Consider the following 44,259-nt stretch of genomic DNA (forward strand, 5'->3'; position numbering starts at 1 on the left):
TTGCCCGGGTTGTTGTTGCGGATGCCGCGCGGAAGACTGGCATCCTGCTGTAGGCCCGCGTTCGCACTGCTGTACCGGCCAATGCCAAGGCGCGCAGACAGGTCATTCAATGCCTGCTGCGGGTTTTGCGCGATGTACGCCTCGGTATTGGCCTTGTAGGCCGCATCCGTCGCCACCAGCACGGACTTATTGAACTTGTCGATGGTGGCTGTGGTGTACTCGTCAGGCCATCCCTGCGCAGTGGCGTACTGCTTGATCGATCGCACGCCATCAGCAGCAGCCAGATTGGCGCCGTTGATGTCCCCATCCGTCGCCTTGGTCGTCGCCGAACTCAGGGCTGAGCCAACCGCCCCTTCGTACGCCTGCTTCTGGTAGTCATTGTTCTCGGTCAGGGCGTATTTGTTCGTACGGTCCATGACCTGAAGGAGATGGTTCGCAAAGAGCTGATCGAACTGGAGCTGCTGTTTAGCACTGGGCAGCTTGTTGCGATAGTCCTGGTAGAACGTATCAAGATGTTGATTGACCGACCCGATCGCCTGGAGGGCATTCGCGCCCTTGTAGCTGTAGACGCCATTGGTGTTGTTGGGATCGAACAGGCTTGCCTCTTGGTTCGCCAGGTCGATACGTGCCTGGTTGGCCTGGGCAGCATCCGCCTTGTCCTGTTCCCGTTGGGCGATGGAGGCCAGCTGGTCGCCTGCGCCACCGATGGCAGAAGCCACGCTGTTAAGTGCTGGCTGGACGTTGAATGCCTGCGTCTGCGGCACGCCAGCCTGGACCGGCGCGATGCTGGCCTGGGATACGCGGGGTACGGTCGGCATGCGTTATCGTCCAAGCCAGTTGATACGCCCGCTGCTTCCGGGCCACTTGGTGGAGAGGCTTTGCGGCCCGGTGTAGGTTCCGCCGTTGAGGATGGTCGTGTTCGAGGCGTTGGAAAGGCTCGGGGAAGACGCTGCACCCATGCCACCGTAGATATCGCCAGCGATGCCTGAAACACCCTTGATGAGCGCGGCGGTGTTGCTGGTCTTGGCATTCCACTGGGCGAAGTCGCCAGCGCCTTTCTGATTGAGCGCGTCGATGTTGTAGCCGCGAGCCTTCATGGCGGCGTTGATCTGCGCCTGCTGCTTATCCTGCTCGGTGAACATCGCCGTGTCGCCGAGGATGTCGGAAGCGCTACCCGTGGTCACATCGACGTTGTTGGCGGCCAAGGCAGCGACCTGTTGACCGCGCTGGAGGTTGCCACGGATGCGGGCCTGGTCAGCTTCATAGCTGCCCTCGGCAAGTGCGTTAGATGCCTGCTGCTTGTCCAGAGCGGCGTTCTGATCTGCAACGCCCTGCTGGTATTTGGCGGCCTGATTGTTGGCGTGAATCTGATAAGCCGTAGCCGCCGCCGTTCCTACGGCAGCAATGATGTAGGGAATGGCCGCTACCGCGCACATAGGGTGAACCTCGCGTGGATGCCTTCGATATCGAACGTGGCGCCAAGCCAGCGAAGCCAGCGCATGCTAAGTCGGTTGTCAGCGTGGGTGACGTTGGTCATGACTGGGTACTCGGCCTTAAGCCTGTCCATGACGACACGGGAAGCCTTGGCGAACGCTCGCCAATGGGTCTCAAGCAATGGCGTTCCGAGTAGCCACGGGATACCCACAGCAGCCATCAGTGACGGGTGAACAACACCGAAGATCGCCGCCGGCTCACCATCGAACAGGGCCGTATAGCTGACGCCCGGGTGCGACAGGCTCGTCTCAAGCGCCTCGAACGGACTGAATCCAGCCAGCTCCATCACCTCTTTGGCGTCTTCCTGGCGCATGTTTGCTGCCACTGCATCGACGTGCCATGGCTCGACGGAAACGATGTGGATGTGCATCAGTTACCGCCGACGCTCGTATCCACGATGATCCCCAGGATGCCTAGCGGCAAAGGATCGTCCTGCCTGATGAACACGCGACCCTGCTTCGACCACACATTGGTGATATAGGCGTCGATCAGATCGTTTTGCAGACTGTTCGGGTTGTAGTACCCATCATCGACCTGACGGCTGGGAACCTCGGTCAGATCGTTCACATCGCGGCCAAACTTCGCGCCGCGGGTGTTCTCAACGATCAGCGTGATTTGGTTGATCGACTTGTTCTTGGCGCGGATGCTTTCGCCGCCTGGAACGTTGACCTCCAGCGTCTCGAAATCCGACTGAATGGGCAGTCCGATGTGGACAACGGAGGCCGGGTAATCGATGGTCACCTGGCCGCCCGTCACTGTGGAGCGCGGCTTCACGTTGCCATCGGCAAGGATAGCCACCTTCTGCCCTTCCAGATGGGATAGGCCCGAGAAGGTCTTGGGGCAGTAGTCCCATGATCCGATAGCGACGTTACGGAAAGGCACGGGAACCATTCCGATGGGATGCACAGACACCACGGAGCTAGAGGTGAAGGCCGACACCTGGACAACGCACAGGGTCTGCACCTGGACCGGATTTCCGAACTCGTCGGTGACGACATTGCCGTCATCATCGAGCTGGGTGGTGTAGACGTAGAGCTTGACCCAGTTGCCCACGCTGGATCCGGTGAACGGCGCATAGCCGGTGCACGTCAGCGTCAACGTCTCGGTAGATACCCAGGACGTACCGCCCGTCAAAGTCATAGTGGCTGTGGGCGCCGTGGTGGAGTTTCGGCCGTCGTAGCTCAGGCCGGCGTCAACAAAGAAATAGTCGCGCTGATCCGAAAAGAACCGATCCGACATACGCTCGATGTAGCGCACCGTGGACCCGTTGATGATCCGCCGAATCGACAGATACACGACATCCTTGCCGGCCTCCGTGACGCAACAGACCGATTCCACAAAACCGTTCACCCAGTCGCAATGGAACCAGCCAGAGACCTGCTGCTCCTTGAAGTAGGCCATGCCGAGCAGAACACCATCATTGCGAACCGCCCAAATCACCGACCACGGAGTCTGCTGGTAGGCCCAGTCAACAATGGTGAATCCCTGCACCAGGTGCGAGGCGAAGATGGTTAGGTCGTTGCCGGTGTAGTTGTCCACCGAGAACTGGTAGCCGATGTCGCGGACGTAGCTTCCCCTGCCCTGCACGAAGATCCCGCTGTCACCGATGACCAGCGCCGGAAGGTTAGATGAGCCGTAGTTGGTCGTGGGAACGAAGCTGATCGTGGATGGGGTGAGGACGTTGTTCTGTCCACCGCCGGACTTCCATTCCGCACCCACGGTCAGGACGATCATGTCCTTGAGCGGGATGAGGTCAGAAATCGCATTGACCTGTCGCGCCGCAATCGTCGCCGTAATAGCGTCATCGTCGGCAGTTGGTACCGATTTACCGAAGTTCGTGTAGTTGCTGGTCTTGCTGGCCCACAAGGTCTGCGGGCTATTGGCCGTGCTGGCAAAGAACAGGCGCTGGCCGAAGAATTCGACCACGCCGGGATAGCCGACTGACGGACCCCAGGCGCCAAAGGCCCAGTAGTCCGTGGAGTTAACCGCGCCCTGGGCATATTCCTTCACGGCGATGGCCGCTCCATTGGCCGGCGGCTGAAAGAACGTGATGGTGTGCGCCGTGTTGTTGATCGTCCAACCCTGCGTAGCCATCAGCCCTTCACCATGATGACGTTGTGGGTGGAGATGTAGCGGCCACGTTCACCGCCTGCGGCGTAGTTGCGGTCTCCCGTGTCGACATGTGCGACCAGAAGGTCACCAGCTTCACGCACGGATTCGACCGTGTCCCACTGGAAATCCAAGTCATCGCCACCCATGGGCAGGGACAGACCTTCAAGCTCATCACCGTAGACGAAACCTAGCTCCAGCGTCTCGCACCGCGTGCACTTGGAGATGATGAGCCATGCCCCGGAAGCGGTCGTGATCTTCCAGCAAGGCTGAACAGAGGTGCGGAACAGCTTGGCCGGAGCCATCGATACCGAAAGATCAGCATGGTCGACCACTACCACATCGCGCCCGTCGCACTCCAAGGCTGTGAAGCCGCCAGGGAAGAAGCTGTCCACATGGACGCAGTCGGATACCGGACCCGTAGGATTCGGCGGGTTGTTCGGGTTATCGGGGATCGGGACGCCGGCAATCGTCACCGAGTAGAGGCTCGGGATGTTCGACGTGTTGCCAGGGATCAAGAAGGTAAGCGTGGTGCCGTCGCCAGTGAACGACCAGGATCCGCCGGGGCTTCCAGTGCCGCCCACGACACCGGCAGGAAGCTGCTTCATCACCAGGGCAGAAACCGACGTGCCCGAGGTGTACCCGGTGATCTGGACGATGCCATAGCCTGAATCGACGTACTGCCACAGGATGCCAACTGTGTAATTGGCGGTCCCATCGGTGCGCGTGTCGCCAGGCCCATCCCACTGCGACCCTTGATCGTGGCTTGGACCGTTCCCGCCCGTCAGGGTGTAACCGCCAGACGGGACGCCTGCATTTTGAATGGCCTGGTAGGTCTTGCCCGCATTACGGCGGAACTGCCCGATGGCGACATTCTTCTCGCCAGCCGTCCACGGTTTCAGCGTGGAGAGGTTCTTGTTCTCCATGTACAGCATCATGCCGACCATCGTGGCGTTAAAGACGGACGAGTTGCAGGTGACCGTTACGTTGCCAGAGACCGCGGAGGCGGCCATCTGGATCGCCTGATTTGAGTTGATCGGCTGGAACGGTCCCTCAAGCGCCGCGTACGGCGCCAAGGTGAACGACGTGGACGACGTGCGGGTCAGCGTTTGCTGCGGATAACTTTGATGCGCGAAGTACATCACATCGGCGGACTGGGTGTAGTTCAGATCCCACACATCAGACAAATGCCATGGAGTGACTAGTTCGACTGGCACACCGCCAGACAATACGTACGCCCCATTGGCGATGAAGCGCATGTACAGCTCGCCAAGCTCAATCACATAGTTTTGCGTGATGTTGAACTGGAATGGGATAAGGCGGTTCTGCGACTTTGCCGTCGTGATGTATTGCGTACCGGGGCGATTGAAGACGCCGCCGTAGGCAGAGACGATCAGGTTTCGGCATGTCTTGAGACTGGATTGATAGCGGGCAAGGTCAACGCGCGCATGCAGCGTCGGGCTAAGCTCGCCACCCGTAAACGAAGGCTGGATGAGATCGGTCATGCGCGTGCCGCGATGGCCTTTGGGTCGGGCTTATAGTCCTGGCCCGATTCGTTGAGTGCCTGAGCACGGGCCGTGAGGAGAGCGTTTCGGTACTGGTTGCCGAGCGTGATGGCGAGCTGTGCGCCCTGAGGAACACCAACGAACGTGGTGACGACTTCCATGGCAATACGCCAGGAAAGAGCATCAATGAAACCTTGATCGAACTGATTGGGGTCTGTGATGCGACGGGTGTAAAGCAGGTAGGCCTGATCCAAGTCCGTCACAATCACCTTGGCATCCGAGCCGTTAGCGTTGGCGGTCATGACCTTCCAAGGCACGGGGCATGCGGGCGGCTGGAAGACGCGATAGGCGTCGCTCCAGCAATCGCGAAGGTAGGAGATGTAGACCGTTCGCGCTCCCATCGCATCGGTAACCTGACGAACAGCCAGGCCATCGATCGGATAGGCGTACTGGAACTGCCATCCTGCCGGCGAATCACCAGATACCATGGCGGCCGGGACAATGGTCGTTGCGAAGCCCCATGGGAAATCCGACAGACACTGATCCACGCAATAGTCATAAAACAGTCGGTACAGGTTGCCCTGCTTACTCGTCGCCTGCGGATCGGAAATGAACTGATCCACCCCGATTCGGGCTAAGGCTCGGTTGTAGATATCGATCTTCGAAGTCATGGCCGGCCCTGAAAAAGAGAGAGGCCCACTAGGGGCCTCTCAAGTCACTGCCTCGGGGATATGCGTTACTCGCCAGCGCCTTCCTTGATGCTGGGATCGGCCTTGACCGATTCGACAAACCACGTCGAACCGTCTTTCAGGCGCTTGGCGTCCACCTCGAACTCCTCGCCGGCATTGCGGTACTGCACGCCATCGTGGCCGTTCTCGATGGCGACAACCTTGACGTTTGCCATGGCGAACCCTCCTTACTGGACCGTGAAGCCAGAGGCGTAGATGCGGTTGATGTTGGTGGCCGGCGTCAGGAAGGCATCGAAGGCGCCTGCCGTCAGCGGACCGCTGGCAACGGTGTAGCGGATACCGACATAGCGGCGGTACAGGCCAGCCGGAAGACGGATCGCCACCAGCGTGGTGCCGGCGGTGGCGAAGCTGGCGAAGGCGATGGCCGGCGTGGAGAAGTGAACCTGGGCATTGGTGCTCAGAGCGGCGTCATCGGCCGATTCCAGCGTGATCGTCAGGGTTGCATCGCTGCCGGTATCGGTGGCCGTGACCGCGGTCGAAACCATCAGGTACAGGTCGCCAGGGCCGGAGCCGATGTCGATGCGGGCGTTGGGCGAAATGCCCGCCGCGTTGGTGGTGCCACCGGCAAGGGTGGAGAAGATGTCCAGGACGTTCGTGGAGATCGCAGTAGCGGTGACCGCCTGCGAATCCGAGAACTCGGTCTGCTTGTCGACGTACATGTGAGATTCCTCGTATCGAAGGTGGGATTAGGTCAGTGCGCTCTCGGTCTCGAGAATGCGATCCACGGTGCGGACCGGCACGCCGAGCACATTGACGGTGCCGCCCTGTGCCACGAAGCCGGGTTCGACCTTGCCGTACTGCTGGAAGGCATCCTGGATCGACAGCACGTTCTGCGACTTGTCCAACGCGCCGACAGCCAGCATCTCCTTCACGGAGCGCGAGGCGTAGAACACCGCACGGCCCATGCCGCGATGCGGAATGCGCGCCAGTGCCTTGACCATCAGCTTCGGCAACCACGTCGAGGCCGTATTGGCCTGGGTGCCAGACTGGCCGAGAAGATCGGTCATCGAGATGTTCGCGATGCGGACGGCATAGCGCCAATCCTTGACGTGCAGGCCGCACTTCCACTTGTAGATGTCGGCCATGGCGCGGAAGCGACCGTTGTTGGCGTCGAACGCGTCGATTTCGCCGAGATCCTGGTGCTGCAAGCCAGCCTGGGAACCCTTGGGGAAGATGCCGGTGATGGTTTCGGCGCCCCACAGGATCAGCCACACCGAGGTGCAGTTGCCAGAACCGCCAGCACCGATGACGTTCTTCGCGATCTGCGAGTTCGCCACCGTGATGGTGTTGTATCGCTGTGCCAGGCCGTTGAACTGCTCAGGATTCAGCGTGGAGTCGCCGTAGAACAGGGCCTGCGCCATGCCCTGATTCATCGCCTCCATGAAGGCCTGGCCCTCGGACAGACGAAACTCCGAAGTGTTGCCATTGAGATCGGCCAAGTCCTTATCGACCTCGGAGCGACCTTCCAGGATGCCGCAAGCATCTTCCACGGTCGCGCGAAGCGACTTGGACGGCGGAACGCCCTGGTACAGCTTGCGCCAGATCGCGGTGGGCAGGCCGGTGCGGATGGAGGCGCGATGGCCGGTGGGCAGATTGCCCTCGATGAACGGCATATCGAGCAGGATTTCGTTGGACTGCGAGAGCAGTTCAGCGACCTTTGCGACCTTGCCATCCGGATCGATGGACTTGGCCCAATCGAGCAGCGTCACAGCGCCCGAAGGAACGGTGAGAGTAGCCATGAGTTGTTACCTCTGAGGATTGGAAGACGGGTGGTCGAACAGCACCTGGGCGGCTGACTTGCGCTCGCTGCCACCTGCGGAAGCGGCATTCACCAACTTGTCGTCGGCGATGGACGTGCCGATGCGGTGGAACAGGCGCAGTACCTCGGGGTGGTTGCCGAGCCGGGTCTGTTCGAGAAGGGTTCGGAGTTCAGGCGTCGCGTAGGTGGCGAGCGCCTTACGTGCGACGGAGACACTGGCATCGAATTTCTCGCCGCCGATCTCCTTGTCAGTGCGTGAGGCTTCGGCCCACTGATCGGACTGCTGGGTAAGAGCGGTCTCGAACGCCTTTTGCTGGGCCTGTGCCATCTCGCCGCCGAGCGCGTACAGCTTGTTTGCCTGCTCCTGAGTCAGGTTCAGCTCGCGGGCAACGCCCTCGAACTTCGTCTGATAAGCGGCATCAACCTGCGTGCCCTCAGGCGGGGTGAATTCGTACTTCTCCGGCGCGCCTGCGGGCTTGTCGGTCACCTCATCGGCCTTTCCGGAGTTGGCCTGTGTGGTGTCCGGCGCAGTCTGCGTACTGGCGTCGGTCTTGGTGGCCGCGGCGTCGGTGACCAACGTCGCGGTAGTCGACTCTGCATTGGCGGCGGCCGCATCCGTGGTTGGTGTAGCGGCGGCGGTGGACTGCTCGGTCATGGGAACCTCGGGCAATAAAAAAGCCGCCCGGAGGCGGCTTTGGTTGGTCGTTACGGGGAATCCCGCAACGGAATGGAATCAATCGCTTAATCTTGATCTGTCGGGTCTAACTGCTTTGGTGCCCTGGCAAGCACGGGCTTTTCCGGATACTGAATGCGTTCGTCACCCACCGGATACCCAAGGCGATCATGCTCAGCGCGGCAAAGGGCATAGCCGACCTCATAGGCAACGTGCTCAGAATCAAACTCACCCTGGATGGATGAACTTCCTGCGCCATCGCCTTCCGACATGTACCGAGTCACCAGATACCGAGTCACCGGACGCACTTTGTATTCAACGAACATACCTCCTCCTCGCAGGCCTCAGCCTGCTGTCTATGAAGCTTGATGTCAGTCGTCCTGCTCGACGTCTGGCGGGAACAGATCGGCGTTGGTGCGCTCGCGCATCATCACCAGGTACTTGTCGTCAGCGACTGACATCAGCTCGCCGAACATGGTTGTTCCCACAGAGCGCTGACCCTCCTTGAAGAAGGTCTCGCTGGAACCCGTGAAGGTGGTCTTGAAGACGCTGGTCATCTCCAGATACCGACGGATGTACCGACGGAACTCCGGGTGATCCATCAGCGACTTGATGTCCTTGAGGTCGGCATTTCGGATGTTTTCAATGCGCTTCTTGTCGGCTTCCTGCTGACTTGGCGATCGGCGTCCGCTCATCAGCCCGCGCCCTGGTTAACCGCAGCGCCAGCCGCCCCAAGCAGCGATCCAGGCGATGCCACTGCCTGCCCTGCGTCCTTCGCCGCCTTCGCGTACTGAGCGACCGCCGGCGCCTGCGCAGCAAGCATGGCCTGCTGCTGTTGCTGCTGTTTCTGCTGACGAATGGCGGCGATATCGTCGTCACTACGGATGATCGACGGAGGCACACCAAGATCGTTGCCCACCTGCTGAGCGGCTTGATCGAAGTCCACCACGTCAAGAATCTGCGCATCGAGCGGAGCGAGAGATCCGATGAACTGCATGAACTGCGTGATCGAACCCACCTCAAGCAGCTTGAGGGCCGTCGCCAGTACCGAGGTGTACTCGACCTTGAGCGGCTGCCCTTCCAGCTCCGGCGGAGCCGGCGGGATAAGCCAAGTTGCCGGGTCCATGCCTTGAGACTGCATCAGCATCGTCTCGAAGGTCATGTCGATGATCTGATCCAGCATCTCGCTGTTGAGACGCTGTAACACCGGGCCAAGCATCAACAGGCGTTCCTGATTGATCTGGCTGATTTCGTAGGCGGTCTTGCTAGGATCGTCGACCTGGCCGGAGATAGCGAGGAACAGGCTGGTGTAGTAGCAGTCACGGATGCGATGGATGATGTCGCCCTTATCCGCCAGAGCGCCCTGGAAGTCGGGCTGAGTCTGGTAGATGGTCCGGATACCCCCCGAGTTCTGGCCCATGTTGATGGCCGTGAACTGTCCGGGGATGAAGCTTGCCGTGCGGTTGTCCAGCTCAGCCGGGCCATACGTCGGCGGATCCAGGTGCTTGTCATACGCTTCCGAAAGCTGGCGTTCGCGCACCTGTAGCGACTTCGTGTCAGCCAGCGCATCCATGCCAGGACTCGACCCGTAAGTGTCCTCGCCGATCAGATCCCATCGCGGCGCCATGAATGGCTTGGAGTCATACCCCGACTCGCGCAGGAACTTGTCCGAGTTGCCGATCTCCCAATAGCAGCTCGACCATGGTTTGTTCTTGGCGTCCAGCTTGTAGCTGTCACGGTCGACGTTCGGCTGGATGAGGTGTTCGATCTCTCGTTCTTCCTCCAGGTTGCCGTTCGTCCAGGACGACTGCACCGAAAGAGAGCAGTTCTCATACCCGAACTTCTCGACCATCTGACGGACGGTCATCTTCAGCTTGCGGCGCAGCGTGTCGACATCCCGCCTCGCGTCGGTACCAAGCCAATAGGTGCCGATCGTCATCGGATAGAACCGGATGACATCCTTATCATCGGGCTCGCAGTACACAGCCGCCGTGCCGTAATCGCCAAGCTCGCGGAAGACGCTTGGCAGCACGTAGTAAAGGTTCGAGCGGGCCAGGACGGACCGCATGCGCTCCTCAACGATGTACAGCCAGTTCTTGACCGCCGTCACCTCCATGAGGTTGGGGTCAGTGGTGAACAAGCGGAACCACGGCCTGGCCGGGTTCGTCATCCCCGAGAACATGCCAGCGCCAAGCGTTTTGGACGCCATGGTCGCAGCGGAGTTGAGGACGTACTGATCTTTCTTGTGGCCGCGGTTCTGTTCCGCCAAGCACCAGCGACCGGAGCGCGGCGAGATGAATCGCTGGATGTCGCGCCAATGCGGCTCGAATGTCTGGCGGTCGCGGTCAAGGGCAAGTGCGCGCTTCTTGTAACGCTGCAACTTGGTCTCGCCGACTCCAGGGGACGGCGGAGACTTCACCTTTGCATCCATATCAGGAGCCGATCAGCGTCTTCGAGCCGCCCGTGGGGGTCGCCGCGCCGCTGCCTCCCGTGACGATGGTTGACTGCTGGCCTGCGATCGACTGGAGGCGACGGCGCTCAGCCGCAGCGGCGGCGTCAGCGGTATCTGACACGGCCTGGCTAGGCTGCACGACGGGCGTTACCGCAGCCGTCTGCTGCACCTTGGGTGCGGAGGTTCCACCGAAGCACATTAGTTTCGAAGCCTCGCGAAGGGGTCGTATTCCTGCCTCTGCTGGCCGTAGTTCGGCAGCTTGAGGCCACGGGGAGTGACTGGGTAAGCGAATGTCAGCGCCAGGGCGTCGGCCAGGTCAGGCGACCGGCCTAGGCGCTTCTTGATGTCTTCTTTGGGTTCGATCAGGAGCTTGTCGCCCTTGAACGAGTACGTCGGCGTGGTCAGTTCAGCGATGAGGTTGGGAACCTTGGGAATCGCCCCGCCGTTCTTGATCCATTCCGCCATCTTGAACCACATCTCGGCACGCTTATTGGCGTACCGACCATCGTCTGCCGCCGAGGCGAAATGCACTCCGATAGGTCGCCGACCAAGCATCTGGAGGTTGTCGATCCAGCCTCCACCGAAGCCGCCCGTGTTGTCGATGAAAGTGGCGTCGCAGCTCCATTCCTGCTCCTTGCGAGCCACGATGCCGGCACCATCCGTAGTGCGCAGGTTGCGCATGACCTTAGGCTCGAAGGCCACGACGCCCTGCCGGGGAAACATCACGCTTGCATCGTCACCCTCGCGGGCCACGTCGACACCGAGAATCTTGGCTGACGACTCGTAGTCCGCTTCCCTGTAGTGCCGGTTCATCGCGGCATTCACATCCTCGATACCCAGCAGCGACCGAAAGCCGGCTGGCGGGAACAGCCCGAGGATCGTCGCCATCACCCACGGGTTGTCACGCCCGTAGCTGTCGATCATCTCCTGAGCGTGCTCTACGCTGACGCGTGGAGTTCGACTCGGGTTATCGGGATCGGCCGTGATCGTGATGATCTTCCACGACGCCGCACCGGTGACACAGGACTCGTACAGCAACCCATCCGTGCTGGTCGGGTTACCAGCCTGGATAACCGCGGCGTCTCTCGGGCCACCCGTGAAGATCTGCTGCGCCGCCTTGCCCACTGCCACCGGCATGTCACCCGTCTCATCCAGCAGGACAAACGGGAACTGGCTATGCAGGCCGGATAGCGCTCGACCGATCGCCTCCGTGTTGGCGTCCTTCGCAAACGACCGCGCCGAGAGAAACCAGGTCTCCGGGTGATCGTTGGCGTAGATCTTCTCCTTGGTCCAGGTGAAGGCGGATTGCAGGAACTTCGAACGCCCCTGCCACTTAGCCAGTTCGGACCAGAGGTTGTCCTTAAGATTGTCACCTGTGATCGACAGAGCCGCGCCCTTGGGATGCTCTCCCTTAGCCGCGAAGCAAGCCAGTCGATGCCACCCAGCCCAGGCCAGCGTGGCCGACTTGCCCGGACCCGTGCATGCCTTGAGACACAGCTTGCGCTTCGGGCTGGTCTCGCCACCCAGCGCCATCAGCGCATCCAATTGCCACGCGTCAGGCTCGATGTCGAAGTTGTCGCGCACGAACTTGACTGGATCGACCCGCCACTGACGGATGCGATCCTGTGCCGCGGCGAGCTGGCTCACTTGCTGTCTTCGTCGCCGGCGATCAGGTCTTCAAGGGAGACGCCGAGCTTGATCTGCTTGGGATCAGCGATGCTGTATGCCTCGCGCTCAAGCGTGATTAGCTTGTGAAGCGTGTCGCCCAAGTCCTTCATGGTCTTGGTTCGCCCTGGCAGACTGGTAACAGCGTGGTAGATCGCCATCATCTTGTCCGACAGCCCATCCTGTTCCTTGGATCCGCTAAGAAGTTCACCCAGCTCTTCCATCAACTCCCTGTTGCTGGTCTGTCCTTCCAACTCCTCAAGGAGGGCCATGGCTAGGACGCGTGCCCTTCCAATGTCCTTGCGATGGGCCAGTCTGACGTTGGCGATAACCTCAGCATTGGCCTCGATGATCGACCTGTCTGTTTCTGACCTCTCCGTGGAAACCTGACTGGAAACCTCGCGCTTGGAAACCAGCGCGTCTGCCTTTGCCTTGATCTTGGCCGACAGGTCACGGTCCCATCCATCGGTCCTGGCGCGCTTGTTGATGGCCGTATGGGAGATGCCATGGGTAGCGGCAATCTCTCGCACGGACAGCAGTCCGGCTCGGTAGTCGGATTCGATCCGCTCCCAGTCGGTCGGCTTCTTACCTTCGGTCATGGCGAACTCGTTTCTCGTTCCGCCCGAAGAATCCCCTGCAACGCCACTACCTGCTGGCCGAGTTGGCGTTCCCGCTGGTCGGCTTCGTCACCGGCTCGAACAGCAGCGATTGCAGCTTGGACGCGGTCTGCAAGGGCTTGGGTGGCGGCTGCATCAGCGGCGCGGGAACGGGCGGTAGCGGCATCGACGGTGCCGGAATGTACCGGACATTCGACTTCTCCCCGCAGCCCGAGAGTGCCGTTGCGTACACCAGCAGACACGGAATCAGCCACAGCCGGCATCGGGTCATGGGTCATTTCCTCGTACTTCGCGCTGAGCTGGTTGAACTGGCTGGTGAGGCTGTTGAAGCGGGCGACGGAGGCGGCAGAGGCTTTGCCTACTGCCTCATCCTGGGCGCTCTTATCGATGTCCCACTTGGCCTGAACTGATGCAGCTCCGGCCTCGTAACGGGTGTGGCCGTACCAGATGAACCCGCCAGCGAGCGCAGCCAGAACCAGCCCAATGGCAATGAGCTTGGCTTCCAGCGAGGCGAGCATGTCAGGCGATCTCGTCGGGTTTCTTCTGCCGAACAATCCGCGCTGCACCTGCCGCCATAACGGTCGACAGGCTTCCGATGCCAAGTGCGAGCCGAACCCAATGCGGGAATGCAGCTATCCATTCACTCGGAAGCATGGGCCACGCTTGCTGCGCCGCGCCAAGGGCAGCGGATACCAATATCCACCGCATCGACCACCAGCGTTTCCACTCCTGCCAGTCGTCGACGAGATGGTCGCGCAGGCTCACGACTGTGGCGCCTCGACTTCGTCGGACTTCTGGCTTTCCAGGAACGCAGCCGCTTCCGCCAGATTGGCGAAGTGATAGGCATGCGGCCCAATGATGATGATGATCGGGGGAGTGCTCATTTCTTGAGGGTCCGGTAGATTTCGTTCAGGTAGGCTTGCTGGGTCTCCGCTTGGCTGCGGAGTTCCTTGATATCGCCCTCAAGGCGCTGGATTTCCTCGCGCCGCTGAGACTTGATATCGGATTTCTCGGCGTTCCAGTCCGACCGGGCAACGACATACATGGTCGTGCTGACGAAAGAGCAGGCGAAGCAGATCGCCATGAACAGCGTGTTGATCCAGCTGCCGCCGTTGATGTTGACGTTATGGGCGTTGGTTTGACCGTTGATGCCGCGCCGCGGGAAATCTTTGAGGATCTGCCTCAGATCATCCAGCTGTCGATCGAGCTTATCCCCCTGTTCCTCGCTCACTGCCCTGATCTCCCTTTCAGCTCGTAGAGCGTCTTGAGGATCTCATCGACCTGGCTCTCAAGCTTCTGGAGGGCTTGAGAGGTCTTGGTGTCGAAGAAGGCCATGGCGTCCTTGTGGACGTACTCCTCAGCGACCTTGACCTCGTGCGCAGCAAGGCGACGCGTCAGCCAAGAGATCCAGCCGATCTGCATCAAGATCAGCGATCCGCCAAGACCTAGCGCCCAGGTAGTGAATTCCTGGCTCATGCGGCTTTCTCGAATAGCGCCTTTTCGGCGGCTCGACGCTTGATGAGGCCAGGCATAGCCTTTCCGCCAGCCATCACCCAAAACTTGAACTGGACTGCGGCGCCGGAGTAGTCCTTCTTGTTCAGAACCCGGAGCAGCGTGGAGCTGGCGAGATTCGCCGCCCCGAGATTGAACACGAAGTCGCACAGGGCGTCGAACTGGCCCTGTGTCAGAGGAACCATGACCAGCCGACTCACCTCTGCTGCGGCAATCGACAAGTCCTCGCCAAGAAGATCATTGGCCTTGTCCTCGGTGATCGAGTCGCCCTTCCTGACGCCAGCTGTGTGGCCGTACCCAATTGTCCAGGGTGCGCCACCGCTAGCCGGATCGGGATAGGCATCCAGTCGCAACCCTTCGGACGCCTTGACCAAGTTGTAGGCGTCTTGGCTCGGTTGCATGTTGGCTCCAGAAAAGAAAAAGCCCCGCGCTTGGCGGGGCCTGGATTAGGAGCCGGTCTTTCCCGGCCGTCATCGGTTTCCCGAAGAACACGCCATGAGCTAAAAGCCCACAGACATGTCCTGGCAGTACTTGTCGGTGGTCGGCACTGAACTCCGGCTTACATTCCGCTTGGTAGCGTCCTGACCCGGCGAGAGCGTACTAGACCGGCTATTTGCGAACTCAATCTCCAGCATTAAGGCTGCGCGTTCAGCTCTCACCTACACGTTCGAAATGTGCGAATGGCGTTAGGTAGCCATCACCACGCTGCGTACCAGCCTACGCATTCACCGACAAATCTAGGTTACTACAACTACGCGCGAGTCTATGGGGTTTTATGGTGGACCTAACACCCACCAATCGCCTCAACGAACTGACGGTGTGCACGGAGCAGGCTTTGGGCGCAAAGCTCGGCGGTCCATTCGTACACCCTCTGCCAGTCGCTATGGAAGGTCTTCCACTCGATCCCACAGGCTTCCGCCCGTGCACGACTACTTACGGATTGGTGGCCACTGCCGAGGCAGGCCATGCACATCCTGACGGGACCTGTTGCGTCAATCGTGATCGTTCGGCCATTGCAGATAGGGCACAGCCCTGCCCCCTGCATCTCCCGAATAACCGCCTTTCGTACCTTGAAGTAGCCTGGCGCAGCAAACGGCAGCTCGGTCTTCACATGGATCAGCCGCGGCCATCGATTGGCGTGAGCCGATGCGTAGATTCCGCGGGCACGGTCGCCACGCTGGGCAACGGCCAGCACAGCATTCAGCATGTCGTCTTCCCGCCTCTGCCATTCTTGGCGCTGGGCGTCAGCTAGCACTTCGAGAAGGTGTGCCTCGGTCAGTTTGGCTCCATCCGGCCACCAGACCTGGCAGAGCATTTCCCGGCCGATGCCATCTTCCACCATGCCGAGGGCAGCGGCGATGTCCTGCGGAGTAAGCTCGGGGATGCCTCCCGATCCGACATCGAACCGGACGTTCTTCGGGTTGAGCCTAGCCATCATTCGGCCAATGTGCATATCACTCTCCCCTCTTTCTATGTTTGAGTTCTCTATCCACCCACACCAGCGACCGCTGGAAGGCTTGGGCTTGTCGTACGGAATCCGGCACCAACCGCTTGCGCAGGTCGCTCTGGATCAGCTTGAGCGCTGCAGTAGGCAGACCCTTGACCTGTTTAGGCGTTAGCTCGTTCATTTGATGCCTATGTCGCCTTTCTGGCGCTCCCATTCTGCGAATGCTTCCACCATCGATTCTCCAGCTACTGACAGGTAGTAGCCTCCGCAATAGACACCGCACCTCCACTGTCCAAACACCAGCCTAATTCGTGGCTTGCGTTTCACGCCCTTCTCCAGTTCTGCACCACTGCGATCACCTCATCCTCAGATGAGACGGTGAAGATACGTTCGCCACGCCAGTCCCGTGCGAAGGCGGTTTGGTTGTCGTTGAGACCGCGGCGACCGTAGGCGGTCTTGGGGTTCTTGGCCTCCACGAGATGATTCCGACCTACACAACCGACAACCAGGTCAGGGAAGCCAGAGATCCCCGTACTGACCGTATCCATGACCGTACATCCGAGGTCTCGAAAGCACTTGGCTAGAACATCATGGTTGGCGTCTTTCTTGGAGCGCATGTCAGCAGGTCGACTTCATCTGAATTGGGCATCGACCGTTAGGACACACATATCCTTCGATGCGATGAATTGACCTTCCGCATTCACCACAGACTGCCACTACGTCATGGTTTGTCTGCGTCCATGGACCTGGAAGCTTGGGAATGAGCGGAACGCCCAAATCCCTGGCCTTCTCAAACGGAGTTTTATCTTTTTCGCCGCTATTCACGCCACTTCCCCTTGAATCAACGCCTGAGTCCGAAGACACCCCTCCGCATGCGCAAGTCGGACGGTCTCGCGCGTGTAGCCTTCGGGGATGGGTGAGCGACCATCGACCACTGAATGGCAGCTCATACAACCGAAAGCGCCCATGCAGTCCGGTGGCTTGAGACCAGTTCCGGAATAGCCGGACAATCTGTAGTGACACAAAACCGTGTCATCGCCGCCTCCCGTACAGTGCGGAAGCCTGATGAGACAAGGCTGGCCCTTTGCCATGCGGCGGGTGCGGGTGGATCTCATGGCGACAACTCCACCATCGTCAGCTCGCGCCCGTAGACAGCGCCGGTGTCGATGTAGTGCACGTTCGCCAACCAGGTATCAACCTTCATTGGCGTGTGCCCGACGATAAGCTGCGCAAGGTCGCGGATGGGTGCCATTGCATAGCCGCCTTGGAACGCCTGCACACGCGAGCGCGACCAGAGGCAAACCTCGCTGATGCGACGACGCTTGTTGTTCGAATCAGCGCCAGTGATTTCGGTCACGAACTCATCCCATGAGTCACCTCCGATATCGGCATGCACGATGCCGACGCGACCGACAGCGCTATCGATCTCGATGGCATATGGAAGGATATCGAACACTTCGGCGAACTGCTTCTGGCGATCTTCGCTGATTTCGAGGAACCAAGCTCCGCCATTGCCGACGTAGTTCATTAGGTCATGGCGACCAGACGCCACGCCTATTGCCATCTGCTCATGATTGCCACGCACTGCATGGAACCACGGTTTCGCGATCCAATCGATTGCTTCCTCACTGGAAGGTCCGCGGTCAACCAAATCGCCAACACTAAACAGGCGATCCTTAGCCTCATCGAATGAGACCTTGACCATGGCATCACGAAGCTTGTCGAAACATCCATGGATATCGCCAACCACGAAATCCCGGCCATTCTTATTCCTGGAGAATCGACGCACCGGAGAGGCGGTAAAGCTCATACCCCAAACCTCAAATGCTCAGGCTTCCATACGCACTGGTCCCAGGTGGATTTGTCGTAGGAATCGGTGATGGGTTCGAGGCATGCTGACGGGCACATGCCAATAACGCCATTCTCTAGGCGAATACTCGTGTCGAACGCGCCTCTTTCTCGAAATCCGGCGTTAGGACTTGATACAGTTCCGACAACGGTGGCCTCTGTGCCTAGCATTCCATCCAGAACAATTGATCTACCTTTCACCGGACCATATGGCCGCGTGCTTCGCGCGACTCTCACCCTCTGCCCCACATAGAACCGGCTCATACCCCGCCCTCCCGATGCTCAACATGACGCCTAACGCCAGGACGCTCCACACCTATCCTGCCCCCGTAGACGCGTGAGTTTTCCCGGGCATCCAGGAGCCGTTCCCGCTGCCGTTCAATGCGTACGGGATCGTCGTCGTAGGGGATTCCCAAGACATCCACGGCGATTCTCAAGTATCGATACGCACAGGCGCGGGAACATCCGTAGCGGTCCGATACCCCTTCAACCATGTCGCCCATCAGGAAGTGTGGATCGCGCGCTTGGCGTTCCTGCACATTCAGAGTGATGCGTGCCGCCAGTTCGGTCGGGCGGTAGCTGTGGTACTTCTTCATGTCGCCTCCTTAGGCGTGATGCCACAGGTGCATGAATCCCACTCAAGCATTGATGGCCCGACCAGTAATCCGTCCCAATCGCGGTGGCAGAAATGCCATCCGGCATCCATTTCTTCTTGGGTGAGATATACGGAAGCATCATTCATCAATGCTTCCCAGCGGGCGTTGGAAATGTGGACGGTCATGGATTAGCTCCCCACAACTTGACCGGATAGCGATTGGCTCTCCCGATGCCGCGGTGCGAGATCACCTTCATGCGATGAAGCTCCTCGACATAGTGGCGAATGCTATGCACGTTGGCCGACAGGACCGAGGACAGCTGGCCGATGGACATGGGCGATAGCTGTAGGGCGCCGATGACGCGGCAACGCAGAGGCAGCGGCTTCATGTGGAAGCTTCCTTCCAGAACTGCGTCACCGGACCATGATCGGCCAATGCCTCAGCGCGGCACTCGTCGCATACCGGCTGCTCCTTCGTGCCCTTCTCGCAGCAGCGCGGGAAGTCGTCAGTCTGACGGATCTGCGGCGGCTTGTTCTGCCTCGGCTCCTTGACCCGAAGCATTTCGCCAAGCTCGTCCATCGCCTTCCTGGCGCGGGCCTTGGATTCCTCGGATTCAAGCCGCGGAAGCTCGCGAGGCTCCTGAAACGACGGCATCGACTCCAGAAAATCCTGCGGCGTCGGCCAGTGCTTCATGCGGCCAGCAAGGTCGATGAATGCAGCTCGGAACCGCGGCCGATCACGTTCCTCATGGAACACTCGGCGGTGCGTGATCGACTCGAACCAGGTCGCGACCGTGCCCGGAATTACCTCACCCGCCGGCTGTCGTTCCAAGCCGAGCGTGAGCAGTTTCTGGAAGCCCGTCAGCAGTTCGTGTTTGATCCAGTCCATTTTTCATACCCTCAAGTGCCATGATCGCGGTCATCGTCTTGCCCTGAACCGGCTGTGGGCCAGCCCTTGGCAGCGGAGCGATCACGGTGGTTGCGGTTTTGGCGTGGTTGGTGCGGGCGATACCAATGGCGTAGGCGAACAGCCCGGCGCCATTGATGCCGCGACTCCTGGCATCGCCAACAGCGTCAGAAAGTTCTTTGGCCGTAACACCCTCATCGCGGGCAGCCAGAAAATCGACGTTGCTTTGGTTGATCGTGTGACAACCAGCGTCGCGCATGGCTCGACCTGCCTCCCCTTCCCACGTCACGCCCGCGGGCTTTTCTATCTCGCTTTTAGTTATGGGGTATGGGGATTGGGGAGCTTTCGCCCTGGGTTTTTCTGAGAAACCCAGTGGGTTATTTGAATTAAACCCATTGGGTTCTTCGTGAGTTACTGATGGGTTTTGATTCCTCGGCCTCCCACCCTTCGCTCCGTTGGCCTTGGCAGCTGCGATCTTGGGTGCCGCCTTGGCGATCTCGTCCTCGATGCGTGAGTTAGCCCAGCTGTCGTCACGCTGCTCGAAGAAATCGGCCAGCACCTCGTCAACTGCCTTGCGTTCCGCTGATGACTGGCACCGCGCAATGGCGTACCGCTGGGCATGCGGCACCGGACGCTCATTGGTGTAGTACCAGTCAATGAGGCGCGTGTAGGCGCCGTCCTGCAGCATCGTCAGGTGCAGCGTCTTGGCCAGGTAGTGGGCCGGGTAGCGCGGGTAGTAGTTCATGCCGCAGCAGCCTTCACGGCATCACCGAGGCTCAGCCCTCGGGATTCACAGTACGCAGCAATGAAGTCTGCTGCGGGTCGGGGATCGATCGCGTTCCCGAGGGCGCGCAGCTTAGCCACTCTGGCGGGTATCCCATTTCCCAGCCAGCGAACTCCGGGTGGAGGGAGAGGCCGCCAGACCGGTTCCTTTCCGTCGGTGCATTCGATGTACTGGCGACCCTCCAGGCCGATGACGGAAGCGGTAATCCCCCGGCTCCGAAGGTCATGTTCGGTCCACCCTTCTCCCCATCCGAAGCCCGGGCGGTTGGCCAAAGCGCGAGCACGATTCGTCGTATCGCTACCTGGCCGGCCGAGTTTCCCGCTTCGTTGTTCCCGTTCCGTGCCGGCGTATTGCTCGTAACGGTCGGCCACAATCCAATAGCGATCCCGAAAGTGGTCCGCACCTGCGCTCGCGGCTTCGATAGGTTTGGCTGCCATGGCGTAGTCCATCGCTTCCATGTCACCGAACACGAGGCCGAGCCAGTCAGTCGCGCTCGCAACCTGCTCTCCAAAGATGACTGGAGGCAGGCGCTGCGCGATGAGGTGCTGCCATGACGGCCAGAGATGCCGCTGGTCTGCAAACCCAGCTCTCTTACCTGCCGCGCTGAAAGGCTGGCAAGGGCAGCTGCCAGTCCACACGGGTCGATCCACCGGCCATCCGGCAAGCGCAAGGGCAAAGGGCCACCCGCCGAGACCGGCAAAGAAATGACATTGCGTGTATCCGGCAAGTTCGTAGGGTAGAACTTCATCGATGCTCCTGGTGTCGATGTCGCCGGTAGGGATGTGGCCGGCGTCCATGAGGTTGCGCAGCCAGGCGGCGCAATACGGGTCTATCTCGTTGTAGTAGTGAGCCGCGCTCACGCCGCATTCCCTCCAAACACCATCGACCGATACCGCGGGCACATCGACGCATGCCGATTCGGGTTCTTGCCCAAGCCGACCATGGTCATCACGCCTTCGCGAATGGCCTTGCGGAAGATGCTTCCCCAGGCGCGATCCGTGGTCGGAGCGCCATACCCCATCCGCTCAGCAGCCTGGGTGACGTGCCAGGCCTCGAACTCCTGGTGGCGCTGTGCGTAGCGATACAGAAAGCCATAGGCCAGCTCAGGCCATTCGTCGTCCTGGCGCTCGGCAGCGCTCAGGGCTTGTTCCATGGCGGCGTCACGCTTGGCGACAGCCTCGGCGAAGCTTCGGATCACCATGGGTCGCCCTCCGCGTCAGCGCCATAGCCATAGGCGTGGCGAAACCATGCAGCATCAAGCCACGCATCAGATGCAGCCTTGCGTGGGCTGGGGGATATCCGATAGGACACGCCGGAACGTGATTCGGGCGTCAGTTTGCGGGCGACTACGACATGCACGGTCTTGCGCCCGTCATAGTCAGTTTCGACATGGTCGCCAGCGCGAAGATTGAAGGGCGTCTTTCTCATGCATCCCCCATCGAAAGGATGCGATAGCCCTTGTAGTTCACATCAGCGAGAGTCCGCTTGTTCTCGGACTGCTTGCGGATCGAGGCGTCGATGTCGATGTAGTCCGCCTTCTTAAGGCGCATGTATGGCGGCTTCTTGTTCGCCAGCGCCTGATAGCGCTCCAGCTCATCGAAGAACCCCAGCAGCCTGAGCTGCGGTTTCGTCAGCTGGTAGTGCTGGATGTTGGGGCTATCGACAATGCCGATCTGTGGTTTCTTGGCATGTGCACTCATCAGCGAACCCTCACGATCTGGAACAGCTCGCCACCGTTGGCGCGGACAGCCTCACGCGCGGAACGGCGATTGCGAAAAACCCGCCAGCGCAGACCGGCGGGAGCCTTAGGATTGAGGACGCACCACGCGTAGATAGATCGCTTCATCACGCGGCTTCCAGCAGACGGGCCAGACGCTTGATCTGCGAACGTTCGGTTTCGAATTCGTTGAGCGCGGCCTGTAGCTCGATGAACTGGAGCAGCAGATTGCTGCCCGTGGCGGCGCACAGGGGACCGACCAGCTTCTCGGGGATCGGGCGCTCGCCGTTCTGCATGCGCGAGACGTAGCCGCGGGACTTGCCGATGCGGGCGGCGATGTAATCGAGTTTGTGCGTGCTGGCTTGGATAGAGATAGCGAGAGCCTGGGCTTCCGTTTCCACTTGCCGGAGAACCCTCTGAGGCGCGTCCTTTGGACGGTTGCCGGCGGTTGTCAGCAATTGCCTATCGTTGCCAACCTGATTCAGGCAAATTTTTTTGCCATGAACATTCGCGATTTCCATTTAGGCGGCTTTCCCGCGTTTGCGATCCATCGGTTCGCCAAGGCCAAAGATGTCGGGCCTCAATTCTTCGCGCGTCATTCCGGTTATTTGAGTGACGCGTGCAACACGTTCCACCGGAACCTGTCCGCGCTTGAGCCATTCGGAGATCGATGGCTGTTTGATGCCCAACGCTGCGGCCAAACGGCGCTGCCCGCCCGCGAGGGAGATGGCTTTCTTGAGGGAGTCTTTGTTGGTCATGGCGCCCTGAGCATAGGGCCAACCAATGTTCCAAAGCAAGGGGCAGCCTATGCATTGGGCAAATAGAATATTGGATATGCCTATACGACACGCGAAGACAACCTTCCCCGAACGCCTGAACATGTGTATGGATCGGCTCGGATTGGCAACCCGTGGCCGGCAGGCTTACCTAAAGGGCAAGTTCGGCGTCTCTCAGCCCACCGCCAAAGATTGGCTTGATGGGAAGTTCATGCCCGCCAACGACAAGCTCCTACGCATGCAAAAGGAGTTTGGCGTCAACCTTCTCTGGCTGATGAGTGGCGAAGGCGAGATGCTCCCAGGCGAGGCAAGGCCCGTGGAGGGTTCTGTCCTTGTCCATGGCTCCCCAGATATGCGAGATGTTCCCCTCATCTCATTTGTTGAGGCTGGCGTCTGGTCGGATAGCAACGATCCATATCCGCGGGGGCAAGGCATGGAGTCCATTGGTATCGATCCGGAGCTGGCGTCCCACCTATCGCGGGTGGCGTTCGCCCTCAAGATCGAGGGGCATAGCATGGAGCCAGAGTTCCAACCTGGCGACGTGATCGTGGTAGATCCGAACATCCAGCCTCGGCCTGGAGACCTTGTTGTCGCCAAGCTGGATGGTGAGGAAAAGGCAACCTTCAAGAAGTATCGGGACCGCGGGCTAGATGCCAACGGTGAGCGGCTGATTGAGCTGGTCCCACTTAACCCCGACTACCCCACCCTGCGCATCGACGCAAACACGCCCGGCAAGGTCATCGCAACGATGGTCGAACACCGCCGCAGAAGGCGCTTTGGCTGAAACATAGTCAGAAACTATGGATCATCCATTTCCCATAGGAACAAAGTTAGGTCTGACCTATTGAACGATTCATAGGACAGGACTATATTTTGCCCATGCCGCCAATCCATGGCGCAGGGGCAAGACATGATCAGCAACAGCAAGCAGCTATGGGAAGTTGGTCAGGCTGTAAAGGTTGGCTTCCTTACCCTGATCGTATGCGCAAAGGTCGCCACGCCTGGTGACTTCATGCCGGATGCTTACGCCCTCAGCAACAAGGGCGGCACGGCCTTTTATCGCTTTGTACCTCACAACGGCCTGACTCGTTACGAGTCGCTGGCTGAAGCGATGGATGGCTGAGCCATGACGCATCGCTCCTCCATCACCAACGCCGAGTTCATCGCTCGCCGTGCCCGACTCCGCGGCGACATGTGCGCTCACCGCACGGCCCGCTCCGAATTCCGCGCTAACGCCAAGGTCGTGAAGTTCGAGTGCCCTCCCGGCACTCCGGGTAGCGACAAGCAGCCCGCTTCGTGGGCCGATTCGTATCCGTTCCTGATCGCGATGGCCGCATTCGCCGGCTTCGTGTGGGTGCTTCGTGTAAAGGGGTGCATCTGATGAACACCGACAAGACCCGCACCCACTACGAGACGCTGGCGAAGCAGGCGGCTGGCGAGAAGGTCGATGTGCTGGCTTTGATGCAGCTTGCCGCTGACATGCTCGATACGGGCGAGTTCGAAGTTGATCGCGAAACGGGGCGTCAGCAAGCGACCATTCCCTTGGTTGCCGAGCTGATCAACGCTTCAGATCGTTTGCAGCGCAAAGCGATTCAGCAAGCACGCCTTACTTCGTCAGTGTTCACCTCTGAAGTTGAAAGTCTGCGCGCCGCCCTGGCTCGCATCGGAGGTGCGCCATGAGGCCGGTAGCGGAAGTGGCAGACATCAATCATGCCGCAATGTGCGCAGTGGTTGATATCCAGACGCCGAACATACTCGTCGTTGGAGACAAGCTCTATCTCGGTGCACTGAACCCCAAGCAGCGCTTGGAATCGGCGCTGCCTGATGCCAAAGACATCTATAGCTGCCCAAATACCGAGTTCGCAGAAGGTTGGAACGCGTTCCGCGAAGCCATGCTGCACGCCATCGAGGTGCAGTCATGAGCGCCCTACCCGACTGGTCCGATGTGGTCGATGCCCAAGACGCTCGCGAGCAAAGCTCCGTCGAGGCTACAGCGCAGTTCGAGCTTGACTGCCTCGAAGAAATGCGCGGAGACGTTCGGTTCGTGCGGGAGTTCATTGAGGACGAAGGTCCGGATGATGCCTGCCTGATGTCGATGCTCATCGACCGTGGCCTTCCGCTCAAGGACCGCAGTCAGCGCGATGACCGCTACTGCGACTTGCTGGACGAGCAGATCGAGAAGTTACGCGATGCGTTCGATGCGTGGGCGTTGACGAGTCAGTTCCGTGCGCCATCTCCGCTCACCCGATACATCGGTCTCGTGAAGGATCAGCGCTGATGTGCCTCACCGACCTGATCGACTACTCACCCGACCAGCGCGAATCCATCGCCCGTGTCGAATCGCTCCGCATGATGCGCGAAATCCGCATGTCGTATCGGGCGAACCTTTCCATGCCGGCCAATGCGGGGGATGCGAACCCCTGCGCTGAACTCGCTGCGGCCGGCGCCTATTTGGAGGATGTGGCGTGAGTGTGACGCTCAATCGCTCAGAGCTAGAGCCGCATTTGGTGAAACTCATCGCAGGCCTTCGGCTGGATCAAGTCACCGAAGCGGTTGGACTCATCCTTGATTACATCGATGCGTCTAAAGCTACCACGGATGGCGAGGTTCGGCTGTGGGATTCGCAGTGGATGAACATCGTCAACCACGACAACCGTTATCTGGAATGGAGCAAGGAAGACGCTATCGCTCACGCGGTGAAGATGACGGAAGAGGCCATTGCGCGGAACGTTGCGGATAGAAAGCTTCCGCCATTTCGTATTCCTTCCAACTCGGTGCTATCCGAGAAGGAAGGTGCACCATGACCATCCACCCCATCACCCGCACGCGTCCTAACAGTCTCGCTGGATGCGACGCACCAACAAACGATCAGCGCCTAGCCGAGTGGTACTTCAAGTTCTACAGCGCAGGTCATCACCGGAACCGCAAACCTCGCATGCGAGTGAAGCCGCGGATTCGGGTTGTTAACGACTGAATTCCCAACACCGCGCACGCCGGGTTGTAGCGTGCGGAGATTTCGATGAACGAGATGGCTCCATATCAGACAGCAATCCAGAAGTCGAAGGATCGGTTCACGAAGATAGCCGCTACCCATGTCGTCAACTATGACAAGGAGAGCATCTTCGCCATGCAGATGCTGATGAAGACGGATTACGCCATGCAGACGGCGAACAATAATCCGTACAGCGTGCAGCTGGCGATGATCAACGTGGCATCGACCGGACTAACGCTGAATCCGGCGAATGGATATGCCTACCTGGTTCCCCGGGACGGCCAGATCGTTCTGGACATCAGTTACAAGGGCCTGATCAAGATCGCCACGGACTCCGGCTCGATCCTTTGGGCACGCGCGGACATCGTCTATCAGGACGATTCGTTCGCCTATAACGGCCCTGCGGCTATGCCTGAGCATCGCGCGGATGCATTCAAGGCTGATCGCGGTCCCATCGTGGGCGCCTATTGCGTCGCGAAGACCAAGGATGGAGACATCCTGTGCGAAACGATGCCTATTGCTGAGCTGGAAAAGATCCGCCAGAAGTCATCAGCCTATGCCAAGAAGAAAGCCGGTCCCTGGGTCGAATGGTTCGAGCAGATGGCAAAGAAGGCCGTCATCAAGCGCGCCTCCAAGACATGGCCGTATACCGATGACCGGCTCGCCCAGGCCATTGAGGTCGCCAACACCTCCGAAGGCGGCTATGAGCTGATGAGCGATGAGGAGAAGGAGGCTCAAGCGCTTCTCCACCATCAGGCTGCGGTTGGACGCAATTGGCGATCGGTCTATGCCATCAAAGAATACCTGTTGGCTGAAGAGCCGGACGCTTATGCCATCGCTGAGCTTTGGTACGAGCTTCCTCAGGAGGAGCAGCGGCTTTTGTGGCGCGCTCCTAGCAAAGGAGGGTGCTTCACCACCGATGAGCGCTCATTCCTCAAGGAACAGCTTCCAAAGCAGGCCGAGGCCATTGCTCAGGAGAAGGCTGCGTGAAGTCCTCACCCATCACCAATCCCATCCAGAAGTTCGCTCAGGCGCCGACTAGGGCGAGGGCCATACGGGCCAAGTGCGCCGAGTGCATGGGCTGCACGGCTACGAATGCTGAGCCTGGGTTCCGGGCGCTCATACGCGAATGCTCGGCAACGAGCTGTCCGTTGTGGCAGTTCAGGCCATATCAGGAGAAGGCGGCATGAAATCCGTAAAGCTCCACGACTGGCAACTCTCCGGCGAAGAACCCATGAGCCGGGCGCAGCAGAACCTGTTCAACGCTGCGTGCGAATGCCTTTCGGCCATGCAGTGGCATGGCGGCTACCTAAGCCATGACGACGTGCGGCACATCCTCACGGCCATGGTGCTGAGCTGGCGAATCATCCCGGGCCTGGACATGGGCGATGGGAAGCCTTCGGTGATCGTGCTGCCGCGCTCGTCTAAAGAGCTTTCTAAGTCGAAGGCTACGGAAGCGATCCAGATGGCGTTCTGCCTAGGCGATGACCCGTCTCAGTTCGGTCTTTCCTGCAACCCCGTCCAATGGTCCCAAGTGGTCAGGCTGGCTCGGGGGATCAGTGATTCGGATGAAGAACTTTCGCGGCGGTTTGCCGCTTAAATCGGAGGTAGTCATGTTGCTCGCAAACAGTTCCATGAAGTCAAGTGCCAAAGTTACCTATGACAAGGATGAGGCCTTTTCCCAGGAGCGACCCATTGATGAAGCGCTCAGCAGGCTGGATAGAAGCCTCGATGCTATCGATATCGTTCTTTCTGAACTGGCTGACCGTCTCAATCCGGTCTCCCGTGAGCGATGCCCGAAGGAAGACGCAAACAAGCCCGGCCGACCGCCATGCGGATATCCGGTGGGCTCTGCAATCCATCGCGCCGCAGACCTGATTGACGCCTACATCGAACGCATCCGAGATATGACGGATCGACTTGGCGTGTAAGCGAGATGCAGGAATAAGGCAGTCCGGTATAGCCGCTTCTAAGCTCCTAACCAGTGGGAGTCTGCCGAATAGATTGGACGTGCCGCCCTCCACGGCTTGAGGGCATTACAGATCGCATCGCAACCCGGAGGCATCCGGTAGTTGGATTAACGCTGTGGAGCCGAGTTAGCGTGCGGCCGGTGCGATCTCTAATCGATTTATGGCAATGAATGCGCAGGCTGATGCGCTACTGATGGTTGATATGCTTCGCGAGTAGGTAGCGCCAAAGCGAGGCATACATCAGAGGATCGTGGTAGCTCAGATTGGGAGAGCGGCGCCTTGCTAAGGCCCACAGGTCGCCGGTTCGATTCCGGCTCACGAATGCGGAGATCAGCGCCCGCCATTGCCGCCTACAAAGGAGAGCGTGATGAGTAAGAAAGACCTTGTGCAGTTGATCCGAGACAACCCTGGCGCGCGTTTCATCGTGGACAACGATTGCTGGTGGATGGAGCTTCCCTATCCGGCTGATTTCGATTCTTGGAGTGAGACTCGTCAGGACGAATGGCGAGATGAGGCGCAGCTTGCTAAGGATGGCGAAGTTAAGCAGCTCGGCGACGGTGGCTATGGCTCCGGCAATTGCTATGGCGGCGACATCCTCCAGGCGCTAGCCGTGATCGTCGGCGTGTCCATCGAATCGGTCTGAGGAAGCACTGATGACCGACACCGCCATCAACGCCGGCCTGCGCATCGCGCTGGAACAGATCAACGCCGCGCTCAGGCGCCACGGCATCGAGCCGTCTGGCGACTATGGGGCGGATATCGAGAGGCTTGCTTTAGATGCCGCCCGCTATCGGCAACTTCGAGAAAACTCAGAAGACCGTGATGTTCTAAACACTGGAGTGCCATGGGTCGTGTGTGTCTCACCCATTAATGGCGTTCCATCTATCAGTGCCCTGTATGGACAAGAGCTTGACTTCGCTCTAGATCGCGGCAAAGCCAAAGGTCACTCCCTATGACGAGTTACACGGATGAACAGGTGCCGAAGGTTGTGCTCACGGCTCCAGAGCGGATTTATCTCCAGGTGTCCGATCAGGAATGGGATAGCGATAAGCCGTTCCCCGGCGACTGTGATGGTGTGAGCTGGTGGAAAGAGTCAGTGCTTGACGTAGAAGTCCAGTATGTCCGGGCCGATCTTTTCGAAGCCCTCGAGGCCGACCGCACCCGCCTGCAAGCGGAGGTGAGAGCTTTACGTCTGTGCGCCATCCAGTATCTGACGTGGCATCACGTCGTGAATCCGGTGGAAGGCTTGGATAGTGACCTGCGCGACCCCGATATGTGCGGTGACGCTGCGCTCAAGAGCGAATCCATCGACTCCGCCCGAGCCAAGAAGGGGGACGCATGACCACCAGCCACGAACATCTGCGCGACGTGGCGGAGAAGGCGACGCCCGGTCCGTGGTCGCGACTTAGCGGCAAGCTTCGCCCTCAGTTCTCGCTTCGCATAAACGAAATCCATGGACCCGACCATGAATGTCTAATTCGATGGAATGGCTTCGATGGCATTGACACAAACAAGCGTCAAGCAGACGCAAATGCGAAGTTCATCGCCGCCTTCAACCCCGCCACAGCCATAGCCCTGCTTGACGAACTCGCCGCGCTACGTAAGGAGAACGAGGCGCTTAGGGCGTGTCTAAGCGATGTAACGGAATGCCTTGATCAACATGGTGGAGCGTATTGCGGCTTACGCGATGAAGGCGATGATCACTACATAGGCGAAGCGCGAAAGCTTCTCGCCGCCCGCGCAGCCATCGGAGACAGCCATGAAGCCTGATTGGAAGGATGCACCAGAATGGGCTAAGTGGCTCGCTCAGGACGATAACGGAAAATGGTTTTGGTACGAAGTTCAGCCAGATCAACGTATCTGCTCATGGGGTGACATGGGTGGCCGATATCAAGAAGCCCTTTCTGGTGATGGCGGATGGCGTGCAACATTGGAGAAGCGGCCATGAGTGAGATGACGCTTGAGCAGGAGCTTCGCGAGGCATTTGCGGCGGCAGTAACAGCAGCCGGATGTCATGGTTATGCCACCAGTAGGAACGAGCGAGCTAGCCACAAAGAGGCAGTACATCAAGCCAAGCTTCGCTTTAATAGAGCCCTCGACGCCCACCTCACCCGCGATCCGGTGCAGATGACGGATGGCATGGTCTACGCCTCCGATGTCATGGCCGCACTTCGACAGGTAGCAGACTTCGTATTCGTGCATCAGGGCTGGGAACTGTCGAACATCCATCTCTGGATCGAAGAGTCATTCGGCGAATCCCTCTCCGCGCGTATGGCGCAGCCTATGGCGGCGAAGGTGCCGGAGGAACTGCCACGCAACGGGGTGACTGTTCGTGAGCATGAATACAACGCCGGCTGGAATGACTGCCGCGAAGTGATGCTGTCTCACATGAACGAATCCCAACCCCACTCGCAAGCCGCGCAAGCCGCGCAAGGCGGTGAGGCGCAGGGGAAGGTGGTGGAGTGCGGAGGATGTGCGCCGCCCATCATCGCGATGCACAGCGCCGAGCGCGCGGCCGTGCCGGATGGGAAGTTCGACTATGACGCCGTGTGGGCGACGATTCGTGGCTTTGGATACACCACCAAAGGCCAGACTGACGAGATTACGGACGAACTGGAAAAGCTTCTCTGCGCCGCCCCGACGCTCGCCAGGAAGGAGAAGGGATGATGATCGCTGCCTGCAAACGCCACAAGTGGAAGTGGTTAAAGAACGTCATCGTTAGAACCGAGCGCGGGTTCATGGTCCATATCATGAAACGCGGACGCTATGAATGCGAAAAGTGCGGCAAGCGTCGCATTGGCGTAGTCAAGCCGGAGGTGCAGCCATGACCGACGAGCAGAAGGTGCAAGAGGCGTTCGAGGCGTGGCTTGAAAGTTGCTACGGGCGAATTGCCATCGGCATGGATCGCGAAGGCAGATATGTGCATGATTGGGTCAATGACCTATTGACCGGATGGAAAGCACGGGACGACCTATCCCACGCCAGCGCAACTGCCGAGGAATGCTCTGTGGTTGGGGAGGCGGTGTCTCACCTTATCTCCAACCAGAAAGCGATGAGTGCAGAAGATGGAGCACTTATCGCTGAGAACTTGGAGTCACTTCTCCTCACTAACGGTCCGCCGCGAGCTGCGGAGGATTCGAGGGATGCGGAGCGTTATCGAGAGCTGTTCGAAGGTCCGTATCCGTTCTGCTTTCAGGGCGACACCTACGACACCAAGGAAGAGGCGGACCAAGCCATCGACCGAGCCATCGCGGCCAAGAGGGGGGAGAAATGAAGTGGAGGCCGATTAGTGAGGCGCCGAGGGATGGGACGCATATCCTTGGATGGAGTGCTGATTTTGGCCAGCGTGAAACGTATATGGCCAAGTATCAACCGGGATCGCCAGGATACGCGCTATGGGAAAAGGGCGATGGTCTAAGGAATATCGGGTGGGAATGGGACGAGCCTTACGCCAACAGTTCGCACAAATGGAAGCCGACCCACTGGATGCCGCTGCCTGAGCCGCCGGAGGTGTGTGATGGATCTTGAGGAATGCCTAACTGATCTGTATCGCTACGGCTTCCCGCGAGTTCATTCTAGCAAGGATGGATGGTATGTATGCGTTGAAATGCACGTCAATGCCACCGGAGCGAAGTTCAATGTGTCTAGCGAATTCGGGCATCAGTCGCCATCTTCTGCCGCAAGTGAGTGTTTGACACGCGTTGATGCGATCTTGAAAGGGTTTCGCGATGGGACAAATAGGCTAGAGGTAGATCATGAGCGCCGCTGAGAAGATCGACATCCCCTTCGAGTACCGCTCACTGAGCGCAGCCCAGGCCGGCGAACTACTAGGCTATAGCGCCACCTATGTCCGCGATCACCTGGCCTGCAAGCCTGGCTTCCCCAAGCGGGTGGACAGCGACGGCCATCCACGGTGGATCGCCAAAGAGCTGATGGAATGGCGCGAAGCTATCCAAGCTGATCGGCTAGCTCGTCAGCGGAGGTCGCGTAGTAAATCATGAGACTGCGAAGGTCTCGGTGGCCGATCATGCGGGCTAGCTCCATGACGTCTAGTTTCTTGGATAGGCGCCATATAGCCTCGGCCCGCGAGTCGTGAAAGTGAAGGTCTGCAATCTGGCAACGGTCGCGGACCTTCCGGAACAACGCATCACGGACCTGCGACTCCACATTGAAGACAGGTCCAATGTCACCCGGCAGAGCATCTAGGATCGCCCTAGCCCGCTTGGATAGTGGAACCTCCCGCGAATCCCCATTCTTGGTCTTCGGCAGGATCACGAACTTGGGCCGCACATCGCGCCATTGAAGGCCAAGGATCTCCCCGGCCCTCATGGCTGTCTCCAGGGCGAACAGGAAGGCCAAGCCGGTACGCTGAGTTGCCGTATCCGCGGCATCGCCTTCGCTCAGGCCAAAGGCCGCGGTAAGCCGGCGAATCTCGTCCTCAGTGATGCGGCGCTTGCGACTTGGCGGGGATGCCGGACGCTTAACGTCTACCAATGGATTGGTCCTTAGCCACCCCCATTCCTTCCGCGCCACCTCGAACAGTGACTTGAGCAGGTTCATCTCCCGGGCCACAGAGGCTCCTGAGACGACTTTGAGGCGTCGATCCCGCCATGCCGCCAGGTCGGATGCCTTGAGCCTATCCATGCGAAGCAGAGCGATGGGATCGCGCTCCATCAGGCCAAGCCGGGCAATCTCCCACTGCTCACCCTTATGGGTTGGTGATACCTCTCGGGCATAGCGCCGGAGAGCTTGCTTGACCGTGCTTTCGGGCAGCTGGCCACCGATCAGTTCTTGCTCGCGCTGGGTTGCCCAGGCGACGGCCTCTGCTTTCGTGGGGAAGCTCGCGGACTCCCTCTGCCCGTCCCGGTAGAGTTCCGCCCGCCAGATTTTGCCGCGTTTCCGATAGCTCGCCATGGGACAAATCTTGGCGAAAAATCTGGCGTAATCATAGTTAGGGATATTGTGGTATTTCGTGGGATTATTGCCGCGTAAGACTGGACTAGATGGCTGTTACGTGTGGAGTTTTTGCGGTTAAGCGAGCATTACCAAGGCTTACGAAAACTGGCCTAGACACCTCTCCTGGGCACCAATTGTAAACGAAGCCCGCCGAAAGGCGGGCTTCGTCGTTTCGGGCCTTTCGATCAAGGAGCTGGCGCGCTGGTCGCCCTGCTCTTCCGCGGCATGCACAAGCGCGGCAGTCGCTCGCGCGTCCACGTCGAGAGCGGTGCCTCGACATAGCGGAACAAGGTCCAAGCGCGGATCGCAGATCGAACAGATCGATATGCACCGTGCGATGCCTTTCACACGCTAAACCTCCGGCAAGGCTTGGTGCCGCCGGCGCCGGTAGGCCTGGTGAAAACCCGCGGTGTGATGCAGCTGGGCGGCTTCCTCGCGGTCCTCGCTGCTGATGGTGCGCGCAAGGAAGAAGGTGTGCGAACCGATGATCTGGCTGTGCACGATCGCCAGCTCCTGGATGCGCAGCGCCCCGGCCACCACCGGAATGCCGAATTCCCTGGACGGCCGCAGGGGCAGCGGCAAGCCGTTCCAATCCTGCGGCGGCTGCCGGTGATGCGCGGCGAGCTTGTAGACCATGCCCTTCATGGCGGCCGGAACATGCGACAGCGCCACCTTGCGCACGTCGCGCAGCACCGGTTCCGACACATTGGTGCTGCGCAGCGCCAGCGAGTACAAGCCGCTGCGCTCCAGCGGCCCGATCAGGTCCATGGGAAAGATATTGCGGTGCTCCTCCGCCGCCACCGAAACCAGCACCACCGGCCTCGGACACAGATACGCGATCATCAACTGCTGCGCGGCGGCCGGCGGCATGTTCAGGTGATTCGACGCCGCATGCTTTGCCATGCCGCGGTTCTGCAGCCACGCATTCCACGGACGCAGCGGCCAGGCGAGGCAACGATGCTCACCGGCTTCGACGCGATAGAACGCCAACGGCGCCACCCCGGCGGCCAGCGAACTGTCGCGAACCAGCTGCAGCCTGCCGAGCAGGCGCCCGCTCGCGCCGTCGCGGTATTCGAGAACGGGACGCGCGCCGCCGTCGACGCTGCTGGCGATGGTCAGCGGATGCAGCGACGCCACGGTGTGATCCGCCGTCACGTCCACCGCCTGTCCATCCCAGCGCAGCGCCGCCGTCACCAGCGGCGCTGCCGGCACCACGGCCACCGCCGACCACTGCGGCAAGGGGCGTACGAATGGCCTGACCCAGTCCTTCCACATCTCAGACGCGCCGGAACAGCAAAAACATATAAAGCGTCACCAGCATCCCCGGACCGCGCGGCGCGAGCCGTTCCAGCCGGAAATACGGCGCCGCCGCGCGCACCACCACGCCCGGCGCAAACCGGTGCACGCCGCTGGCGGTATCGAAGGTATAGCGGCCATGGCGCAACAGCTTCGGCAGATTCCGGCGCCACCAGCCGTAGCGCGCGTCGCCCAGGTAATAAGGATTGAGCATGCTCGCCAGCACGAAGCCGCCTTCGCCCAGCACGCCCGACAACTGCGCGAACAGCGCCGTGTGATCGGCGAAATGATTGAACACGGCAAAGTTGGCGGTGACCGCCCGTACCTTGCAGCCCAGCGATGAGCCGAGTTCGATCACGCTTCCGCCGGCGAGCTCGTCGCGGCAATGGATCTGCAGATACTCACGCATCGGCTCCGCGGGTTCGTAGACGAAGGTCCGGTGCCCGCGCGCGGCGTAGGCTTTCGCGTCGATACCGGTACCGGCGCCGAAATCCAGGATGTCGTCACCCGTGGCCAGCAGGCCCAGCGCCATCCGCTGAAACCTCTCGCGCACCGCCAGGTCGCGCGGGGAAGACATGAACCGCTGGTGGTACTGCGCTCCGGTATGCACGTGATCGATGGCCTCGCGGCGGCGACCCATGGACGTCGGCTGGCTGTGGGTACCGTGGCGGCCGGGAAAGGTTGCCTGGGCGGCATCAGCCTTCGGCGAAGGCGTCCATGCCGTCGACCAGCCGCTTTGCCAGCCGCGGCTGCGCGAACTGCTCCAGCCACCAGGCCAGGGCGCGGCCTTCGTGGTCGCCGCGCCAGGCAACGTAGAGCGTGTTCGGCTCGCGCGGGTCGGCGGTGCGCCGGGCCACCAGCTCGCCGCGCCGGAGCAGCGAAGCCACGCGCTGCTTCGGCAGCCAGCCCACGCCCAGCCCGTCGCGCTGGGCCAGGATCTTGGCCTGCATGCTGGGCACGGCCAGCACCGGCTGGCCGCCCTGCAGGCCGTAGGCGCGCCCGGCCGACTGGCGCGAGGTGTCGGCCACCACCACGGCGCGGTGGGCCTGGATCGCTTCGCGTGCCAAGGGTTCCTTCGCCTTCGCCAGCGGGTGCCGCGGCGACACGGCGAACACCCATTCCAGCGCACCGAGTTCGCGCCATTGCAGGTTCGGCATCGACGGCGGCTCGTTGGTGGCGCCGACCACCACGTCGGCGCGGCCGTCGCGCAGGGCTTCCCAGGTGCCGCCCAGCACTTCGTGGGTGACACGCAGGCTCACGCCCGAGGCCAGCGCATCGAAGGCGCGGATCACCGGCAGCAGGGTGGCGAATTCCAGCAGCTCGTCGGTGACGATCCACAGCCGGTCTTCCCAGCCGCTGGCCACCTGCTTCACGCGCCGGCCCAGGCGCGCGCTTTCCAGCGCCAGCCGAGCCGCTTCCTGCGCCAGCAACTGGCCGGCAACCGTCAGCTGCAGGCGGTAGCGGCGGCGGTCGAACAGCAGCGCGTCGAAGCGCGCTTCCAGCTGGCGTGCCGCATGCGACACGGTGGAAGGCGCCTTGCCCAGCCGCGCCGCCGCACGCGACAGGCTGCCGCTTTCGCGGATGGCTTCCAGCAGGGCCAGTTCGTCGTCCGACAGCATGGCGTCTCCCCTTGCGGTGCGCAGCGATGCTACGGCAAAACGTTCGATGCCGTCGAACGTTTCCGTCGAAGCGCCGGCACGGCACCGGCGGGCCGCAGGCGCAGCATCTGTTCCAGTTGAACACCCACTCACTGGAGACACGCCATGAATCGTTTCGCCCACCAGACCGTTCTCGTCACCGGCGGCAGCAGCGGCATCGGCCTCGCCGCCGCGAAAGCCTTCGCCGCCGAAGGCGCGCGCGTGGTCATCACCGGCCGCGACGCGGCCGCGCTGGAACGGGCCGCCGCCGAGATCGGCGATGGCACCTTGGCCGTGCGCAACGACGCGGGCAACGTCGCCGCCGCGCGCCAGCTCGCCGCTACGCTGGCCGGGCAAGCCGTCCGCCTGGATGCGGTCTTCATCAACGCCGGCATCGCGCGTTTCGCTGCGTTTGCCGAGGTGCAGGAAAGCTTCTGGGACGAGATGTTCGACATCAACGTCAAGGGCGCCTATTTCCAGGTCCAGGCGCTGCTGCCGCTGCTGAACCGCGGCGCATCCATCGTGCTGAACGGCTCGATCAATGCGCATATCGGCATGCCGGCATCGTCGGTCTATGCCGCCAGCAAGGCCGCGCTGATCTCGCTGGCGAAGACGCTGTCCGGCGAACTGCTGGCGCAGGGCATCCGCGTCAATGTGATCAGCCCCGGCCCGATCGGCACGCCGCTGTACGGCAAGCTGGGCCTGGATGCCGCCACGCTGGAGAGCACCGCTGCGCAGATCCAGAACCAGGTGCCGCTGGGCCGCTTCGGCACCTCGGAGGAACTGGCTTCGACCGTGCTGCATCTGGCCGCGCCGGAATCGGCCTTTATCGTCGGCACCGAGATCGTGGTCGACGGCGGCATGAGCCAGCTGTAAAGCGCAGCGTTACGGCGATTCGCCCAGCGTCTTCACGATCAGGTTGATCGCCTCGTCGTTGCGGTATACGCGATGCCCCGAGGTCACCGTGGTGGTGGACACCGCACCGGGCAGGAAGCTGCTTTCCAGCGGCACCACGCCATCGCCCGGCACCGCCTCGCCGGGCAGGCTGCCGGCGATGGTGTAGTAGCGCACGCCCGCCACCGGCAGCAGCGACCAGGCGGCGCGGCTCACGGGTTGATCCGGCCGCAGCGAGCTGATGCTGCTGAGGCCGCGTTCGCGGTAGGCGCGCAGCAGGTCGGGCTGGATCCCCTCGGGGTTGGCCTTGACCAGCCGCGCGATCGCATCCAGCTCCGGCCCGCCCGGCTTCACCAGATGCTGGGCGAGACGGCCGAAGAAATCCTCGGTGGCCGGACTGCCGTGATGCGGCGTGGCGAGAAAGAACGCCGTATCGACGCCCGGATACGGCGTGAAGCGCAGCACGCGCCGCATGGTGTCGATGTCGTCCGCATTGCCGTGCAGCTGCTGCTCCGGCACCAGGAAGGCGGCGCGCCACAGCACGTCGCCGCTGTCGGCGCTGAGCAGGCGCGCGATGATGCCGCCCATGCTGTGGCCGACCAGCACCATGTGCGCGCGCGCCGCGTCGTGCGCGGCCGGGTCCACCGCGGCCCAGGTGCGATCGAGAAAACCCTGCACGCGCAGGCGCGACAGCAGCACCGGCGCATTGGTCTGGTACACCACGTGCCACACCTGGTAGCGCGAGCGCAGCGCCGGCGTGCCCTGGATGCGGTTGGTCAGGCGCGCCCACACCAGCGGGCTGCCGCCCAGGCCGTGCAGCATCACCACCGGGATCTTGCCGGGGTCGTAGTCCTCCAGCAGGTACACGCCCTGGCGCACGCCGATGTCGCGGCCGTTGACCAGCAGGTTGCGGATCGCCAGCTGCTTGAGCTGGGAGGCATCGGCCAGCATCGCGTAGGGCGCGGTGGTGTCCATCGACAGCACGTACTCGCGCGGGCCGATCGCCAGGCTGCCCCGCTTCAGCGGATCGGCAAAGACCAGGCGCGGCGTGCCGCCCTGCGCATCCGCCTCGACCCAGGCCACCGCCGTGCGGGTCACGCCTTCCGGCGGGAACAGGCGGCAGCGCGGCGTGCCCTCGCAGCGCCGGGTGGCCGCGACCAGGGCCACGCCGAAGCCGTTGGTGGCGAAGCGCTGGCCGAACATCAGGCTGGAGATCTGGATGCGCTCGGCGCGCACGAACATGGGGGCGCCGGCGAGGTCCGGCGACAGCCCGTCCAGCTGCACCGCCAGCGGATCGCCGCCGACGTCCAGCGTGCGCGCCTTCCAGCGTTCGTCTTCGGTGGCCAGCAGGAAGTCGAGCAGATGGCCGGTGCATTGCGTATCGAGCGCCACGGCTTCGTCCGCCACCGCGCCGCCGGCCAGCGCCGCGCGATACGCACCCGCGGCGCAGCGCAGCCAGCCGCGCGCCGCGCGTTCCGGCGAGGCCTGGCGCATGGCGTCCATGGCCGCGGCCTTGGCCACGCTCAGGGCTGCGTCGGGCGCGGGCGGCGCCAGCCGGCGTACCGATGGCGCGCAGGCAGCCAGGATGCCGGCCAGCGCCAGCAGTCCGCACACCCGTCCGCACCACCGATGCACCACGCCACGCATGAAGCCCCCTTCGATGCGCCGCCTCTCGCCCCGCTCAGGCCTGCGCCGGCGGCCCTTTCAGCTCGATCATGTTGCCCTGCGGATCGTACAGATACAGCGAGGGGCCCTCGCCCTCCGCGCCGTAGCGCAAGCCGCTCTCGCCGACGCGCACGCCGTGCGCTTCGAGATGGGCGCGGATGGCCGCCTCGTCGTAGCCCTCCACCGCCAGGCAGATATGGTCCACGTTGTGGCCTTCCGCGCCGGGCGCCGCGCCGCCGAGGCGGCCCAGCTTGCCGTCGATGCCGACCAGGTCGATCAGCGAGGCGCCGGCGCGCAGCTGCACCAGGCCGATCGCCTCCTGCCGCCGCTCCACCGTGCAGCCGAGCACGCGGCAGTAGAAGTCTTCGAGCGCCGCGGGGTCGATGGCGCGCAGCACGATGTGGTCGAGCTGGCGCAGGCGGAACGGGGGATGGGGCATGGATGCACCTGAATGAGGGGATCCGGCAAACGCTACTCCGTCGCGCCGGGGGAACGCGCAAGTTTTCGTTAAAACCACCACGGCGCCAAGCTTCTGCCCCCTCTCCCCTGCGGGGAGAGGGCTGGGGTGAGGGGGGCCTACGGAGCGGTGAAGCGAGAGCACAAAAGCAAGCGACGCTTCGTCGATCTTCTTCCGCGAGCACCCGCCCCTCATCCGGCTGCCGCCACCTTCTCCCCGGAGGGGAGAAGGGACCACAGGTTGGGTATAATCGCCCCCTTAAGGCGCGGTGGGAGAAGCGGACAGGTCCGCTGCCGAAGGCGCAACGCCCGTAATCGCTCAGGCTCCCATACCACCGCCGCCGCGGAACAACTCTGGAGAGACCGGTTAGATCCGGCGCCGAAGGGGCACGAAGCGCGAGCTTCCAAACTCTCAGGCAAAAGGACAGAGGGGCGCCTGACGTGCGGCACGCACGTCCTGCCTGTATTCAGGCACTCCGGACGCCCCTGTCATGACCAAGCCCGCTTCCCCCTCCCTGCGCGACCTCGAGCACCACGAGGCTTTCATCGAGCGCCATATCGGCCCCAACGACGCCGAGATCGCGCACATGCTGCGCGCGATCGGCCACGACTCGCTGGAGTCGATGACCGACGCCATCGTGCCGGGCCAGATCAAGTCCGCCGCGCCGCTGGCCCTGCCGCCGGCCATGACCGAAGTGGAAGCGCTGGCGAAGATCCGCGCCATCGCCGGCAAGAACAAGGTGTTCCGCAGCTTCATCGGCCAGGGCTACTACGGCACGCACACGCCGAACGTCATCCTGCGCAACATCCTGGAGAACCCGGCGTGGTACACGGCGTATACGCCGTACCAGGCGGAGATCTCGCAGGGCCGCATGGAAGCGCTCATCAACTTCCAGACCATGGTGGCCGACCTCACCGGGATGGACATCTCCAACGCCTCGCTGCTGGACGAAGCCACCGCGGCGGGCGAGGCGATGACGCTGGCCAAGCGCTCGGCCAAATCCAAGAGCAACGTATTCTTCGTCGCCGACGACGTGCACCCGCAGACGCTGGAAGTGCTGCGCACCCGCGCCGACGGCGTGGACATCGCGCTGCACGTCGGCCCGGCCGCGGACGCCGCCACCGTCGACAGCTTCGGCGTGCTGCTGCAGTACCCCAACACCTACGGCACCATCAACGACTACCGTGCTGCCGCCGAGGCCATGCACGCGCGCGGCGCGCTGGTGGCGGTGGCCACCGACCTGCTCGCGCTCACCCTCATTGCCTCGCCCGGCAGCTGGGGCGCGGACATCGTCATCGGCAACAGCCAGCGCTTCGGCGTGCCGTTCGGCTTCGGCGGCCCGCACGCCGCGTACCTGGCCTGCCGCGACGCCTACAAGCGCTCCATGCCGGGCCGCCTGATCGGCGTGTCGGTGGACGCCGAAGGCAAGCCGGCCTACCGCCTGACCCTGCAGACCCGCGAGCAGCACATCCGCCGCGAGAAGGCCACTTCCAACATCTGTACCGCGCAGGTGCTGCTCGCGGTGATGGCCAGCATGTACGCCGTGTACCACGGCCCCGACGGCCTGCAGCGCATCGCGCGCCGCACGCATCGCCTGGCGGCCATCCTGGCGGCGACGCTGCGCAAGGCCGGCCTCGACGTGGGCGGCGATTTCTTCGACACGCTGCGCATCACCGGCGTCGACGCCGACGCCATCCACGCCAAGGCCGCCAGCAAGGGCCTCAACCTGCGCCAGATCCACGGCCAGTGCGTGGGCATCAGCCTGGACGAGACCACCACCCGCGCCGACGTGCAGGCGCTGGCCGCGCTGTTCGGTGCGGAGCTTGGCGACATCGACGAAGCCGACACCGCCACCGCCGACGCGCTGCCCGCCGCCCTGCTGCGCCAGGACGCCTTCCTGCAGCACCCGGTGTTCAACACCCACCACAGCGAGCACGAACTGCTGCGCTACATGCGCTCGCTGGCCGACAAGGACCTGGCGATGGATCGCACCATGATCCCGCTCGGCTCCTGCACCATGAAGCTCAACGCCACCGCCGAGATGATCCCGGTGACCTGGCCGGAATTCGGCAACATCCACCCGCTGGCGCCGGCCGAGCAGACCCAGGGCTACAAGCAGCTGATCGACGAGCTGGAAGCCATGCTGGTGGAGTGCACCGGCTACGACGCGGTGAGCCTGCAGCCGAACTCCGGCGCGCAGGGCGAATACGCCGGCCTGCTGGCGATCCGCGCCTATCACCGCTCGCGCGGCGACGACCACCGCGACGTGTGCCTGATCCCCGAATCCGCGCATGGCACCAACCCGGCTTCCGCGCAGATGTGCGGCATGACCGTGGTGGTCACCAAGTGCGACGCCAACGGCAACGTGGACCTGGAAGACATCCGCGCCAAGGCCGAGAAGTACAGCGAGCGCCTGGCCGCGCTGATGATCACCTACCCGTCCACGCACGGCGTGTTCGAGGAAGACGTGGTCGCCATCTGCGAGATCGTGCACAAGCACGGCGGCCAGGTGTACACCGACGGCGCCAACATGAATGCGCTGGTCGGCCTGGCCAAGCCGGGCAAGTGGGGTTCGGACGTCTCGCACCTCAACCTGCACAAGACCTTCTGCATCCCGCACGGCGGCGGTGGCCCGGGCGTGGGCCCCTGCGCGGTGAAGTCGCACCTGGCGCCGTTCCTGCCGCGCACGCTCGGCGGCGAAGGCACGGTGGGCATGGTCTCGGCGGCCAGCTTCGGCTCGGCCTCGATCCTGCCGATCAGCTGGATGTACATCGCCATGATGGGCCAGCAGGGCCTGCGCAAGGCGACCCAGGTGGCGCTGCTCAATGCCAACTACATCGCCAAGCGCCTGGCCGCGCACTACGAGACGCTGTACACCGGCCGCAACGGCCTGGTGGCGCATGAGTGCATCCTGGACCTGCGCCCGCTCAAGGACGCCACCGGCATCAGCGCCGAGGACGTGGCCAAGCGCCTGATCGACTTCGGCTTCCACGCGCCGACGCTGAGCTTCCCGGTGGCCGGCACGCTGATGGTGGAGCCGACCGAGAGCGAATCGCAGCACGAGCTGGACCGCTTCATCGACGCCATGATCCAGATCCGCGAAGAGATCCGCGCGATCGAGGACGGCCGCCTGGACCGCGAGGACAACCCGCTCAAGCACGCCCCGCACACCGCCGACGCGGTGGCCGGCAGCGAGTGGGCGCACGCCTACCCGCGCGAGCTGGCGGTGTTCCCGCTGCCCAGCCTGCGCCTGCAGAAGTACTGGCCGCCGGTGGCGCGCGTGGACAACGTCTACGGCGACAAGAACGTGATGTGCGCGTGCATCCCGGTGGATGCCTACAAGGAAGAAGCCGAGGCGTAAGCCGCCGGTTTCACCCCTGCGTGCCGCGACAGGCCCCGCCATGGCGGGGCCTGTTTCGTTTCGGGGGAATGACTTTCGGGCTCTTGCCATCGGCGGGGGCGGCTGCTCTGATCGCCCACGTCCTTCGCAGGTCGGGATGAGCGCCAGCGAGCCCCCACATCGCGAACCGGATACGCCAGCGTCGGGGTTCGCTCACGCTCACCCCGACCTACGCCGATCGTATCGACCGCGCCGTAGCCAAGGGAGCCGACATGCCGCATCCATTCGCTCGTTCGCTCGCCCTCGCCGTCCTTTTCTCTCTCTTGTCAGCGCACGCCGCGGCGCAGACCCCGCCCGCCGCCGAGCAGGGCAGCTTCGTGCTGCACAAGTTCGCGCAGGCGATCGGCAAGGAGAGTTACACGATCTCCAACGATCAGGGGCGCCTGCTGCTGCGTTCGGATTTCAGCTTCAAGGACCGCGGCACCGAGGTGCCGCTGAAGACCGAGTTCACCGCGGCCGACGCCACGCATCCGTTGACGCTGAAGAGCGATGGACAGTCTTCGCGCGAATCGCCGATGCACGACAGCTTCACCCTGGACGCCAAGAGCGGCAAGGTGACCCTGCTGCGCGCCGGCAAGACCACGCAGCATCCGGTCACCGACAACACCTTCCTGGTGGACGGCTATTCACCGGTGGCGATGCAGCAGATGCTGCTGCGCTACTGGCTGGCGAAGGGCAAGCCCGCGCGTATCGCCGTACCGCCGGACGGACAGGTCAGCATCCAGCCGGCCGGCGCGCTGGAGATCCAGGCCCACGGCAAGCCGGTGAAGCTGCAGGGCTATGTGATCAGCGGCCTCGTCTGGGGCAACGAGACCGCCTGGCTGGACGAGCAGCAGAAGCTCGCCGCGGTGGTCACCACCGACAGCGAGTTCGATCACTTCGAGGCCGTGCGCGAAGGCTACGAGGACTCCCTGCCCGCCTTCATTCAGCACGCCGCCGACAACAACCTGCAGGCGCTGGCCGGACTCACCGAGAAGGCAAAGCGCCCCGCCTCGAAGAAACTGGTCGTCACCCACGTCACCCTGATCGACGGCACCGGCGCGGCGGCGCGGCGCAACGCCTCCGTCTATGTGGAAGACGGGCGCATCGCGCGCATCGACACCAGCGGCGCCGCGCCACCGGCGGAGCCTGGCCTGGACGTGCTCGATGGCAGCGGCAAGTTCCTGATCCCCGGCCTGTGGGACATGCACGCGCACTACGAACAGGTGGAATGGGGTCCGATCTACCTGGCCGCCGGCGTCACCACCGTGCGCGACTGCGGCAACGAATTCGACTTCATCACTACCGTGCGCGACGCGATCCAGTCCGGCCGCGGCATCGGCCCGCGCCTGCTGATCGCCGGCATCGTCGACGGCAGCGGCCCGATCGCATTGGGGGCGATCACCGCCGACACGCCCGAGCAGGCGCGCGCGGTGGTGCGGCGCTACAAGGAGGCCGGCGCGATCCAAATCAAGATCTACAGCAGCATGAAACCCGAACTGGTGCCGGTGATCGCCGCCGAAGCGCACAAGCTCGGCCTTACCGTGACCGGCCACGTGCCCCAGGGCATGACCAGCGCGCAGGCCGTGGAAGCCGGCTACGACAGCATCAACCACATTCATTTCGTGATGCGCGATCTGCTCGGCGTCCAGCGCGGGCAGCCGCTGCCGCCGCTGGATTTCAAGACGCCCGGCGCACGCCGGCAGCTGGCGCTGTTCAAGCAGCATCACACCGTGTTCGACGACACCATCGCCCTGTTCGAACTGTTCGACCGCCCCAGCACCATGCCGCTGCGCTCGATCGAGCCCGGCATCGACCACGTCGCCGCGCCGCTGGCCGCCGCCTTGAATGCGACGGGCGCGGCGCCGGAGCACACCGAGGATTCGATCAAGCGGTATCAGTACATGCTCGCCACCTTGCGCGAACTGCACCGCCAGGGCCTGACCATCGTGGCCGGCACCGACCAGGGCATCCCCGGCTATTCGCTGCACCGCGAGCTGGAGATCTACGTGCAGGCCGGCTTCACTCCGATGGAAGCGCTGCAGGCGGCGACCAGCGTGCCGGCGAAGGTGCTTGGCCTGGATAAGGAGGTCGGCACCCTGCAGGTCGGCAAACGCGCCGACATGCTGCTGCTCGACGCCGATCCGCTGGCGGACATCCACAATACGCGGCGCATTGCCAAGACTATCGCCAATGGCAGCGTGTACGACCCCGCGCCGCTGTGGGAGTCGGTGGGCTTCAAGCCCTGAACTTGGGGTTCCGGCGTAGGGCGGGGTTCTTTTGCGGTGTCGCCTGGTTTTCGCGGTGCGGCGACTTGGCCGCTTATGCAGCGGGCATTTCGGACGCCTGCCGGCGCCCGAGTCACTTTCTCTTTGCTGGCCCAAAGAGAAAGTAACCAAAGAGA

At 61.9% G+C, this 44,259-nt stretch carries 63 protein-coding genes, 1 tRNA gene and 1 riboswitch (1 of these 65 cut by a window edge); of the genes, 23 read left to right on the forward strand and 41 right to left on the reverse strand.

What is annotated here, in order from left to right; translation table 11 throughout:
• The 35 genes from FHW84_RS12385 to FHW84_RS12550 form a co-directional block, all read right to left on the reverse strand.
• Positions 1 to 818: the start of a hypothetical protein gene (locus FHW84_RS12385; protein ID WP_167255888.1), read on the reverse strand. Its footprint begins 1,930 nt before the window's first position; the window shows 818 of its 2,748 coding nt (coding positions 1–818); it begins with the start codon at positions 816 to 818; its stop codon lies off the left edge, out of view.
• 3 nt (positions 819 to 821) lie between these two features.
• Positions 822 to 1,436: a hypothetical protein gene (locus FHW84_RS12390; protein WP_167255890.1), complete on the reverse strand. Its 615-nt coding sequence runs from the start codon at positions 1,434 to 1,436 to the stop codon at positions 822 to 824.
• Positions 1,424 to 1,864, reverse strand: coding sequence for a hypothetical protein (locus tag FHW84_RS12395; protein ID WP_167255892.1), 441 nt, complete (start codon positions 1,862 to 1,864; stop codon positions 1,424 to 1,426). Before FHW84_RS12395 ends, FHW84_RS12390 begins: the two co-directional genes overlap by 13 nt.
• Entirely contained in the window at positions 1,864 to 3,588 is a 1,725-nt protein-coding gene (locus tag FHW84_RS12400) for a hypothetical protein (RefSeq protein ID WP_167255894.1), read from the reverse strand. The genes FHW84_RS12395 and FHW84_RS12400 overlap by 1 nt, the downstream gene beginning before the upstream one ends.
• Positions 3,588 to 5,108 carry a hypothetical protein gene (locus FHW84_RS12405; RefSeq protein WP_167255896.1) on the reverse strand — a complete coding sequence of 507 codons (1,521 nt, stop codon included), beginning with the start codon at positions 5,106 to 5,108 and terminating at the stop codon, positions 3,588 to 3,590. Before FHW84_RS12405 ends, FHW84_RS12400 begins: the two co-directional genes overlap by 1 nt.
• Positions 5,105 to 5,779 carry a hypothetical protein gene (locus tag FHW84_RS12410; protein ID WP_167255898.1) on the reverse strand — a complete coding sequence of 225 codons (675 nt, stop codon included), beginning with the start codon at positions 5,777 to 5,779 and terminating at the stop codon, positions 5,105 to 5,107. The genes FHW84_RS12405 and FHW84_RS12410 overlap by 4 nt, the downstream gene beginning before the upstream one ends.
• A gap of 65 nt (positions 5,780 to 5,844) precedes the next feature.
• On the reverse strand, positions 5,845 to 6,012 hold the full coding sequence (locus tag FHW84_RS12415; protein WP_167255900.1) for a hypothetical protein: 168 nt from the start codon (positions 6,010 to 6,012) through the stop codon (positions 5,845 to 5,847).
• A 12-nt stretch (positions 6,013 to 6,024) separates the two neighbouring features.
• A complete protein-coding gene (locus FHW84_RS12420; protein ID WP_167255902.1) occupies positions 6,025 to 6,516 on the reverse strand; it encodes a Bbp16 family capsid cement protein in 492 nt (163 codons plus the stop codon).
• Positions 6,517 to 6,543: 27 nt separating this feature from the next.
• A complete protein-coding gene (locus FHW84_RS12425) occupies positions 6,544 to 7,596 on the reverse strand; it encodes a major capsid protein (protein ID WP_167255904.1) in 1,053 nt (350 codons plus the stop codon).
• Positions 7,597 to 7,602: 6 nt separating this feature from the next.
• Positions 7,603 to 8,271: a peptidase gene (locus FHW84_RS12430; protein WP_167255906.1), complete on the reverse strand. Its 669-nt coding sequence runs from the start codon at positions 8,269 to 8,271 to the stop codon at positions 7,603 to 7,605.
• Between the two features lie 86 nt (positions 8,272 to 8,357).
• Positions 8,358 to 8,615 (reverse strand): hypothetical protein, encoded by a 258-nt coding sequence (locus FHW84_RS12435; RefSeq protein ID WP_167255908.1) that lies wholly within the window; start codon positions 8,613 to 8,615, stop codon positions 8,358 to 8,360.
• Between the two features lie 45 nt (positions 8,616 to 8,660).
• Positions 8,661 to 8,984 carry a hypothetical protein gene (locus FHW84_RS12440; RefSeq protein WP_167255910.1) on the reverse strand — a complete coding sequence of 108 codons (324 nt, stop codon included), beginning with the start codon at positions 8,982 to 8,984 and terminating at the stop codon, positions 8,661 to 8,663.
• Positions 8,984 to 10,669, reverse strand: coding sequence for a portal protein (locus FHW84_RS12445; protein WP_167255912.1), 1,686 nt, complete (start codon positions 10,667 to 10,669; stop codon positions 8,984 to 8,986). The genes FHW84_RS12440 and FHW84_RS12445 overlap by 1 nt, the downstream gene beginning before the upstream one ends.
• 270 nt (positions 10,670 to 10,939) lie before the next feature.
• A complete protein-coding gene (locus FHW84_RS12450; protein WP_167255914.1) occupies positions 10,940 to 12,388 on the reverse strand; it encodes a hypothetical protein in 1,449 nt (482 codons plus the stop codon).
• The gene (locus FHW84_RS12455; RefSeq protein ID WP_167255916.1) at positions 12,385 to 13,005 is read right to left on the reverse strand and encodes a hypothetical protein; all 621 of its coding nucleotides are present in this window, start codon (positions 13,003 to 13,005) and stop codon (positions 12,385 to 12,387) included. Before FHW84_RS12455 ends, FHW84_RS12450 begins: the two co-directional genes overlap by 4 nt.
• Positions 13,002 to 13,541 carry a hypothetical protein gene (locus FHW84_RS12460; RefSeq protein WP_167255918.1) on the reverse strand — a complete coding sequence of 180 codons (540 nt, stop codon included), beginning with the start codon at positions 13,539 to 13,541 and terminating at the stop codon, positions 13,002 to 13,004. Before FHW84_RS12460 ends, FHW84_RS12455 begins: the two co-directional genes overlap by 4 nt.
• A gap of 1 nt (position 13,542) precedes the next feature.
• A complete protein-coding gene (locus FHW84_RS12465; RefSeq protein WP_167255920.1) occupies positions 13,543 to 13,788 on the reverse strand; it encodes a hypothetical protein in 246 nt (81 codons plus the stop codon).
• Positions 13,785 to 13,907 carry a hypothetical protein gene (locus FHW84_RS23390; protein WP_279589734.1) on the reverse strand — a complete coding sequence of 41 codons (123 nt, stop codon included), beginning with the start codon at positions 13,905 to 13,907 and terminating at the stop codon, positions 13,785 to 13,787. Before FHW84_RS23390 ends, FHW84_RS12465 begins: the two co-directional genes overlap by 4 nt.
• Positions 13,904 to 14,254, reverse strand: coding sequence for a DUF4391 domain-containing protein (locus tag FHW84_RS12470; protein ID WP_167255922.1), 351 nt, complete (start codon positions 14,252 to 14,254; stop codon positions 13,904 to 13,906). The genes FHW84_RS23390 and FHW84_RS12470 overlap by 4 nt, the downstream gene beginning before the upstream one ends.
• The gene (locus tag FHW84_RS12475; protein WP_167255924.1) at positions 14,251 to 14,499 is read right to left on the reverse strand and encodes a hypothetical protein; all 249 of its coding nucleotides are present in this window, start codon (positions 14,497 to 14,499) and stop codon (positions 14,251 to 14,253) included. Before FHW84_RS12475 ends, FHW84_RS12470 begins: the two co-directional genes overlap by 4 nt.
• Entirely contained in the window at positions 14,496 to 14,936 is a 441-nt protein-coding gene (locus FHW84_RS12480) for a lysozyme (RefSeq protein WP_167255926.1), read from the reverse strand. The genes FHW84_RS12475 and FHW84_RS12480 overlap by 4 nt, the downstream gene beginning before the upstream one ends.
• Positions 14,937 to 15,319: 383 nt before the next feature.
• On the reverse strand, positions 15,320 to 15,988 hold the full coding sequence (locus FHW84_RS12485; protein WP_167255928.1) for a hypothetical protein: 669 nt from the start codon (positions 15,986 to 15,988) through the stop codon (positions 15,320 to 15,322).
• A 317-nt stretch (positions 15,989 to 16,305) separates the two neighbouring features.
• Positions 16,306 to 16,530 carry a hypothetical protein gene (locus FHW84_RS12490; RefSeq protein ID WP_167255930.1) on the reverse strand — a complete coding sequence of 75 codons (225 nt, stop codon included), beginning with the start codon at positions 16,528 to 16,530 and terminating at the stop codon, positions 16,306 to 16,308.
• Positions 16,531 to 16,803: 273 nt separating this feature from the next.
• Entirely contained in the window at positions 16,804 to 17,097 is a 294-nt protein-coding gene (locus FHW84_RS12495) for a nuclease domain-containing protein (RefSeq protein ID WP_167255932.1), read from the reverse strand.
• Entirely contained in the window at positions 17,094 to 17,792 is a 699-nt protein-coding gene (locus FHW84_RS12500; RefSeq protein WP_167255934.1) for a metallophosphoesterase, read from the reverse strand. The genes FHW84_RS12495 and FHW84_RS12500 overlap by 4 nt, the downstream gene beginning before the upstream one ends.
• 298 nt (positions 17,793 to 18,090) lie before the next feature.
• A complete protein-coding gene (locus tag FHW84_RS12505; RefSeq protein WP_167255936.1) occupies positions 18,091 to 18,426 on the reverse strand; it encodes a hypothetical protein in 336 nt (111 codons plus the stop codon).
• Positions 18,423 to 18,611, reverse strand: a complete 189-nt coding sequence (locus tag FHW84_RS12510; protein ID WP_167255938.1) for a hypothetical protein — start codon at positions 18,609 to 18,611, stop codon at positions 18,423 to 18,425. Before FHW84_RS12510 ends, FHW84_RS12505 begins: the two co-directional genes overlap by 4 nt.
• Positions 18,608 to 18,814, reverse strand: a complete 207-nt coding sequence (locus FHW84_RS12515; RefSeq protein ID WP_167255941.1) for a hypothetical protein — start codon at positions 18,812 to 18,814, stop codon at positions 18,608 to 18,610. Before FHW84_RS12515 ends, FHW84_RS12510 begins: the two co-directional genes overlap by 4 nt.
• Complete coding sequence (locus FHW84_RS12520; protein WP_167255943.1) at positions 18,811 to 19,314, reverse strand: hypothetical protein; 504 nt, start codon at positions 19,312 to 19,314, stop codon at positions 18,811 to 18,813. Before FHW84_RS12520 ends, FHW84_RS12515 begins: the two co-directional genes overlap by 4 nt.
• Complete coding sequence (locus FHW84_RS12525; protein ID WP_167255945.1) at positions 19,235 to 20,077, reverse strand: YdaU family protein; 843 nt, start codon at positions 20,075 to 20,077, stop codon at positions 19,235 to 19,237. Before FHW84_RS12525 ends, FHW84_RS12520 begins: the two co-directional genes overlap by 80 nt.
• Positions 20,074 to 20,976: a DNA cytosine methyltransferase gene (locus tag FHW84_RS12530; RefSeq protein WP_208399758.1), complete on the reverse strand. Its 903-nt coding sequence runs from the start codon at positions 20,974 to 20,976 to the stop codon at positions 20,074 to 20,076. The genes FHW84_RS12525 and FHW84_RS12530 overlap by 4 nt, the downstream gene beginning before the upstream one ends.
• Positions 20,973 to 21,317, reverse strand: coding sequence for a hypothetical protein (locus FHW84_RS12535; RefSeq protein ID WP_167255947.1), 345 nt, complete (start codon positions 21,315 to 21,317; stop codon positions 20,973 to 20,975). The genes FHW84_RS12530 and FHW84_RS12535 overlap by 4 nt, the downstream gene beginning before the upstream one ends.
• Before the next feature lie 223 nt (positions 21,318 to 21,540).
• Complete coding sequence (locus FHW84_RS12540) at positions 21,541 to 21,816, reverse strand: hypothetical protein (protein ID WP_167255949.1); 276 nt, start codon at positions 21,814 to 21,816, stop codon at positions 21,541 to 21,543.
• A gap of 145 nt (positions 21,817 to 21,961) precedes the next feature.
• Positions 21,962 to 22,354: a hypothetical protein gene (locus FHW84_RS12545; protein WP_167255951.1), complete on the reverse strand. Its 393-nt coding sequence runs from the start codon at positions 22,352 to 22,354 to the stop codon at positions 21,962 to 21,964.
• Positions 22,355 to 22,591 carry a Cro/CI family transcriptional regulator gene (locus FHW84_RS12550; protein WP_167255953.1) on the reverse strand — a complete coding sequence of 79 codons (237 nt, stop codon included), beginning with the start codon at positions 22,589 to 22,591 and terminating at the stop codon, positions 22,355 to 22,357. It abuts the gene before it with no gap.
• A 127-nt stretch (positions 22,592 to 22,718) separates the two neighbouring features.
• Here FHW84_RS12550 and FHW84_RS12555 point away from each other — a divergent pair, with 127 nt between their 5' ends.
• The 20 genes from FHW84_RS12555 (at position 22,719) to FHW84_RS12645 (ending at position 30,845) form a co-directional block, all read left to right on the forward strand.
• Positions 22,719 to 23,393, forward strand: a complete 675-nt coding sequence (locus FHW84_RS12555; protein WP_208399759.1) for a S24 family peptidase — start codon at positions 22,719 to 22,721, stop codon at positions 23,391 to 23,393.
• Positions 23,394 to 23,519: 126 nt separating this feature from the next.
• The gene (locus FHW84_RS12560) at positions 23,520 to 23,732 is read left to right on the forward strand and encodes a hypothetical protein (protein WP_208399760.1); all 213 of its coding nucleotides are present in this window, start codon (positions 23,520 to 23,522) and stop codon (positions 23,730 to 23,732) included.
• 3 nt (positions 23,733 to 23,735) lie between these two features.
• Positions 23,736 to 23,990, forward strand: coding sequence for a hypothetical protein (locus FHW84_RS12565; RefSeq protein WP_167255955.1), 255 nt, complete (start codon positions 23,736 to 23,738; stop codon positions 23,988 to 23,990).
• A complete protein-coding gene (locus FHW84_RS12570) occupies positions 23,990 to 24,289 on the forward strand; it encodes a hypothetical protein (protein WP_167255957.1) in 300 nt (99 codons plus the stop codon). Before FHW84_RS12565 ends, FHW84_RS12570 begins: the two co-directional genes overlap by 1 nt.
• Positions 24,286 to 24,531, forward strand: coding sequence for a hypothetical protein (locus FHW84_RS12575; RefSeq protein WP_167255959.1), 246 nt, complete (start codon positions 24,286 to 24,288; stop codon positions 24,529 to 24,531). Before FHW84_RS12570 ends, FHW84_RS12575 begins: the two co-directional genes overlap by 4 nt.
• Complete coding sequence (locus tag FHW84_RS12580) at positions 24,528 to 24,887, forward strand: hypothetical protein (RefSeq protein WP_167255961.1); 360 nt, start codon at positions 24,528 to 24,530, stop codon at positions 24,885 to 24,887. The genes FHW84_RS12575 and FHW84_RS12580 overlap by 4 nt, the downstream gene beginning before the upstream one ends.
• Positions 24,887 to 25,078 carry a hypothetical protein gene (locus FHW84_RS12585; RefSeq protein WP_167255963.1) on the forward strand — a complete coding sequence of 64 codons (192 nt, stop codon included), beginning with the start codon at positions 24,887 to 24,889 and terminating at the stop codon, positions 25,076 to 25,078. The genes FHW84_RS12580 and FHW84_RS12585 overlap by 1 nt, the downstream gene beginning before the upstream one ends.
• On the forward strand, positions 25,075 to 25,413 hold the full coding sequence (locus FHW84_RS12590; protein WP_167255965.1) for a hypothetical protein: 339 nt from the start codon (positions 25,075 to 25,077) through the stop codon (positions 25,411 to 25,413). Before FHW84_RS12585 ends, FHW84_RS12590 begins: the two co-directional genes overlap by 4 nt.
• Before the next feature lie 215 nt (positions 25,414 to 25,628).
• Entirely contained in the window at positions 25,629 to 26,591 is a 963-nt protein-coding gene (locus FHW84_RS12595; protein ID WP_167255966.1) for a RecT family recombinase, read from the forward strand.
• Positions 26,592 to 26,787: 196 nt separating this feature from the next.
• On the forward strand, positions 26,788 to 27,201 hold the full coding sequence (locus FHW84_RS12600; RefSeq protein WP_167255967.1) for a hypothetical protein: 414 nt from the start codon (positions 26,788 to 26,790) through the stop codon (positions 27,199 to 27,201).
• A gap of 13 nt (positions 27,202 to 27,214) precedes the next feature.
• Positions 27,215 to 27,532 (forward strand): hypothetical protein, encoded by a 318-nt coding sequence (locus FHW84_RS12605; RefSeq protein WP_167255968.1) that lies wholly within the window; start codon positions 27,215 to 27,217, stop codon positions 27,530 to 27,532.
• 286 nt (positions 27,533 to 27,818) lie between these two features.
• Positions 27,819 to 27,891: transfer RNA gene (locus FHW84_RS12610), tRNA-Ser, on the forward strand.
• A 47-nt stretch (positions 27,892 to 27,938) separates the two neighbouring features.
• Positions 27,939 to 28,214, forward strand: a complete 276-nt coding sequence (locus tag FHW84_RS12615) for a hypothetical protein (protein ID WP_167255969.1) — start codon at positions 27,939 to 27,941, stop codon at positions 28,212 to 28,214.
• 10 nt (positions 28,215 to 28,224) lie between these two features.
• Positions 28,225 to 28,527 carry a hypothetical protein gene (locus FHW84_RS12620; RefSeq protein ID WP_167255970.1) on the forward strand — a complete coding sequence of 101 codons (303 nt, stop codon included), beginning with the start codon at positions 28,225 to 28,227 and terminating at the stop codon, positions 28,525 to 28,527.
• The gene (locus FHW84_RS12625) at positions 28,524 to 28,913 is read left to right on the forward strand and encodes a hypothetical protein (protein WP_167255971.1); all 390 of its coding nucleotides are present in this window, start codon (positions 28,524 to 28,526) and stop codon (positions 28,911 to 28,913) included. The genes FHW84_RS12620 and FHW84_RS12625 overlap by 4 nt, the downstream gene beginning before the upstream one ends.
• On the forward strand, positions 28,910 to 29,341 hold the full coding sequence (locus tag FHW84_RS12630) for an ead/Ea22-like family protein (protein ID WP_167255974.1): 432 nt from the start codon (positions 28,910 to 28,912) through the stop codon (positions 29,339 to 29,341). The genes FHW84_RS12625 and FHW84_RS12630 overlap by 4 nt, the downstream gene beginning before the upstream one ends.
• Positions 29,331 to 29,519: a hypothetical protein gene (locus FHW84_RS12635; RefSeq protein WP_167255976.1), complete on the forward strand. Its 189-nt coding sequence runs from the start codon at positions 29,331 to 29,333 to the stop codon at positions 29,517 to 29,519. The genes FHW84_RS12630 and FHW84_RS12635 overlap by 11 nt, the downstream gene beginning before the upstream one ends.
• Positions 29,516 to 30,238, forward strand: coding sequence for a hypothetical protein (locus FHW84_RS12640; RefSeq protein ID WP_167255978.1), 723 nt, complete (start codon positions 29,516 to 29,518; stop codon positions 30,236 to 30,238). The genes FHW84_RS12635 and FHW84_RS12640 overlap by 4 nt, the downstream gene beginning before the upstream one ends.
• Positions 30,235 to 30,399 (forward strand): hypothetical protein, encoded by a 165-nt coding sequence (locus FHW84_RS23095; protein ID WP_208399761.1) that lies wholly within the window; start codon positions 30,235 to 30,237, stop codon positions 30,397 to 30,399. Before FHW84_RS12640 ends, FHW84_RS23095 begins: the two co-directional genes overlap by 4 nt.
• On the forward strand, positions 30,396 to 30,845 hold the full coding sequence (locus FHW84_RS12645) for a hypothetical protein (RefSeq protein ID WP_167255980.1): 450 nt from the start codon (positions 30,396 to 30,398) through the stop codon (positions 30,843 to 30,845). Before FHW84_RS23095 ends, FHW84_RS12645 begins: the two co-directional genes overlap by 4 nt.
• Before the next feature lie 674 nt (positions 30,846 to 31,519).
• On the opposite strand, the gene FHW84_RS12655 is transcribed toward FHW84_RS12645, so the two are convergent.
• The 4 genes from FHW84_RS12655 to FHW84_RS12670 form a co-directional block, all read right to left on the reverse strand.
• Positions 31,520 to 32,485 (reverse strand): site-specific integrase, encoded by a 966-nt coding sequence (locus tag FHW84_RS12655; protein WP_167255984.1) that lies wholly within the window; start codon positions 32,483 to 32,485, stop codon positions 31,520 to 31,522.
• A 393-nt stretch (positions 32,486 to 32,878) separates the two neighbouring features.
• Complete coding sequence (locus tag FHW84_RS12660) at positions 32,879 to 33,802, reverse strand: flavin reductase (RefSeq protein ID WP_167255985.1); 924 nt, start codon at positions 33,800 to 33,802, stop codon at positions 32,879 to 32,881.
• 1 nt (position 33,803) lies between these two features.
• Complete coding sequence (locus FHW84_RS12665) at positions 33,804 to 34,463, reverse strand: methyltransferase domain-containing protein (RefSeq protein ID WP_208399762.1); 660 nt, start codon at positions 34,461 to 34,463, stop codon at positions 33,804 to 33,806.
• Between the two features lie 55 nt (positions 34,464 to 34,518).
• A complete protein-coding gene (locus FHW84_RS12670; RefSeq protein WP_167255987.1) occupies positions 34,519 to 35,442 on the reverse strand; it encodes a LysR family transcriptional regulator in 924 nt (307 codons plus the stop codon).
• A 144-nt stretch (positions 35,443 to 35,586) separates the two neighbouring features.
• Between FHW84_RS12670 and FHW84_RS12675 the strand changes: the two genes are divergently transcribed.
• Positions 35,587 to 36,336, forward strand: a complete 750-nt coding sequence (locus tag FHW84_RS12675; protein ID WP_167255989.1) for an SDR family oxidoreductase — start codon at positions 35,587 to 35,589, stop codon at positions 36,334 to 36,336.
• A 9-nt stretch (positions 36,337 to 36,345) separates the two neighbouring features.
• Here FHW84_RS12675 and FHW84_RS12680 read toward each other — a convergent pair whose 3' ends face one another.
• Positions 36,346 to 38,001: an alpha/beta fold hydrolase gene (locus FHW84_RS12680; protein ID WP_167255991.1), complete on the reverse strand. Its 1,656-nt coding sequence runs from the start codon at positions 37,999 to 38,001 to the stop codon at positions 36,346 to 36,348.
• Between the two features lie 34 nt (positions 38,002 to 38,035).
• Entirely contained in the window at positions 38,036 to 38,458 is a 423-nt protein-coding gene (locus tag FHW84_RS12685; RefSeq protein WP_167255994.1) for a VOC family protein, read from the reverse strand.
• Between the two features lie 361 nt (positions 38,459 to 38,819).
• Positions 38,820 to 38,913: riboswitch (glycine riboswitch) on the forward strand.
• A 53-nt stretch (positions 38,914 to 38,966) separates the two neighbouring features.
• On the opposite strand from FHW84_RS12685, the gene gcvP reads away from it, so the two are divergent.
• Positions 38,967 to 41,837, forward strand: a complete 2,871-nt coding sequence (gene gcvP, locus FHW84_RS12690) for an aminomethyl-transferring glycine dehydrogenase (protein WP_167255996.1) — start codon at positions 38,967 to 38,969, stop codon at positions 41,835 to 41,837.
• A 251-nt stretch (positions 41,838 to 42,088) separates the two neighbouring features.
• Positions 42,089 to 44,104 carry an amidohydrolase family protein gene (locus FHW84_RS12695; RefSeq protein ID WP_167255998.1) on the forward strand — a complete coding sequence of 672 codons (2,016 nt, stop codon included), beginning with the start codon at positions 42,089 to 42,091 and terminating at the stop codon, positions 44,102 to 44,104.
• Positions 44,105 to 44,259: the final 155 nt, after the last annotated feature.

It is taken from the genome of Dyella sp. SG562 (assembly GCF_011759495.1).
GTDB lineage: Bacteria > Pseudomonadota > Gammaproteobacteria > Xanthomonadales > Rhodanobacteraceae > Dyella_D > Dyella_D marensis.

Bases quoted from the DNA above. Each gene is read 5' to 3' on its own strand.
- FHW84_RS12455 (WP_167255916.1), bottom strand. From the start codon at position 13,005: ATGACCGAAGGTAAGAAGCCGACCGACTGGGAGCGGATCGAATCCGAC.
- FHW84_RS12545 (WP_167255951.1), bottom strand. From the start codon at position 22,354: ATGGAAATCGCGAATGTTCATGGCAAAAAAATTTGCCTGAATCAGGTT.
- FHW84_RS12540 (WP_167255949.1), bottom strand. From the start codon at position 21,816: ATGAGTGCACATGCCAAGAAACCACAGATCGGCATTGTCGATAGCCCC.
- FHW84_RS12670 (WP_167255987.1), bottom strand. From the start codon at position 35,442: ATGCTGTCGGACGACGAACTGGCCCTGCTGGAAGCCATCCGCGAAAGC.
- FHW84_RS12425 (WP_167255904.1), bottom strand. From the start codon at position 7,596: ATGGCTACTCTCACCGTTCCTTCGGGCGCTGTGACGCTGCTCGATTGG.
- FHW84_RS12460 (WP_167255918.1), bottom strand. From the start codon at position 13,541: ATGCTCGCCTCGCTGGAAGCCAAGCTCATTGCCATTGGGCTGGTTCTG.
- FHW84_RS12430 (WP_167255906.1), bottom strand. From the start codon at position 8,271: ATGACCGAGCAGTCCACCGCCGCCGCTACACCAACCACGGATGCGGCC.
- FHW84_RS12655 (WP_167255984.1), bottom strand. From the start codon at position 32,485: ATGGCGAGCTATCGGAAACGCGGCAAAATCTGGCGGGCGGAACTCTAC.
- FHW84_RS12510 (WP_167255938.1), bottom strand. From the start codon at position 18,611: ATGACCGTCCACATTTCCAACGCCCGCTGGGAAGCATTGATGAATGAT.
- FHW84_RS12585 (WP_167255963.1), top strand. From the start codon at position 24,887: ATGTGCCTCACCGACCTGATCGACTACTCACCCGACCAGCGCGAATCC.
- FHW84_RS12595 (WP_167255966.1), top strand. From the start codon at position 25,629: ATGAACGAGATGGCTCCATATCAGACAGCAATCCAGAAGTCGAAGGAT.
- FHW84_RS12515 (WP_167255941.1), bottom strand. From the start codon at position 18,814: ATGAAGCCGCTGCCTCTGCGTTGCCGCGTCATCGGCGCCCTACAGCTA.
- FHW84_RS12600 (WP_167255967.1), top strand. From the start codon at position 26,788: ATGAAATCCGTAAAGCTCCACGACTGGCAACTCTCCGGCGAAGAACCC.
- FHW84_RS12630 (WP_167255974.1), top strand. From the start codon at position 28,910: ATGACCACCAGCCACGAACATCTGCGCGACGTGGCGGAGAAGGCGACG.
- FHW84_RS23390 (WP_279589734.1), bottom strand. From the start codon at position 13,907: ATGAGCACTCCCCCGATCATCATCATCATTGGGCCGCATGCCTATCAC.
- FHW84_RS12480 (WP_167255926.1), bottom strand. From the start codon at position 14,936: ATGCAACCGAGCCAAGACGCCTACAACTTGGTCAAGGCGTCCGAAGGG.
- FHW84_RS12395 (WP_167255892.1), bottom strand. From the start codon at position 1,864: ATGCACATCCACATCGTTTCCGTCGAGCCATGGCACGTCGATGCAGTG.
- FHW84_RS12390 (WP_167255890.1), bottom strand. From the start codon at position 1,436: ATGTGCGCGGTAGCGGCCATTCCCTACATCATTGCTGCCGTAGGAACG.
- FHW84_RS12565 (WP_167255955.1), top strand. From the start codon at position 23,736: ATGACGCATCGCTCCTCCATCACCAACGCCGAGTTCATCGCTCGCCGT.
- FHW84_RS12475 (WP_167255924.1), bottom strand. From the start codon at position 14,499: ATGAGCCAGGAATTCACTACCTGGGCGCTAGGTCTTGGCGGATCGCTG.
- FHW84_RS12525 (WP_167255945.1), bottom strand. From the start codon at position 20,077: ATGAACTACTACCCGCGCTACCCGGCCCACTACCTGGCCAAGACGCTG.
- FHW84_RS12660 (WP_167255985.1), bottom strand. From the start codon at position 33,802: ATGTGGAAGGACTGGGTCAGGCCATTCGTACGCCCCTTGCCGCAGTGG.
- FHW84_RS23095 (WP_208399761.1), top strand. From the start codon at position 30,235: ATGATGATCGCTGCCTGCAAACGCCACAAGTGGAAGTGGTTAAAGAAC.
- FHW84_RS12435 (WP_167255908.1), bottom strand. From the start codon at position 8,615: ATGTTCGTTGAATACAAAGTGCGTCCGGTGACTCGGTATCTGGTGACT.
- FHW84_RS12555 (WP_208399759.1), top strand. From the start codon at position 22,719: ATGGATCGGCTCGGATTGGCAACCCGTGGCCGGCAGGCTTACCTAAAG.
- FHW84_RS12535 (WP_167255947.1), bottom strand. From the start codon at position 21,317: ATGGTGATCCGAAGCTTCGCCGAGGCTGTCGCCAAGCGTGACGCCGCC.
- FHW84_RS12625 (WP_167255971.1), top strand. From the start codon at position 28,524: ATGACGAGTTACACGGATGAACAGGTGCCGAAGGTTGTGCTCACGGCT.
- FHW84_RS12410 (WP_167255898.1), bottom strand. From the start codon at position 5,779: ATGACTTCGAAGATCGATATCTACAACCGAGCCTTAGCCCGAATCGGG.
- FHW84_RS12615 (WP_167255969.1), top strand. From the start codon at position 27,939: ATGAGTAAGAAAGACCTTGTGCAGTTGATCCGAGACAACCCTGGCGCG.
- gcvP (WP_167255996.1), top strand. From the start codon at position 38,967: ATGACCAAGCCCGCTTCCCCCTCCCTGCGCGACCTCGAGCACCACGAG.
- FHW84_RS12575 (WP_167255959.1), top strand. From the start codon at position 24,286: ATGAGGCCGGTAGCGGAAGTGGCAGACATCAATCATGCCGCAATGTGC.
- FHW84_RS12550 (WP_167255953.1), bottom strand. From the start codon at position 22,591: ATGACCAACAAAGACTCCCTCAAGAAAGCCATCTCCCTCGCGGGCGGG.
- FHW84_RS12645 (WP_167255980.1), top strand. From the start codon at position 30,396: ATGACCGACGAGCAGAAGGTGCAAGAGGCGTTCGAGGCGTGGCTTGAA.
- FHW84_RS12665 (WP_208399762.1), bottom strand. From the start codon at position 34,463: ATGGGTCGCCGCCGCGAGGCCATCGATCACGTGCATACCGGAGCGCAG.
- FHW84_RS12680 (WP_167255991.1), bottom strand. From the start codon at position 38,001: ATGCGTGGCGTGGTGCATCGGTGGTGCGGACGGGTGTGCGGACTGCTG.
- FHW84_RS12405 (WP_167255896.1), bottom strand. From the start codon at position 5,108: ATGACCGATCTCATCCAGCCTTCGTTTACGGGTGGCGAGCTTAGCCCG.
- FHW84_RS12640 (WP_167255978.1), top strand. From the start codon at position 29,516: ATGAGTGAGATGACGCTTGAGCAGGAGCTTCGCGAGGCATTTGCGGCG.
- FHW84_RS12490 (WP_167255930.1), bottom strand. From the start codon at position 16,530: ATGGATACGGTCAGTACGGGGATCTCTGGCTTCCCTGACCTGGTTGTC.
- FHW84_RS12440 (WP_167255910.1), bottom strand. From the start codon at position 8,984: ATGAGCGGACGCCGATCGCCAAGTCAGCAGGAAGCCGACAAGAAGCGC.
- FHW84_RS12620 (WP_167255970.1), top strand. From the start codon at position 28,225: ATGACCGACACCGCCATCAACGCCGGCCTGCGCATCGCGCTGGAACAG.
- FHW84_RS12500 (WP_167255934.1), bottom strand. From the start codon at position 17,792: ATGAGCTTTACCGCCTCTCCGGTGCGTCGATTCTCCAGGAATAAGAAT.
- FHW84_RS12560 (WP_208399760.1), top strand. From the start codon at position 23,520: ATGATCAGCAACAGCAAGCAGCTATGGGAAGTTGGTCAGGCTGTAAAG.
- FHW84_RS12415 (WP_167255900.1), bottom strand. From the start codon at position 6,012: ATGGCAAACGTCAAGGTTGTCGCCATCGAGAACGGCCACGATGGCGTG.
- FHW84_RS12635 (WP_167255976.1), top strand. From the start codon at position 29,331: ATGAAGCCTGATTGGAAGGATGCACCAGAATGGGCTAAGTGGCTCGCT.
- FHW84_RS12580 (WP_167255961.1), top strand. From the start codon at position 24,528: ATGAGCGCCCTACCCGACTGGTCCGATGTGGTCGATGCCCAAGACGCT.
- FHW84_RS12495 (WP_167255932.1), bottom strand. From the start codon at position 17,097: ATGAGATCCACCCGCACCCGCCGCATGGCAAAGGGCCAGCCTTGTCTC.
- FHW84_RS12520 (WP_167255943.1), bottom strand. From the start codon at position 19,314: ATGGACTGGATCAAACACGAACTGCTGACGGGCTTCCAGAAACTGCTC.
- FHW84_RS12505 (WP_167255936.1), bottom strand. From the start codon at position 18,426: ATGAAGAAGTACCACAGCTACCGCCCGACCGAACTGGCGGCACGCATC.
- FHW84_RS12570 (WP_167255957.1), top strand. From the start codon at position 23,990: ATGAACACCGACAAGACCCGCACCCACTACGAGACGCTGGCGAAGCAG.
- FHW84_RS12605 (WP_167255968.1), top strand. From the start codon at position 27,215: ATGTTGCTCGCAAACAGTTCCATGAAGTCAAGTGCCAAAGTTACCTAT.
- FHW84_RS12420 (WP_167255902.1), bottom strand. From the start codon at position 6,516: ATGTACGTCGACAAGCAGACCGAGTTCTCGGATTCGCAGGCGGTCACC.
- FHW84_RS12400 (WP_167255894.1), bottom strand. From the start codon at position 3,588: ATGGCTACGCAGGGTTGGACGATCAACAACACGGCGCACACCATCACG.
- FHW84_RS12685 (WP_167255994.1), bottom strand. From the start codon at position 38,458: ATGCCCCATCCCCCGTTCCGCCTGCGCCAGCTCGACCACATCGTGCTG.
- FHW84_RS12485 (WP_167255928.1), bottom strand. From the start codon at position 15,988: ATGCACATTGGCCGAATGATGGCTAGGCTCAACCCGAAGAACGTCCGG.
- FHW84_RS12695 (WP_167255998.1), top strand. From the start codon at position 42,089: ATGCCGCATCCATTCGCTCGTTCGCTCGCCCTCGCCGTCCTTTTCTCT.
- FHW84_RS12675 (WP_167255989.1), top strand. From the start codon at position 35,587: ATGAATCGTTTCGCCCACCAGACCGTTCTCGTCACCGGCGGCAGCAGC.